Below are 56,990 nucleotides of genomic sequence, written 5' to 3'. Positions count from 1 at the left end.
GATCCTCACCGGACGGCAGAACCTGGAGATGTTCGGCCGCCTCTTCCACCTGGGCGCCAAGCGCGCGGCGCTGCGCGCCCAGGAACTCCTGGAACAGTTCCACCTCCAGGACGCGGCGGAGAAGGGCGCGGGCCAGTACAGCGGCGGCATGCGGCGCAGGCTCGACCTCGCCGCCTCGATGATCCTCGCGCCCGCCGTCCTCTTCCTCGACGAGCCGACCACCGGGCTCGACCCGCGCAGCCGCCTCGAAGTGTGGGACACCGTCCGGGAGCTGGTCGCGGGCGGCACGACCGTGCTGCTCACCACCCAGTACCTGGAGGAGGCCGACCGGCTCGCCTCCCGCATCACCGTCATCGACCGTGGCCGGGCCATCGCCGACGACACCCCCGAGGGCCTGAAGAACACCGTGGGCGGCAGCCACCTCGACGTCGTCGTGCGTGAAGCCGCCGACCTGCCCGCCGTGGCCAAGACCGTCGCCCGCGTCTGCGACGGCGAACCCGTCACCTTCGACCTGGAACGCCGCGTACAGGCCGCCGTGACCGACCGCGTCGCCGCCCTCACGGACGTGGCGCGGACCCTGCGCGACGAAGGCATCGCCGTCGAGGACATCGGGCTGCGCAGGCCGAGCCTGGACGACGTGTTCCTGCGCCTGACCGGCGAGACCCACGGGACGGAGGCCGCCGCATGAGCGTCGCCCTCACCACCGACTCCCTCGCGCAGGGCTCCCACGGACGCCTCTTCTGGGCCCTCGCCGACAGCTGGAACGTCACCCGCCGCTACCTCACCCACTTCCTGCGCCAGCCCGTCACCATCGCCTGGCAGCTGGGCTTTCCCATCATCAGCGTGCTGCTGTACGGCTTCGTGTTCGGCGAGGCGATGAAAGTGCCGGGCGGCGGGGACGACGGTGACTACAAACAGTTCCTGATGCCCGGCATGTTCGTGATGACCATGGCCTTCGGGTTCATGAACACCGCGATGGGGGTCGTGACGGACGCGACGAAAGGCGTCATCGACCGCTTCCGCTCGATGCCGATGGCGCCCTCCGCCGTGGCATCGGGGCGCGGCCTCGCCGATCTCATCGTGGCCTGCGCCGAGCTGACCATCCTCGCCCTGACCGCGCTCGCCATCGGCTGGCGCTCCAGCGCGGGCCTGCCCGACACGCTGCTCGCCTTCGGACTGCTGCTGTTCCTGCGGTTCAGCTTGATCTGGGTCGGCGTCTACCTCGGCCTGGTCGTGCCGAGCCCCGAGGCGGCGGGTGGCCTGTACGCGGTGGCCTTCCCGCTCACGATGATCTCCAGCGTCTTCGTGGCACCGTCCCTCATGCCGGACTGGCTGGCCCCGGTGGCCGCGTGGAACCCCGTCTCATCGACGGGTACGGCCATCCGCGAGCTCTTCGGCAACCCCGGCGCGGGCGGCGGCAGCTGGGTCGAGCAGCACGCGGTCCTGATGGCGGTGGTGTGGCCGGTGGTGATCTCGCTGGTGTTCTTGCCGCTGGCGGTACGGAGGTTCAGGGGCTTGAGCCGCTGACGTTCGGGGCGCCCCCGTAAGGGGCGCGGGGAACTGCGCGACCAGCCACGGCGAACCCGCAGCTGGTCGCGCAGCGAATCCCTACAGCTTGTCGATGACGTAGTCGATGCACTTGGTGAGCGCCTCGACATCCGCCGGGTCGATCGCCGGGAACATCGCCACGCGCAGCTGGTTGCGGCCCAGCTTGCGGTACGGCTCCGTGTCCACGATCCCGTTGGCGCGCAGGGCCTTGGCGACCGCCGACGCGTCGATCTCGTCCGCGAAGTCGATCGTGCCGATGACCTGCGACCGCTTCGCCGGGTCCGTGACGAACGGCGTCGCGTACTTGGACTCCTCGGCCCAGCCGTACAGCGTGCGCGAGGACGCGGCGGTGCGGCCGGTCGTGAACTCCAGGCCGCCCTGCGAGTTCATCCAGTCCAGCTGCTCGGCGAGCAGGAAGAGCGTCGCGAGGGCCGGGGTGTTGTACGTCTGGTTCTTGCGGGAGTTGTCGATCGCCGTGGGGAGACTGAAGAACTCCGGGACGTGGCGGCCGGACGCGTGGACGCGCTCGGCGCGCTCGATCGCCGCCGGGGAGAACGCGGCCAGCCACAGGCCGCCGTCCGAGGCGAACGACTTCTGCGGGGCGAAGTAGTAGACGTCCGTCTCCGCGATGTCGACCGGCAGGCCGCCCGCGCCGGACGTGGCGTCCACCAGGACGAGGGAGCCGGAGTCCGCACCGGCCACGCGCTTGATCGGTGCCGCGACGCCGGTGGAGGTCTCGTTGTGCGTGAAGGCGTAGACGTCGACGCCCGCCTCCGCCTTCGGGTCGGGGTGCGTGCCCGGCTCGCTCGCGATCACGGTCGGCTCGGCCAGCCACGGGGCGAGCTTCGACGCCTTCGCGAACTTGGAGGAGAACTCGCCGAAATTGAGGTGCTGCGACTTGTTCTCGATCAGGCCGTGCGTCGCCACGTCCCAGAACGCGGTGGAGCCGCCGTTGCCGAGGATCACCTCGTACCCCTCGGGGAGGGAGAAGAGGTCGGCGATGCCCTCACGCACGCGGCCGACCAGGTTCTTGACCGGGGCCTGGCGGTGGGAGGTACCGAGGAGGGAGGTGCCGGTCGCGGCCAGGGCGTCCAGCGCCTCCGTACGCACCTTGGAGGGGCCCGCGCCGAAACGGCCGTCGGCGGGCTTCATGTCAGCGGGAATCTGGATCTCAGCCACGGGGGGAGCCTAGCGGCTCAGGGTGCGCCGTCTCCCGGGTGTCCGTCGGCTGAGATCCTTGGCCACCCGGCGTGGGCGACTCGGGGCTCTGCCCCGGACCCCGCTCCTCAATCGCCGGAGGGGCTGAAATGGCCGCCGGAGGGGCTCAAGACGGTCGGCAGCTCGTACAAGTCGTTCTGCGTCACCACCGGCTTGTTGCGCAGAGCGCCGTGTGGGACCGCCAGTCGCAGGTTCGGGAAGCGGGCGTACAGGGCCGGGAGGGCTACGCCCGCCTCCAGGCGGGAGAGGGCCGCGCCGGGGCAGACGTGGGGGCCGTGGCCGAAGGAGATGTGGCGGGTCGGCGACGTGCGGGTGATGTCGAAGTCGCCTGCCGTGGGGCCGTGCGCGGCCTCGTCGCGGCCTATCGCGCCGTACGAGACGATCAGCGCGTCACCTTGGCGGATCACCTTGTCGCCGACAGGGACGTCCTCCGCGGCGAAGCGGATCAGGACGTGCGAGGTGGGGGTCGCGTACCGCAGGGTTTCCTCGATCACCGCGTCCCAGCCGATCCCGCCCGCGCGGACGAGCGCGAGCTGGTCGGGGTGGGCGGCGAGGTTCACGACCGCGTTGACGATGAGGGAGATCGTCGTCTCGTGGCCCGCGGCGACCATCAGCTGGAGCGTGGAGACGATCTCCGCGTCGGTGAGGTGGTCGCCGTTCTCGGAGGCCTGGACCAGGGCGCTGGTCAGGTCGTCGCCGGGCTCCGCGCGGCGGGCCGCGACGACCTTGCCCATCATCTCGGCGAGTTCGCCGAGCGTCGCGACGACCTCTTCCGGGGGCGTCTGCGTGGAGAAGAACTTGTCGAACAGGACCTTCAGGCGCGGGTGGTCCGCCTCGTCGATGCCCATCAGGTCGCTGATGACGTACATGGGGAGCGGGTAGGCGAACTCCGCCTTCAGGTCGACCGCCGAGGAGTCGGAGTGGGAGTCGGTGGGGAGCCTGTCCAGGAGGGTGGCCGTCAGCTCAGCTATGCGGGCCCGCATGCGCTCCACCCGGCGCGGCGTCAGCGCCTGCGCCACAAGCGTGCGCATCCTGCGGTGCTCCTCGCCGTCCACCGTCAGCATGGAGCGGCCGGGGTTGGCCAGGCCGATCAGCGGCCAGTCGGCGGGGATCTCGCCGCGCCGCCAGGCGCCCCAGACCTCGATGTCCTTCACCAGCCGCTTGTCGGTGAGGAGTTGGCGGGCCTCGGCGTGGTGCGTGACCGCCCACACCGGTACGCCGCCCGGCAGCTCCGCCTCGGCGAGCGGACCCGCCGCGCGCAGCCGTGCGCTCTCCCCGTCGAGATCGGTGACGAACGGGTCCAGGGCGATGCGCGTCATCTGAGGTCTCCAAACGCTGAGGTCGGGGTCGGGGTGAAGCTCACCGGCAGGTCCGTCAGACCGCGCAGCCAGGCCGACGGGCGGCGGGTCAGGGCGTCGGCCCGCACCGCCAGGTCGAGGTCGGGCAGCCGGTCGAGGAGGACCTCGATGGCGGTCCGCGCGATGACCTCGGCGACCTCCTGGGCGGGGAACGGGCAGCGGTGCTCGCCGTGGCCGAAGGAGAAGTGCGCGCTGTTGCCGCCGGTCAGCACCGAGCCGTCGGTGCGGACCTGCGGGTCGGAGTTGGCGGCGGCGAGGCCGAGGAGGAGCAGGTCACCGGAGTTGACGCGGCGGCCGCCCAGCTGGGTGTCGCGCGACGCCCAGCGTCCCGCGACGTTCTGCGTGGGGGTGTCCTCCCACAGGACCTCGTTCATGGCCTCGGCGACGCTGTGCCTGCCGCCGAACAGGGAGGCGGCGAACCGGTCGTCGGTGAGCATCAGCCGCAGCGAGTTGCCGATCCAGTCGGCGGTCGGCTGGTGGCCCGCCGCCATCATCACCATCAGGTCCTGCGCGATCTCCTCGTCGGTGAAGCCGAGTTCCCCTTCGGCCGCCTGCGTCCGCAGCATGTACGAGGCGACGTCGTCGCCCGGCTCCGCGTGCTTGTCGGCGATGAGCCGCATCATCGAGCCGCCCAGGTGCTGCTGTCCCGCGAGGGCCCGCTCGCGGCCGTCGATCATGTCGTTCATGGCGGTGACGAGGCCGGGCCCCTGCTCGTCGGAGAAGCCGTAGATGCGGGCGAGGACGCGGACGGGGAGCAGCATCGCGTAGTCGGCGATGATGTCGGTGGCGCCCTTGCCGCAGAAGGAGTCGATGAGTTCGTCCGCGAACTGCTCGGCGTGCGCCTTGAGTTCGAAGGGGTCGACCGCTTCGAGGGCGTGCGCGATCATCGCGGCGCGCTGGGTGTGCCGCTCGCCGACGGTGTAGAGGATCGACGGCTGCTTGTGGCCGATCATCGGGAGCAGCGGCCAGTCGGCGGGGATGTTCGGCCACTGGTTCCACAGCTCGGAGTCGCGGCTGAAGAGGACCGGGTCGCCGGTGACCTGGTGCAGTTCGCGGTAGCCGAGCACCAGCCAGGCCGGTATGTCGCCGTCCAGGAGTACGGGGGCGACGGGGCCGTGGTCGCGGCGCATCTCCCGGTACAGCTGGGTCGGTTCGGTGGCGAACCGCGGGCCGGAGAGCGGTACGGGCGCGCCGCCGGCGCCGGTAACGGGGCAGGTCACTGGGTGTTCTCCTGGGAGGCGTTGCGCTGGGCCGCGTACAGCGTCTGAAGGTGTTCCACGAGCGTGATCAGCACGTCCTTGCTGGACTGCCGGGACCGGGCGTCGCAGTCGACGAGCGGCACCCCGGGGTCGAGGTCGAGGGCCTCGCGCAGCTGCTCGGGGGTGTGCGGGGAGCCGCCGAAGTCGTTGCGGGCCACGATGAACGGCGTGCCGTGGTGCTCCAGGCGGTCGATCGCGTACCAGGAGTCCTCGATGCGCCGCGGGTCCACGAGGACGACCGCGCCGAGCGTGCCGGCGAAGAGGCGGTCCCACAGGAACCAGAAGCGTTCCTGGCCGGGGGCGCCGAACAGGTAGAGGATGTTGTGCGCGTCGAGCGTGATGCGGCCGAAGTCGAAGGCGACGGTCGTGGACGTCTTGCCGCGCAGCCCGTCGAGGCCGCCCGTCTCGTCGATGCCCTGCCCGGCCTGCGTCATCGTCTCCTCGGTGTTGAGGGGACGGATCTCGCTGACGGAGCGGACGAGCGTCGTCTTGCCGACGCCGAAGCCACCGACCACGACGATCTTCAGCCCGTTGTCCGCGGTGGCGGTCAGTTCGGTCCGGGCGGGCCCGGTAGCCGCGCCGGTGGTCGTCCCGGTGGTCGCCCCGGTGGTCGCTCCGGTGGCGCTGCGTTCAGAGATTGCGGAGTCCAACGAGCACCTGCTCCAGGATGTCGGGATCGGGAAGGCTGTGGTCGGCGGCCGCGCGCGGGTGGCGGGCGCTGATCCGGCCCGCGTCGAGCAGGTCGGACAGCATGATGCGGGTGATGCTCACCGGGAGCCCGAGCTCGGCGGCGACCTCCACCATGGCGGTCGGCAGATGGCACAGGCGCAGGATCGCGGCGTGCTCGGACTGCATGCCGGGGGCCGGTCCTGACTCGGCGACGACGAGGGTCACCAGGTCGAATGGGGTGTCGGGCGCCGACCGGCTGCGTCCCCCGGTGAGGGTGTACAGCCGGTCGGGGGAGTCGTCCCGGCCGGGGCGGCTCATGAGGCGGGCAGGGTGCGGGGGGCGTCGTCCGCGCGGGGCGCGGCGCGCAGGTGCTCGCCGAGCTGCTCGACCAGCTCGCTCATGGTGTGCCCGACGAGACCCGCGTCGGCGTCCTCGGCGGCGATGACCGCGAGGTGGGCGCCCTCGCCCGCTTCGACGATGAAGAGGATGCCGCCGTAGAACTCGGCCATCGCGGAGCGGACCCCGCCGCTGCCGTCACCGAACTCGGCGGACGCGCCGTGCGAGAGGGACTGGATGCCTGCGGCTATCGCGGCGAGCTGGTCGGCCTGGTCGACGGAGAGCTCCGGGGTGCGGCACAGCTTGAGGCCGTCACGGGAGAGCACGAGGGCGTGGCGGGCGCCGGGGGTGCGCTCGAGGAGGCCTTGGAGGAGCCAGGTGAGCTTTTCGTCGGTGGTGCTGCCGGGGGCCGTGCTGCCGGGGGTCGTGCCGCCGGAGGTCGTGCTGCCGGGGGTGGTGCCGGTGGTCATCGGGGGGTCTCGCCTTCCGGGTACGGGGGAGTTGCGGTGGCGTCCGTGTCCTCGGCCGGTCCTGACGGGTCCGGCGGAGTGGGGCGGACGGCCTGACGGAAGCTGCTGAAGCGGGCCGCGGTGCTCGCCGCGGTGGCGGCGTGCGAGCGGATCTGCGTCTCGCCGGTGTCGCTGTCGGCCCGTGCCCGCTCGGCGGCGGCGAGGGTGCGGCCTCGCGGGCGCTTGGGGAGGGGCGCGGCATCGGCGGACTCGTGGGTGGGTACGGGGTCGCGGTCGATACCGTCGATGCGGTCGAGTCCGGCTGACGGGGTGTCGGAGACGGCCGGCTGCGGCTGCGGCGGCGACTGTGGCTGTGGCTGCGGGGGGCTGACCGGGATCGGGGCCGGGGGCGGGGTCAGCGCCAGGGCCTGGGCCGCGACCGGTGCCGCGTCCGAGGGGCGGGAGAGCAGCTCCTGCGGTACGAGCAGGAGTACGCCCGTACCGCCGCGCGCCGACGGCCGGAACGACACCGTGAGGCCGTGCTTGCGGGCCAGCCTGCCGACCACCGCGAGCCCGAGCCGGGTGCCCGAAAGGCCGCCGAGGCCCTTGGTCTCACCGGACACGGCGTGCTCGGCGCGGCGCTGCTGCACCGGGCCCATCACCAGGCCGCTGTCCTCCACGGAGATGATGACGCCGGCCGCCACCTCTTCGATGTAGACGTGCACTTCGGAGGTGGGCGGCGAGAAGTTCGTCGCGTTGTCGAGGAGCTCGGCCAGGGCGTGCATGACGCCCTCTGCGGCGTGGCCCGCGACCGCGACCTCGCTGGCCGAGTGGACGCGGACGCGCTGGTAGCCGCCGATGCGGCCCATCGCGCCGCGCAGGATCGACTCCATGACGATGGGCCGGGCCCAGCGGCGGCCCGAGCGGGCGCCGGTGAGCACCGCGACGGAGTCGGCGATGCGGCCGGCCTGCGCGGTGCGGTGGTCGAGGTGGAGGAGGTCGGTGAGGACGTCCTCGTCGGCGTGCCTGCCCTCCATGTCGCGCAGGTCGGCGAGCATGCCGGTGGCCAGGGCCTGCATGCGGCCCGCCGCGTTGGCGCAGGCGGCGAGGGCGGCGGCGCGTTCGGACTCGGCGCGGCGGGCGCGGACGGTCAGTTCGTTCCGCTCCCGGGCGAAGTACTCGGTGAGCGCGGTCCGCTCACGGGCCGACTCCTCGGTACGGGCGCCCTGTTCGCGTACGAGGGCGGCGGTGTACTGCCGGTTGTCCTCGACGCTGCGGCGCAGCAGGGAGTTGGTGCGGGCGGTGTGGAAGGCCAGGGTCACGGCGACGGTCAGCGCGAGGGCCGCGGCGCCGGATCCGCAGGCCAGGGGGGTACGTACGGAGGCGGGCGCGAGGGCCACGGCTGCTCCGGTGAGCGCCGCGGTGAGCACGGCGCAGGCCAGCAGGACGTAAGCGGTGGGACGCAGCGGAGGGTGCTCCGTCCCGGGGCGCGCTATGGGGGGTTGCGCGGTCATCAATCGGGGTCCTCGATCGGAAGCGACACACTCTGCTCAAGAGGGGATCACTATAGGAGAGTTGTTGGCCGAGTTGGGAATCTTCCCGTCCGGATTGTGAAAAAACGGGTGAGGCGGGGTGGCCACGAGGGGCCTGTGCGGGGGCATGCTGGGTGGTATGAGCGATCTCGACGGCGACCCCGGTGGCCCGGCGGAGAGCCGGGGAGACGGCCCGGTGCGGGGCGGGGGCGAGCAGGTCCCGGCGCGTCAGGTACCGGTGCATCAGGTTCCGGTGCATCAGGTACCGGGGCATCAGGTACCGGGGCGGCAAGTTCCGGCCCATCAGGTCCGGGTACGTCAGGCTCCGGTGGGCCGGGACGCTGTGGTGGACCTGGACGGTCTCGCGCGGGATCTGCGCGCGGCCGTACGCGGCGAGGTGGACCTCTCCGTCACCGCCCGCGCCCTGCACACCATGGACGCCTCCAACTACCGCAGGGTGCCCGCCGCCGTGGTGGCCCCGCGCGACGCCGACGACGTGGCGGCGGCCCTCGCCGTCTGCCGGGAACGCGGCGTGCCCCTCGTCCCGCGCGGCGCGGGCACCTCGATCGCCGGACAGGCCACCGGAACCGGCGTCGTCCTCGACCTCACCCGGCACATGCGCCGCATCGTCTCCCTCGACCCCGGGGAACATACCGCCGTGGTCCAGCCGGGCGTCGTCCTCGACGACCTGCGCTCGGCCGCCGCCCCGCACGGCCTCACCTTCGGCCCCGACCCCTCCACGCACAGCCGCTGCACCCTCGGCGGCATGATCGGCAACAACTCCTGCGGCTCGCACTCGGTGGCCTGGGGCACGACCGCCGACAACGTGCACGCCCTCTCCGTAGTCGACGGTTCGGGAGAGCGCCGCCGCCTCGCCCGCGGCTGGGACGGCGCCCCCGATGGGCTGCGCCCCCTCGTGGACGGCGGCCTCTCGCTGCTGCGCACCGGCTTCCCCGAACTGCCGCGCCGCATCTCCGGGTACGCCCTGGACGCGCTGCTCCCCGAACGCGGCACGGACCTCGCGCGCGCGTTCTGCGGTTCGGAGGGCACGCTCGGTGTCCTCACCGAAGCGGTCGTACGCCTCGTCGACGCGCCCCGTGCGCGGGCGCTCGCCGTCCTCGGTTACGCCGACGAGAGCGCGGCGGCCGAAGCGGCGGCCGGACTCCTGCCGTACGGTCCGCTGACCGTCGAGGGCATGGCGGCCGACCTGGTGAAGGGTGCGAACGGTCTGCCCAAGGGCGGCGCCTGGCTCTTCGTGGAGACCGGCGGCGAGAGCCCGGCGGAGGCACGCGCGCGCGGCGAGTCGATCGTGCGGGCGGCCGCGGGGGACACCGTGGACGCCCTGATCGTCGACGACCCGGCCGGGCAGCGCGCGCTGTGGCGGGTGCGCGAGGACGCCAGCGGCACGGCGACCCGGATGCCGGACGGCTCGGAGGCCTGGCCCGGCTGGGAGGACTGCGCGGTGCCGCCCGCCCGCCTCGGCGCCTACCTGCGCGACTTCAGGACGCTGCTCACCGACCACGGCCTGCGGGGCACGCCGTACGGGCACTTCGGCGACGGCTGCATCCACGTACGCATCGACTTCGATCTGCTCGGCAAGGAGGGCATCGCGCGCTTCCGGCGCTTCTCCGAAGAGCTCGCCGACGTCGTCGTCGCGCACGGAGGCTCGCTCTCCGGGGAGCACGGCGACGGACAGGCCCGCGCGGAACTGCTCCCGAAGATGTACGGCCCCGAACTCATCGATCTCTTCGGCCGCGTCAAGGACGTCTGGGACCCGGCGGGCCTGCTCAACCCGGGCATGCTCGTACGCCCGGACCCGCTGGACGCCAACCTGCGCTTCGCGCCGCTGCCGCGCGAGCCGGTCGACGTGGTCTTCGGCTATCCGCAGGACGGCGGTGACTTCTCGGCGGCGGTACGGCGATGCGTGGGCGTGGCCAAGTGCCGTACGTCGACGTCCACTTCCCCCACCGACGTGATGTGCCCCTCCTTCCGCGCCACGGGTGAGGAGGAGCACTCCACGCGCGGGCGCGCCCACCTCCTGCACGAGATGCTCGCGGGCGAGGTGGTGACGGACGGCTGGCGCTCCACCGAGGTCAAGGACGCCCTCGACCTCTGCCTGTCCTGCAAGGGCTGCCGCTCGGACTGCCCGGTGGGCGTCGACATGGCCACGTACAAGGCGGAGTTCCTGCACCACCACTACAAGGGGCGGCGCAGGCCCGCCGCCCACTACTCGATGGGCCTGCTGCCGCGCTGGCTGCGGGCCGTCGCCGCGACGCGCACCGCCCGGCTCGTCAACGCCCTGGCCCGCGTCTCCCCGTTGGCGGCGCTCGGCAAGCGGCTCGGCGGGATCGCACCGGAGCGGGCCGTGCCCGAGGTGGCGCAGCGTACGTTCCGGCGGTGGTGGCGCGGGCGGCGGCGGGCCGCGGGCGCCGCCGCCCCGCACGTCGTGCTCTGGCCCGATACTTTCACCGACCATCTCTCGCCCTCGGTGGGGCGGGCCGCGGTGGCGGTCCTTGAGGACGCCGGGCTCAGCGTCGCGGTGCCGCCGCGTGGCGTGTGCTGCGGGCTGACGTACGTCTCGACGGGCCAGCTCGACCGGGCCCGCGCCGTGCTGCGCGCCACGCTCGACCGGATGGAGCCCGTCCTCGACGCGGGGACGCCGGTCGTCGTCCTGGAGCCGAGCTGCGCCGCCGCCCTCAAGGCCGACCTCGCCGAACTGCTCGGGGACGACCCGCGCGCGGAGCGGCTCGCCGCGGCCGTCCGCACGTTCGCGCAGGCCCTGGAGGAGCTGGCCCCCGAGTGGCGGCCGCCGCGGGTCGACCGGAGCGTCGTCGGCCAGACCCACTGCCACCAGCACGCGGTCCTCGGCGACGCGGCGGAAGCCCGCCTACGGGCGAAGGCGGGCTTGGTGGGCACCCTGAGCGGCGGCTGCTGCGGCCTCGCCGGGAACTTCGGCTTCGAACGCGGCCACTACGAAGTCTCCAAGGCCTGCGCGGAGGAGCAGCTGCTGCCTTCGGTGACGGCGGCGCCCCCCGACGCGGCAGTCCTGGCCGACGGCTTCTCCTGCCGAACCCAGCTGACGCACCTGGCGGGGATCCGGGCCCAGCACTTGGCGGAGCTCCTGGCGAAGTCCCTCGAAACCGGACCCGAGGACAGCCACTGAGGGTGCGGGGGCTGTTGTGCGGGTGCGGGTCGTGGTGGGTTGCTCGCGCAGTTCCCCGCGCCCCCTGCGGGGCTGTCGTGCGGGTTCTCGCAGACGCGTTTGCCTCGGGTGGGGCTGTTGTGTGGGTGCGGGTTGTGGTGGGTTGCTCGCGCAGTTCCTCGCGCCCCTTAGGGAGGCGTGGTGGGGTGTTTTTGGGGGTGCGGGGCTCTGGGCGTTCAGCCCGGATGTGCCCGCGGGGGCTGTTGTGTGGGTGCGGGTTGTGGTGGGTTGCTCGCGCAGTTCCTCGCGCCCCTTAGGGAGGCGTGGTGGGGTGTTTTTGGGGGCGCGGGGAACTGCGCGCTCCGCCCAGACGCGCCCGCAGGGGTCGTCGCGCGGGTGTCCGCGATGGTGTTTGCCCCTGGCGCGGGTGGCGCCGGGTGTTTTTAGGGGCGCGGGGAACTGCGCGAGCAACCCGGACGCGCCTGCAGAGGCCCCCGCACGGGCGGCGGGAACGTCCCCGGGTGCGGGTGGGGCTACCCCCGGAGATGGCGAGACCCCGGACCCGGGGTCCGACCCGTGGATAAGGGTTGCGTACAGCAGTGAAAGGGCTCCACAATCCTGTCGTAGTGCACTGCCTTGGACGGTGGAGTCCAGGAACATGAACCGACCATGAACCCCGGGTAAGTGCGGCAACGCACCAGGAAAGGCTCGCCCGTGAAGGTCTCCCGCAGCGATCAGGCAGCACCCCCGGCGACCCCGGCGCCCTCGCCCGAGAGTCCCGTGGCGGCGGCACCCCAGCCGGGCCTCCGCAGCCGACTCGGCCCCGTCGGCCTCGTCCTCGCGGGCGGCATCTCCGTACAGTTCGGCGGCGCCGTCGCGGTGAGCGTGATGCCGCGGGTCGGCGCCGTCGGCATCGTCGCGCTGCGCCTCGTCTTCGCGGCACTCGTCCTGCTCGTCGTATGCCGGCCGAAGGTACGCGGGCATTCGCGCGCCGACTGGGGCACCGTCATAGCCTTCGGCGTCGCCATGGCGGGCATGAACGGCCTCTTCTACCAGTCCGTCGCCCGCATCCCCATGGGCCCCGCCGTCACCCTTGAGGTCCTCGGACCCCTCGCGCTCTCCGTCCTCGCCTCGCGCCGCGCGATGAACCTGGTCTGGGCGGGCCTCGCCCTCGGCGGCGTCTTCCTGCTCGGCGGCGGGGGCGGCTTCGACGGCCTCGACCCGGTCGGCGTGGCCTACGCCCTCGGCGCCGGTGCGATGTGGGCGGTGTACATCCTCTTCAGCGCGCGCACCGGACGACGCTTCCCGCAGGCCGACGGCCTGGCCCTGGCCATGGCGGTCGCCGCGGTGCTCTTCCTGCCGATCGGGATCGCCGGGGCCGGTTCGCGCCTGGTCAGGCCGGACGTGCTGGCGCTCGGCGCGGCCGTCGCGGTGATGTCGTCCGTGCTGCCGTACACCCTCGAACTCCTCGCGCTGCGTCGGCTGCCCGCGCACACCTTCGCCGTCCTGATGAGCCTGGAACCGGCCATCGCGTCCGTCGCCGGGTTCCTGATCCTGAACCAGGCCCTGTCCGTCACCGAGGCGCTTGCCATCGCCCTGGTCATCGCGGCGAGCATGGGCGCGGTGCGGACGCAGGTGGGGCGGCGCCGGGCCCGTGTGGACGAGGACCCGGTGGCGGGGTCGGCAGCCGAAGCGGTAGCCGGTGCGGCAGCCGGTGCCGTGGGGGACCCGGTGGCGGCCGCCGCAACGTCCGAGGCCGCCTCCAGCGCACGACTGGACGCCCCCTCCAAAAAGTAATGCAAGCACGCTTGCTTGTTTCTCCGGGCACTGCCATGCTCCCAGGCACTTCCCCGCGCTCTCGATCCCTGGCGAGCGGGGGAGACCATTCGTGCCCCGAGGGGAGCGTGCCGTGTCCGATGCCCTGCCCGTGCTCGACGACCTGCGCAGCGAGAGTGCGGAACTCGACCGTCTCGTAGCGGAGTTGAGCGGGGAGAGGTGGTCCCTTGCGACCCCCGCGCCCGGCTGGACCGTTGCTCACCAGATCGCCCACCTCACCTGGACGGACCGGGCCGCCCTGCTCGCCGCCACCGACCCGGACGCCTTCGCCGTCGAGGTCGAGAAGGCGGCGGCGGCACCCGGCTCGTTCGTGGACGAGGGCGCCGCGGAGGGTGCCACGCTCCCGCCCGCGGAACTGCTCGCCCGCTGGCGCACCGGACGCGACGCGCTGTGGCAGGTCCTGCGCGAGGCCCCCGCCGGTACCCGCCTGCCCTGGTACGGGCCGCCGATGGCCGTTCCCTCCATGGCGACCGCGCGGCTCATGGAGACCTGGGCGCACGGCCAGGACGTGGCGGACGCGCTCGGCGTCGCGCGGGCCGCGACCGATCGGCTGCGGCACGTGGCGCGGATCGGGGTGCGGGCCCGTGACTTCGCCTTCGCCGTACGGGGCCTGGACGCACCCGGCGAGGAGTTCCGTATCGAGCTGACCTCGCCCGGCGGCAAGGGGGAGACCTGGGCGTACGGCCCTGAGGACGCCGCCCAGCGCGTCACGGGGCCCGGCCTCGACTTCTGTCTCCTGGTCACCCAGCGCGCCCACCGCGCCGACCTCGCCCTGCGCGCGCAGGGGTCCGACGCGGACCGCTGGCTGGACATCGCGCAGGCGTTCGCGGGGCCACCGGGCGCGGGCCGCCCGCCGAAGGGAGGCACCACATGACGGCCCCCGTCCAGCCGACGGCGGAGCCCGCCCGGCGCATGACCGACCCCGCCCGGCCGACGGCGGAGCCCGCCCGGCGCATGACGGACCCCGCCCGGCCGACGACGGACCCCGCCCGGCGCATGACCGACCCCGCCCAGCCGACGACGGACCCCGCCCGGCGCATGACCGACCCCGCCCAGCCGATATCCGACCCCGCCCGGCCGATATCCGGGCCCGCCCGGCCGATAACCGGGCCCGCCCAGTCGATATCCGGGCCCGCCCAGCCGCTGACCGCACCCCCCCTCCGCATCGGCAACGCCTCCGGCTTCTACGGCGACCGGTTCGACGCGATGCGCGAGATGCTCACCGGCGGCCCCCTCGACGTCCTCACCGGCGACTACCTCGCCGAGCTCACCCTGCTCATCCTCGGCCGCGACCGGCTCAAAGACCCCACGCGCGGCTACGCCAAGACCTTCCTGCGGCAGCTTGAGGAGTGCCTCGGGCTCGCCCGGGAGCGCGGCGTGCGCATCGTCGCCAACGCGGGCGGGCTCAATCCGGCCGGGCTCGCCGACGCCGTACGGGAGCTCGCCGGACGCCTCGGGCTAGGCGACGTCAAGGTCGCGCACGTCGAGGGCGACGACCTCGGCCCCCGCTTCCCCGGCGCCCTCACCGCCAACGCCTACCTCGGCGGCGCGGGCATCGCCGCGTGCCTGACCGCCGGTGCCGACGTCGTCGTCACCGGCCGCGTCACCGACGCCGCCCTGGTCACCGGGCCCGCCGCCGCGCACTTCGGCTGGGGCCCGACGGAGTACGACAAGCTCGCGGGCGCCGTCGTCGCCGGGCACGTCCTGGAGTGCGGCGCGCAGGCCACCGGCGGCAACTACGCCTTCTTCGCCGGGCACGGCAGGGACCCGGGCAGCCTGCGCCACCCCGGCTACCCCCTCGCCGAGATCCACGAGGACGGCTCGTCCGTCATCACCAAGCACGACGGCACCGGCGGCTTCGTCGACGTCGGCACCGTCACCGCGCAGCTCCTCTACGAGACGCAGGGCGCCCGGTACGCGGGCCCCGACGTCACCGCCCGCCTCGACACGGTCGCCCTCACCGAGGAAGGCCCCGACCGCGTCCGCATCGACGGTGTGCGCGGCGAGGCGCCGCCCCCGACCCTCAAAGCGGGCCTCAACCGCCTCGGCGGCTTCCGCAACGAAGTCGTCTTCGTCCTCACAGGACTCGACATCGACGCCAAGGCCGACCTCGTCCGCGCCCAGCTGGAGGACGCCCTCGACCGTGCCAAGTCCCGCCCCGCCGAGGTGCGTTGGGAGCTGGCCCGCACCGACCGCGCCGACGCGCCCACCGAAGAGAGCGCCAGCGCCCTGCTGCGCCTCGTCTTGCGGGACGCCGACGCGGACGCGGTGGGCCGCACGCTCAGCGGCGCCGCCATCGAGCTGGCCCTCGCCAGCTACCCCGGCTTCCACGTGACCGCGCCGCCCGGCAAGGGCTCGCCCTACGGCGTCTTCGAGGCGGCGTACGTCGACCGGAACACCGTCGACCACGTGGCGGTCCTGCCCGGCGGCGAGCGCACGCGCATCGCCTCCGGCGCCGACACCCTCGTACTCGAAGATCCGCCGACGCCACCGCTGCCCGCCCCGCTCCCGCCAGGCCCCACCCGCCGCGCGCCCCTCGGCCTCGTCGCCGGAGCCCGCAGCGGCGACAAGGGCGGCGACGCCAACGTCGGCGTGTGGGCGCGGACCGACGGCGCCTGGCGGTGGCTGGCCCATGAACTGACCGTGGACCGGCTGCGCCAACTCCTGCCGGAGACGGCCGAGTTGCGCGTCGTACGCCATGACCTGCCGAATCTGCGCGCCCTGAACTTCGTCGTCGAGGGGCTGCTCGGCGAGGGCGTGGCCGCCCGCGCCCGCTTCGACCCGCAGGCCAAGGGGCTCGGGGAGTGGCTGCGCGCCCGCCACCTGGACATACCGGAGGTACTGCTGTGACCGTCCTCAGCTCCGCGCTCGACCCCGCGAGCGCCGAGTACGCCGAGCACCGCCGGGCCATGCTCGACCGGCTCGCCGAACTCGGCACCGAACAGGCCAAGGCGCTCGAAGGCGGCGGCGAGAAGTACGTCGCCCGCCACCGGGGGCGCGGCAAGCTGCTCGCCCGCGAACGCATCGAGCTGCTCCTCGACCCCGACACGCCCTTTCTGGAGCTGTCCCCGCTGGCCGCCTGGGGCAGCGACTACCCCGTCGGCGCCTCCATGGTCACCGGCATCGGCGTCGTCGAGGGCGTCGAGTGCCTGATCACCGCCAACGACCCGACGGTCAGGGGCGGCGCGTCCAACCCATGGACGCTGAAGAAAGCGTTCCGCGCCCACGAGATCGGGCACGCCAACCGGCTGCCCTCGATCCACCTGGTGGAGTCGGGCGGCGCGGACCTGCCCTCCCAGAAGGAGATCTTCATCCCGGGCGGCGCCCTCTTCAAACACCTCACGCAGTCCTCGGCAGCGGGGATTCCCACCATCGCCGTCGTCTTCGGGAACTCCACCGCGGGCGGCGCCTACGTGCCCGGCATGAGCGACCACGTGATCATGGTCAAGGAGCGCGCGAAGGTCTTCCTCGGCGGTCCGCCCCTGGTCAAGATGGCGACCGGCGAGGAGAGCGACGACGAGTCGCTCGGCGGCGCTGAGATGCACGCCCGCACCTCCGGCCTCGCCGACTACCTCGCCGAGGACGAGCGCGACGCGCTGCGCCAGGCCCGCCGCGTCGTCTCCCGCCTCAACTGGCGGAAGGCGTACGCCGATCCGGACCCGGCGACCGTCGCCGAGCCCCAGTACGACGAGGACGAGCTCCTCGGCATCGTCCCCGGCGACCTGAAGAAGCCCTTCGACCCGCGCGAGGTCGTCGCCCGCATCGTCGACGGCTCCGACTTCGACGAGTTCAAGCCGCTGTACGGGAGTTCGCTCGTCACCGGGTGGGCGAGCCTGCACGGCTACCCGGTCGGCGTCCTCGCCAACGCGCAGGGCGTCCTGTTCAGCGAGGAGTCCCAGAAGGCCGCCCAGTTCATCCAGCTGGCCAACCAGCGCGACATCCCGCTGCTCTTCCTGCACAACACCACCGGCTACATGGTCGGCAAGGAGTACGAGCAGGGCGGCATCATCAAGCACGGCGCGATGATGATCAACGCCGTGTCGAACTCGCGGGTGCCGCACCTCAGCGTCCTGATGGGCGCCTCGTACGGCGCCGGGCACTACGGCATGTGCGGGCGCGCCTACGACCCCCGCTTCCTCTTCGCCTGGCCGAGCGCCAAGTCGGCCGTCATGGGGCCGCAGCAGCTCGCGGGCGTCCTGTCGATCGTCGCCCGGCAGTCCGCCGCCGCCAAGGGCCAGCCCTACGACGATGACGCCGACGCCGCGCTGCGCGCCATGGTGGAGCAGCAGATCGAGTCCGAGTCGCTCCCGATGTTCCTGTCCGGGCGGCTCTACGACGACGGCGTCATCGATCCGCGCGACACCCGCACCGTCCTCGGTCTCTGCCTGTCCGCGATCCACACCGCCCCCTACGAGGGCGCGCGCGGCGGCTTCGGCGTCTTCCGGATGTGAGGAACTCACCATGATCAGCTCCATCCTTGTGGCCAACCGGGGCGAGATCGCCTGCCGCGTCTTCCGCACCTGCCGCGAGCTCGGCATCGCCACCGTCGCCGTGTACTCCGACGCCGACGCGGACGCCCTGCACGTGCGCGAGGCCGACACGGCGGTACGGCTGCCGGGCGCCGCGCCCTCGGATACGTACCTGCGCGGCGACCTCGTCGTGAAGGCCGCGCAGGCCGCGGGCGCCGACGCGATCCACCCCGGCTACGGCTTCCTCTCCGAGAACGCCCCCTTCGCGCGGGCCGTCCTCGACGCGGGGCTCGGCTGGATCGGCCCGCCGCCCGAGGCGATCGAGGCGATGGCGTCCAAGACACGTGCCAAGGAACTCCTTGGCATCACCCCGCTCGGCGACGTCACCGAGGCCGACCTGCCCGTCCTGGTGAAGGCGGCGGCCGGTGGCGGCGGGCGTGGCATGCGTGTCGTACGGGAACTGGCGTTGCTGGAGGGTGAGTTGGCGGCCGCGCGAGCCGAGGCCGCCAGTGCCTTCGGGGACGGTGAGGTGTTCGTCGAGCCGTACGTCGAGGGCGGACGGCACGTCGAGGTGCAGATCATGGCCGACGCGCACGGCACCGTATGGCCGCTCGGCACCCGCGACTGCACCCTGCAGCGGCGCCACCAGAAGGTCATCGAGGAGTCCCCGGCGCCCGGCCTCGCCCCCGGGCTCGTCGCCGAACTGCACGAGCGGGCCGTGCGCGCCGCCCGCGTCACCGACTACCGCGGCGCGGGCACCGTCGAGTTCCTGGTGGCCGAAGGGCGCGCGCACTTCCTGGAGATGAACACCCGCCTCCAGGTCGAACACCCCGTCACCGAGGCCGTGTTCGGCCTCGACCTGGTGGCGTTGCAGATCCGGATCGCCGAGGGCCTCGCCCTGGAGAAGGACCCACCGGCCGCGCACGGCCACGCCGTCGAGGCCCGCCTCTACGCCGAGGACCCGGCGGCCGACTGGGCCCCGCAGACCGGCACCCTGCACCGCCTCGACGTACCCGACGGAGTGCGCCTGGACACCGGCTACGCCGCGGGCGACACCATCGGCGTCCACTACGACGCCATGCTCGCCAAGGCCGTCGCATACGCCCCGACCCGCGCCGAGGCCCTGCGCAAGCTGGCGGGCGCCCTGGAACGCGCCGCCGTGCACGGCCCCGTCACCAACCGCGACCTGCTCGTACGCTCCCTGCGGCACCCCGAGTTCACCGCTGCCCGCATGGACACCGCCTTCTACGACCGGCATGCCGCCGCGCTCACCGCCCCCACACCCGACCCGCTCGCCCCGCTGGCCGCCGCGCTCGCCGACGCGCACGGCCGCTCCCGCTTCGGCGGCTGGCGCAACCTCGCGTCGCAACCGCAGGTCAAGCTCTTCAGGAGCGAGCCGGACGGGTCCGAGCACGAGGTCCGCTACCGGCACACGCGGGAGGGGCTCGACGCGGACGGGGTGCGGGTGCTCTCCGTATCCGGCGAGCGTGTCGTGCTCGAAGTCGGCACTGTGCGACGGCAGTTCACCGTGAGCGACTACGGAGGCGGTCGCGTGTACGTCGGCAACACCGCCCTGACCGCACTCCCCTTGCTCCCCGAACCGACCACCCGGCAGGAGCCGGGCTCCCTGCTCGCCCCGATGCCCGGCACCGTCGTGCGCCTGGTCGACGGGCTCGCGGTGGGGGCGCGGGTCACCGCCGGGCAGCCCCTCGTCTGGCTGGAGGCGATGAAGATGGAGCACCGCATCACCGCACCCGCCTCCGGCACGCTCACCGCCCTGCACGCCGAGCCCGGCCGCCAGGTCGAGGTCGGCGCACTGCTCGCAGTCGTAGACGTCGCAGATGCCGTACATGCCGTACGTGCCGTGGACGCAGTAGACGCCGTAGACGCCGTACAGGAGGAGCAATCCGTATGAGCACCGTCCTCGAAACCGAAGAGCACCAGGCCCTGCGCACCGCCGTCGCCGCACTCGGCCGCCGGTACGGACGCGACTACCTGACCCGCGTCGCCGGCCGCGGCGGCCACCCGGACGAGCTGTGGGCGGACGCCGCCAAGCTCGGCTACCTGGGCGTGAACCTGCCCGAGGAGTACGGGGGAGGGGGCGGCGGCATAGCCGAACTGTCCATAGTCCTGGAGGAGTTGGGCGCGGCAGGCTGCCCCCTGCTCATGATGGTCGTCTCACCCGCGATCTGCGGCACGGTCATCGCCCGCTTCGGCACCGAGGAGCAGAAGCGGGCCTGGCTGCCCGGCCTCGCCGACGGCTCGCGCACCATGGCCTTCGGGATCACCGAGCCCGACGCGGGCTCCAACTCCCACCGCATCACCACCACGGCCCGCCGCGACCCCGACTCCGGCGACTGGCTGCTGACCGGCCGCAAGGTCTTCATCTCCGGCGTCGACATCGCCGACGCGACACTGATCGTCGGCCGCACCTCGGACGCCCGCACCGGCAACCTCAAGCCGTGCCTTTTCATCGTCCCGCGCGACGCCCCCGGCTTCGAACGGCGGCAGATCGAGATGGAACTCCAGGCCGCGGAGAAGCAGTTCGAGCTCGTCCTCGACGACGTGCGGCTGCCCGCGGACGCACTTGTCGGCGACGAGGATGCGGGGCTGCTCCAGCTCTTCGCCGGGCTCAACCCGGAGCGCATCATGACGGCCGCGTTCGCGCTCGGCATGGGCCGTTACGCGCTGTCCCGCGCCGTCGAGTACGCCAAGGAACGCAGCGTGTGGAAGTCCCCGATCGGCGCCCACCAGGCCATCGCGCACCCCCTCGCGCAGTCCCACGTAGAGATCGAACTGGCCCGCCTGATGATGCAGAAGGCCGCCCGGCTCTACGACGAGGGCGACGACACCGGCGCGGGCGAGGCCGCCAACATGGCCAAACTCGCCGCCGCCGACGCCTGCGTGAAGGCCGTCGACCAGGCGGTGCACACGCTGGGCGGCAACGGCCTGACGAAGGAGTTCGGCCTCGCGTCACTGATCGTCGCGTCCCGCGTGGCACGGATCGCCCCGGTGAGCCGGGAGATGATCCTCAACTACGTCTCGCACCAGACGCTCGGCCTGCCCAAGTCCTACTGAGGCCTTATTGAGGCCCTACTGAGGTTCTACTGAGGAGCGGTTCATGAGCCTCGTCGTCTCCGCGCCGGAACGCGGCGTCACCACCATCACCCTGGACTTCCCCGACCGCCGCAACGCGCTCTCCGCCGATCTGGTGGGCGCCCTCGCCGAGGCCCTGACCGTCCTGGGCGAGGACGCGGGCGTCCGCGCCGTCCTGCTCACCCACACCGGTACGACGTTCTGCTCCGGGGCCGACCTGAAGGCGCCGCCCGACCCGCGGGACTTCGTACGGCTGCTGCGGCAGCTCGTCGAGCTCCCCAAGCCGGTCGTCGCCCGGGTGGACGGCCATGTGCGGGCGGGCGGCCTCGGGCTGCTCGGCGCCTGCGACCTGGCGGTCGCGGGCCCGGCCGCGTCCTTCGCGTTCACGGAGGTGCACATCGGCGTCGCCCCCGCCGTGATCTCCCTGCCCCTGCTGCCCCGCCTCGACCCGAGCGCCGCGTACCGCTGGTTCCTCACCGGCGAGCGCTTCGGCGCGGCGGAGGCGGCCCGGATCGGCCTGCTCACGGCGTACGCGACGGACCTCGACGCCACCCTCGACGCCACCCTCGAACCGATGCTCGACGGCCTTCGCGCGGCGGCACCGATCGCCCTGGCCGAGACGAAGAAGCTGCTCACGGCTAGGGTGCTCGACGCATTCGACGACCAATCGGACGCCGTCACGGCCCTGTCCGCGCGACTCTTCGCCGCCGCGGAGGCGCGCGAGGGAATGGCGGCGTTCCTCGAACGACGGGAGCGCCCATGGGTGCTGTGACCGCCGCCGACGGGACCGCGCGCGAGCGCGCCCCCAAACAGGACCGCAGCCGCGCCACGCGGCAGAAGCTCCTGGAGGCCGCCGTGTCCTGCCTCGCCGAGCACGGCTGGGCGGGCTCGACGGTCTCGGTGGTCGCCGAGCGGGCGGGCGTCTCGCGGGGCGCGGCCCAGCACCACTTCCCGACCCGGGAGGACCTGTTCACGGCGGCCGTGGAGTACGTCGCCGAACAGCGCTCGACGGCCCTGCGCGCCCTCCCGGCCCAGGACCGCGCCTCGGTGGTCGCGGCCCTGGTCGACCTCTACACGGGCCCGCTCTTCCGCGCGGCGCTCCATCTGTGGGTGGCGGCGTCCAACGAGCCCCAGCTCGGGGGCCGGGTCACGGAGCTGGAGGCCCGCGTGGGCCGCGAGACCCACCGCATCGCGGTGGGGTTGTTGGGTGCGGACGAGTCCGTCCCCGGCGTCCGCGAGACGATCCAGGGGCTCCTGGACATGGCCCGCGGCCTGGGCCTGGCGAATCTGCTCACGGATGACGCGGCGCGGCGGGGTCGGGTGGTGGCGCAGTGGACGGCGCTGGTGGAGTCGTCCCTGGCCTGACGGAGCCGTGGCTCGCTCTCCTGGGGCTCCGCCCCAGACCCCGCTCCTCAATCGCCGGAGGGGCTGAAAATTCAGCCCGTCCGGCGATTGAGGACGAGCGCGCAGCGCGATTCGCCGAGCGCCGGGGAGGCGGTGAATACAGCCCCTCCGGCGATTGAGGAGCGGGGCCCGGGGCAGCGGCCCCGAGGCCTCAGCGGGCGATCTCCCCGTACCCCTCGATGGCCTGAGGCGTCCGGCTCCCAGGACCCACGTACCGCGCCGAGGGCCGGACCAGCCGCCCCGTCCGCTTCTGCTCAAGAATGTGCGCCGACCACCCCGCGGTCCGCGCACACGTGAACATCGACGTGAACATGTGCGCCGGGACCTCCGCGAAGTCCAGGACGATCGCCGCCCAGAACTCCACGTTCGTGGCGAGCACCCGGTCGGGACGGCGGGCGTGCAGCTCGTCAAGGGCCGCCTTCTCCAGCGCCTCGGCGACCTCGTAGCGCGGCGCCCCCAGCTCACGGGCGGTGCGCCGCAGCACGCGCGCGCGGGGGTCCTCCGCCCGGTACACCCGGTGCCCGAAGCCCATCAGCCGCTCGCCCTTGTCCAGGGCCTGCTTCACGTACGCGACCGCGTCCCCCGTGCGCTCGATCTCCTCGATCATGCCGAGGACCCGGGAGGGGGCGCCGCCGTGCAGCGGTCCGGACATCGCGCCGACGGCCCCGCTCAGCGCCGCAGCGACGTCCGCGCCGGTGGAGGCGATGACGCGGGCGGTGAAGGTGGAGGCGTTCATGCCGTGCTCGGCGGCCGACGTCCAGTACGCGTCGACGGCCTGCACGTGCTTGGGGTCGGGCTCGCCGCGCCACCGCTTCATGAACCGTTCGACGACGGTGTCGGCCTTGTCGATCTCCTGCTGCGGCACCATCGGCAGGCCCTGCCCGCGGGCCGACTGGGCGACGTAGGAGAGCGCCATGACGGCGGCGCGCGCCAGGTCCTCGCGGGCCCGCTCCTCGCTGATGTCGAGCAGCGGCCGCAGCCCCCAGACGGGGGCGAGCATCGCGAGCGCGGACTGGACGTCGACGCGGATGTCGCCGGAGTGCACCGGGATCGGGAAGGGCTCGGCGGGCGGCAGGCCGGGGTTGAAGGCGCCGTCGACGAGCAGGCCCCACACGTTCCCGAAGGAGACGTGGCCGACCAGGTCCTCGATGTCGACGCCGCGGTAGCGCAGCGCGCCACCTTCCTTGTCCGGTTCGGCGATCTCCGTCTCGAACGCGACGACTCCTTCAAGGCCGGGTACGAAGTCGGACATCAGGCGGCTCCTCGTGATGGGTTCGACGTGATGGTTTTCGAGTGAGGCAAGGCGATCAGCTCATGACCATCGGTCAAAAATGGGCGAACACGGCCCGGTTACGCGGTCCAATCCGCCCATCTGTGGCGAATTCGTCGACTCGCGGTCCGGAACGTTCACTCCGGTGATGCCCAGTGAGGCTGGTGGTCACCCAACCGATTCGGCAGCAGGACGATATCCCTTGGTGCCACCTTTGGCGATGCAATGCGGCACTCAGTGCCACACGTCACCTCTCCGGGTCGCTCCGCGCTCCGCCGGGCCCGCCCCGCATACGGCAGGATGACTGTGTGACCGACGCCAGCGCAGTCTTTCCCGAACCCCTGCCCGAACCGGCCGAGATGCGCGAGCAGTACGTCACCGCGGGGCTCGCCGAGGCGGATCTGCCGGCCGGGCCCATGGACCAGTTCGCGCTCTGGTTCAAGGAGGCGGCACACGACAGGGCAGCCGTCCACGAGCCGAACGCCATGGTCGTCTCCACGGCCGACGCGACGGGGAGGCCCAGCTCCCGCACGGTGCTCCTGAAGGGCTTCGACGAGCGCGGCTTCGTCTTCTTCACCAACTACGAGTCCCAGAAGTCCCGTGAGCTCGCCGCCAACCCGTACGTCTCGCTGCTCTTCCCCTGGCACGCCGTGGCCCGCCAGGTGATCGTCTGCGGCCTCGCGGAGCGCGTCGGGCGCGAGGAGACGGTCGCCTACTTCCGGACCCGCCCGCACGGCTCCCAGCTCGGCGCCTGGGCCAGCACCCAGTCCGCCGTGCTGACCTCCCGCGCGGAACTCGACCGCGCCTACGCCGACTTGGCCGCCCGCTACCCCGAGGGCGAACAGGTCCCGGCTCCCCCGAACTGGGGCGGCTACCGCGTCCGCCCCCTGACGGTGGAATTCTGGCAGGGCAGAGCGGACCGCTTGCACGACCGCTTGCGGTACGTACGCCCGGAGACGGGCGCGGAAACCTGGCGGGTAGAGCGCCTCAGCCCATGACCAAGCCAAGCCCGAAAGGCGGCCGTGGGGACACTTCGAGCCTGTCCGGCGATTGAGGACGAGTAGGCCGCAGGCCACGACAAGACGGCGCCCCCTACCCCGTCAGGACCCCGTCCAGAAACGGTTCGATCGCGGCCCGCCAGGCCCCCGGCTGGTCATAGTGCACAAGGTGCCCCGCGTCGGCCACCTCCGCATACTCCCCGCGCGGCAGCACCCGGACCATCTCCTGGGACTCCGCCCGCCCCAGCTCTCCGTCCTGCCCCCGCACGACGAGCGTGGGACAGCGGACCTGGATCAGCTCCTCCCAGTGCGCGTCGTGCACCCACGTCTCGCGGGACTCCAGCATCTGCGCCCGGTCGAAGACGGGACGCCAGCCGTCCGTGCCCTCCGTCATGATCTCGGCGAAGAACTCGCCGCGCGCCGGGTTGGGCCGCTCCACCCAGGGGTCGTCCTCGCCGAACCACTTGCGTACGTCGGCCAGCGTCGCGAACGGTACCGGCCAGGACTTGAACCAGTCCTCCCACTCCCGCTGCGAGGCGGCCCCGAGCGCGGAGGCCCGCATGTCGCAGATGATCAGGCCGCGGACGAGGTCGGGGCGGCGGGCGGCGAGCTGCCAGGCGGTGAGCGCGCCCATGGAGTGGCCGATGAGGACGGCGGGCGCGAGGTCGAGCTGGACGAGGGCGGCTTCGGCGTCGTCCACGTAGGCATCGCGGGTGTAGGGGCCTTCGGCGGGCTTCTCGCTCCTGCCGTGGCCGCGCTGGTCCAGTGCGACCGCTCGGTGCCGCTCGGCGAGCCAGCGGGCCGTACCGGTCCAGTGGGAGGCGCGGCCCATCAGGCCGTGCAGTAACAGCACGCCGCCAGGCAAGCCCTCGACCTCCCGGAGCTTGGGAGGGTCGGCGTACTCCCAGGCGGCGAGGCGTACGCCACCCGCGCCCGTCACGTCGATGCGCCGCACCATGATTCCTGGCACCCCCCTTGGTTCCGCTCGGGTTCCACGCCTGGCCCTGCTCCACGCCCCCGCACGCTATCGAACTCTTTTTCGAAAGCGGCCGGTTCGCCGATAACACCCCTCGTTCGGGTGACCACGCTCAAGGATTGACCGGCGCGGCCGAGGGGAGATCTTCAACGGGAGGCGGACCGCTCGGGGAAACCGGTCCGAGGGGAATGACCCTGAGAGCTCGGGGCTCCGGGTCAGTACAGGGGAGGACAGGCCCCGGCGCTCAAGGGCGCCGGGGCCCTCACTTTTTCCCCGCCGCCCTTGGCCGGGCGGGTGTTCACGCTCACCGGACGGGCACATCGTCCAGCCCCCTCTCCGGCCGTGCGGCCAGACCTGGCGCCGACACGGTCAAGAGACCTCAGGTCATATGCCTCTCGCGACAGCCTCGCACGCAAAACGCTCGGGCGCTGCGATTCCGCACACTGAATCTTGGATTCCGCAAGATCTCGTGGAGATCGCGGACTCCTGTCAACTACCCCTCCAACAACGGGAGTTGACCTCAGCCCTCCGGCGCGCCCCCCCGACGGCCGGAGGCGCGCCTCAGCGCTTGGCGACGAAGACGTGCGACGCGACCTCCGAGGTGAGCTCCGCGGCCTCGCCGCTGCTCCCCACCAGGACGCCGCCCGCCGACTCCGTCACGCTCACCACGGAGCCCGGCTGCACGCCGGCCCGCCGCAGTGTGTACATCAGCTGGGCGTCCGTCTGGATCGGCTCGCCGATGCGGCGCACCACGACCGTCTTGCCCTCGGAGCCCGGGTCGAGCTCTGTCAGGGAGACCATCCCCTCGTCCAGGAACGGGTCCGCGCCGTCCTTCTCGCCCAGCTCCTCCAGGCCCGGGATCGGGTTGCCGTACGGCGACTCGGTCGGGTGCCTCAGGAGCTCGAGGACGCGCCGCTCCACGGCCTCGCTCATCACGTGTTCCCAACGGCAGGCCTCGGCGTGCACCTGCTCCCACTCGAGCCCGATCACGTCGACGAGCAGGCACTCCGCCAGGCGGTGCTTGCGCATCACGCGGGTGGCCAGGCGGCGGCCCTCCTCGGTGAGCTCCAGGTGCCGGTCGCTGGCGACCGCCACCAGGCCGTCGCGCTCCATGCGCGCCACGGTCTGGCTCACCGTCGGTCCGCTCTGGTCGAGCCGCTCGGCGATCCGGGCGCGCATGGGGACCACACCTTCCTCCTCGAGCTCGAGGATGGTGCGCAAATACATCTCAGTGGTGTCAATCAGCCCCGACATGGGTGCCCCTCAGAATTCGCTCGTGCGCTGGCCCTGCCCTCAATTCTGACGCATACCACTGACAACCGTGCCGCGCCGGTGGAATTCCCGCCCTGTACCGGCCTGTGACGGTGTTGACAGGGCGCTGGTCCAGACCGCAACGTGATGCGAATGAGCTCGAAGAGCGAGAGCAAGCTGGCAGGTCAGTATTTCGATGCCGCGATCGGCCTGTTGCAGCGGGTCCGCGACGAGGAGTCCGGGAACGTCGCCGACGCGGGCACCCTGCTCGCCGACGCGGTCGAGTCCGGTGGCCGCCTCTTCGCCTTCGGCGCCGGGCACTCCTCGCTCGCCGCGCAGGACGTCGTCTACCGCGCGGGCGGCCTCGCCCTCATCAACCTCCTCGCCGTCCCCGGCGTCGTCGGCGTCGACGTCATGCCCGCCACGCTGGGCTCCGCCCTGGAGCGGGTCGACGGCCTCGCGGGTGCCGTCCTCGACTCCTCGCCCGCCCGCCCCGGCGACGTACTCGTGATCGTCTCGCTCTCCGGGCGGAACTCGCTGCCCGTGGAGATGGCGATGAACGCCCGCGCCCTCGGCCTGAAGGTCATCGGCGTGACCTCGGTGGCGTACGCGTCGGAGACCAGGTCGCGGCATGTCTCCGGCACCTTCCTGAAGGACCACTGCGACGTGGTGGTCGACTCCAAGGTCGGGGTCGGGGACGCCGAGCTGAGTCTCGACGGGGTCGATGCGCCGTTCGGGCCCGCCTCCAGCGTGGTCACCAACGCGCTGATGCAGGCCATGACCGCCGCCGCCATCGAGCGGCTCGCCGCCCGCGGCATCCAGCCGCCCCTCCTGAGGTCGGGGAACGTGGACGGCGGCCACGACTGGAACGGCCGCGTCTTCCAGGAGTATGGGGACCGGATCTTCTACCGGCACTGAGCCTCTACCGGCACTGAGCCTCGGCCGTACGAGGGCTGTCGGGGGCGGCCGGGCCCGCGAACCGCACCCGTACGGTGAGCCCGCCGCCCGCCCCGTTCGCCTCCGCGAGGACATCCGCATCGTGCGCCCGCGCGATCGCCGCCACGATGGAGAGGCCGAGCCCGGCGCCCTCCCCGCGCGCGTGGGTGCGCTCCTGAAGGCGCCGGAAGGGCTCGAAGAGGCGCGGCACGGTGTCCGGCGGAACCTCTGGCCCCGTATTGGCGACCTCCAGCGTGCCGTCGCCGCTGACGGTGACACTCACCCGGCCCTCGGGCGTGTTGTAGCGCACCGCGTTCGCCACGAGGTTGTGGACGAGCCGGTCGAGCAGTACGCCGTCGCCCTCCACGGTCAGCGGATCCGCCCGTACCGTCACGGTGACCGCGCGCCGGGCCGCCTCTTCGGAGAGGCCGTCCGCGACGGCGTGCGCGAGGACGTCCACCGCGACCGGCTCGCGCCGCTCCAGGCCCTGCTCCGACGCGGCGAGCAGCAGCAGCCCCTCGATGAGGTGCTCGCTGTCGTCGGCGACGGAGATCAGTTTCGTACGGATCCTCGCCACCCGCTCCGCGTCGGGCGCACCGGCGAGCCCGATCTCCGCCGCCGCCCGCTGCACCGCCAGCGGAGTGCGCAGCTCGTGCGCCGCGTTGGCCGCGAACCGCTGCTGCGCGCCGACGAGCCGCTCTATCCGGTCGAGCATCTCGTCGAAGGTGTCGGCGAGCTGCTTCAGCTCGCCCGGCGGCGCGTCCAGCGCGATCCGCTCGTGCAGATTGGCCCCCGAGAGGCGGCGCGCGGTCCCGGTGATCACGGCCACCGGGCGCAGCACCCGGCCCGCCATCCACCAGGCGAGAGCGATCGACAGGATGGCGTACGCGGTGAAGACGATCACGGAGACGGTGAGGAGGCGGCTGAGCGCGGCCTCGCCCGCCAGGTCGCTGATCTTCGTGATGGCGAGACCCTTCTGGGCGTCCGCGGGCACGTCGTCGAGGCGCTGGGCGGGCACCGCGGAGCTCACCGGCATCGGCACGGTGTTCCAGGGCGGGACAGGGCCCCGCGGCACGGCCGTGGTCACCGCCGTACTGATCGACGAGTACAGGCCCTGCTGCACCAGCAGGTACACGAGCCCGGTGAGCAGCGCCCCGGCCAGCACGAGCAGCCCCCCGTACAGGGCGGTCAGGCGGGACCGCTCGCCGCCCACCCGCATCCCCACCGGCGCACGGAGGTGCCGCCGCGTCACAGCGACCGCCCCGCGATCCGGTACCCGGCGCCCGGCACCGTCTCCACCACCGGCGGCTCGCCCAGCTTCGCGCGGAGCTTGGAGAGGGTGACGCGGACCGCGTTGGTGCGGTAGCTGGTGTCCTCCTCCCAGACCTGCTCGATCAGGTCCTCGCCGCTGACGACCGCGCCGTCCGCCCGCAGCAGCGCTTCGAGGACCGCGAACTCCTTTCTGGACAGCGAAAGGTGGCGCCCCTCCCGGCTGGCCTGGCGGCGCGCGGTGTCGAGGACCAGGCCCGCCCGCTCGATCACCGGCGGCAGCGCGGGGCGCGCGCGGCGGCCGAGCGCCAGGACGCGGGCGAGCAACTCGTCGTACGCGAACGGCTTGGTGAGGTAGTCGTCCGCGCCGAGCCCCAGACCCGCGACGCGGTCACGCACCGTGCCCGACGCCGTCAGCATCAGGACGCGGGTCAGCAGGCGCTGCTCGACGACGCGGCGGCACACCTCGTCGCCGTGCACGCCCGGCAGGTCGCGGTCGAGGATCAGCACGTCGTACTCGCCGAGCTGGAGTTTGCGCAGCGCGGTCAGGCCGTCGGCCGCGACGTCGACGGCGAGCGCGTCGCGGCGCAGCCCCTCGGCGATCATCTCGGCCAGGAATTCCTCGTCCTCCACCAGCAGTACGCGCATGCCGCCCTGTGTACCTGAGAGTGACCTTTCGCCGGTGTAAGCGTCCCCGTTGAGAGAAACGAAACCCGGCTTCCCGCGAGCCTGTGCGCGTCAGTCACGCCGCATGTATGTAAGGGGAAGCCACATGAGGACCGCCCGTACGACCCGAACCCGCTCGGTGGCCGTCGCGTCAGCCTTCGCCGCACTCGCCCTGTTCGCCGGGGCCTGCTCGAACGACTCGGGCTCGGGTTCCGGCTCCGGCTCCGGCTCGGACAAGGGCTCGTCGGACAGCGCCGACGGCGGCAAGGGCGCCGACGCCGACAAGGCGTTCAAGGAGCGCGAGTGCCTGCGCAAGCACGGCCTCAAGGTGGCCGAGCCGAAGTCCGGCCAGGACGCCCGCGGCATCACCATCGGCGGCGACATGAGCAAGGAGAAGATGCAGGCCGCCATGAAGGACTGCGGCATGGGCGGCGGCTCCAAGGGCGGCGGCCCCTCGCAGGCCGACAAGGACAAGATGCTCAAGTACGCCCAGTGCATGCGCAAGAACGGCTTCAACATGCCCGACCCCAAGTTCGACGGCGGCGCGATGCAGGCCCAGCCCATGCCCAAGGGCGCCGAGGCCAAGAAGATGGAGAAGGCCGCCGAGGCGTGCAAGGGCATCGACGGATGAGGCGCCGCACCGCGGTCGTCGCCACCGTCGTCGCCCTGCTCGCCGTCACCGGCGGCGGGATAGCCGTCACCGCCCTCGCCGACGCGGGCGGCACGCAGGAGTCGGGCCACCGGGACGCGGGCCTGCCGCCCGCCACCGCCGACGTCGAGCGCGGCGACCTCAGCAGCGGCACCCAGGTCGACGGCACCCTCGGCTACGCCAAGGAGCGCAAGGTCAACGCAGGCACCACCGGCACCCTGACGTGGTGCGCCGGCACCGGCTCCACGATCGAGCGCGACGGCAGGCTCTACGAGGTGAACGGCGCCCCCGTCCGCCTCATGTACGGCACCGAGCCCATGTACCGCACGCTGAAGCCCGGCGCCAAGGGCAACGACGTGCGCCAGCTCGAAGAGAACCTGGTGGCGCTCGGGTACGGGGCCGGGCTCGCCGTCGACGACACGTACACCGACGGCACGGCGGCCGCCGTCAAGCTCTGGCAGAAGGCCCACGACCGCAAGCGGACCGGGCGCGTCGGACCCGAACAGATCTCCTTCCAGCCGTCCGCGGTCCGGGTGAAGTCCGCCGGGGCGACCGCGGGCGACCAGCTCGCGCCGGGCAAACCGGTGCTCTCGACGACCGGCTCCGAACGGGTCGTACGCATCGAGCTCGACGTGGCGGAGGGCGGCTCGGCGAAGAAGGGCACGAAGGTCACCGTCACGCTCCCCGACGGCACCACGGTCGACGGCAAGGTCGCCGCCGTCGGCAAGACCGCCAAGCCCGGCGACGACCCCAACGACAAGACCCCCAAGATCCCCGTCACCGTCACCTTCGACGACCCCGGCAAGGTCGACGGGTTCGACCAGTCCCCGGTCACCGTCAACCTCACCGGCGAGACCCGCGACAACGTCCTTTCCGTACCGGTCAACGCGCTCCTCGCGCTGCCCGGCGGCGGCTTCGGCGTCCAGGTCGTCGAGGGCGGCCGCACCCGCGACGTCAAGGTCAGGCTCGGCATGTTCGGGCAGGGCCGGGTCGAGGTCAGCGGCGACGGGCTGCGGGAGGGCGCGAAGGTCGGGGTGCCGAGAGTATGAACGGCTCCGAACTGCCCTCCTCTGTCGTTGAGTTGTGCGGCGTGACCAAGGAGTACCCGGGAGGCGTCGCCGCCCTCCGCGGCGTCGACCTCGCCGTCGCCGCCGGTGAACTGCTCGCCATCGTCGGCCCGTCCGGCTCCGGCAAGTCCACCCTCCTGCACATCGTCGGCACCCTCGACCGGCCCACCGCGGGCTCCGTCGCCATCGCCGGGCACGACGTCGCCGCGCTCACCGACCGCAGCCTCTCCGCGCTGCGCGCCCGGCACATCGGCTTCGTCTTCCAGGCGTTCCACCTGGTCCCCGGCATCAGCGCCCGCGACAACGTCGCCGAGGGCCTGCTCTACTCCGGCCTCTCGCGGGCCGAGCGGCGCCGCAGGGCCGCGTACGCCCTGGAGCGCGTCGGCCTCGCCGACCGCATGAAGCACCGCCCCCACGAGCTGTCCGGCGGCCAGAAACAGCGCGTCGCCATCGCCCGCGCGGTCGTCGGCGAACCCGATCTGCTGCTCGCCGACGAACCCACCGGCGCGCTCGACTCCGAATCCGGCGAGACCGTCATGGCCCTGCTGCACGACCTCAACGCGGAGGGCGCGACCATCGCCGTCATCACCCACGACACGGAGATCGCCGAACGGCTGCCCCGGCAGGTGCGGATCCGGGACGGCCAGGTCGTCGCGGACACGCGGGGCGCGGAGGTCGCGGCGTGACGGCCCGCAAGCGTGCGAAGGGGCGCGCCCTGAAGGCGGCGCGGCTGAGCCCCCGCGACGTCCTGCACGTCGGCTCCGCCGGGCTGCGCAGCCGCCCCGTACGGGTCGTCCTGTCCGCGCTCGGCATCGCCATCGGCATCGCGACGATGGTCGCCGTCGTCGGCATCTCGTCCTCCAGCAAGGCCCAACTCATGAGTGAACTCGACTCGTTGGGGACGAACATGCTCGTCGCCTCGCCGGGTGAGGCGATGTTCTCCGGCGAGAAGGTGACCCTGCCCGAGGACGCGGCAGGGCGGGCCGGGCGGGTCGAGGGGGTCGAGGACGTCGGCGCCACCGGTGACCTCGAACGCTCCGTACGGCGCAGCGAGAAGATCCCCGAGGACGAGACCGGCGGCATCGCGGTGCGGGCCGCCACGGAGGGGCTCCTGAAGGTGCTGCGCGGCGGGATGGCGCGCGGCGCCTGGTTCAACGCGGCGAACAGCCGCTACCCGTCGGTGGTCCTCGGCCACGTGGCGGCGAAGCGCCTCGGCATCACCTCGCCGGGGCAGCAGGTCTGGATCGACGACCGGTACTTCACCGTCATCGGCATCCTCGACCCGCTGCCGCTCGCCCCCGACATCGAACGCTCGGCGCTGACGGGCTGGGACGCGTCGAAGAAGCTGCTCGGCTTCGACGGGCACCCGACGTCGGTGTACGAACGCTCCACCGACGCCTCCGTGAACGACGTACGCAGGCTCCTCGCCCCGTCCATCGACCCGGAGAACCCGCGCAACGTCCAGGTCACCGACCCGTCGTCGGCGCTCCAGGCGAAGGCGGCGACGGAGGGCGCGTTCTCCACGCTGCTGCTCGGCCTCGGCGGCATCGCGCTCCTCGTGGGCGGGGTCGGCGTCGCCAACACCATGATCATCTCGGTCCTTGAGCGCCGCTACGAGATCGGCCTGCGCCGCTCACTCGGCGCGACCCGCGGCCAGATCCGCATCCAGTTCGTGACGGAGTCCCTGATGCTGTCGGGCCTCGGCGGCATCGCGGGCGTCGCACTGGGCGCGGCGGCGACGGCCGCGTACGCGGTCTCCGGCGACCTCCCGTGGGTCGTCCCGCCCTGGGCCATGGCGGGAGGCTTCGGCGCGACCCTGGCGATCGGCACGGTGGCGGGCCTGTACCCGGCGGTACGAGCGGCCCGCCTTTCACCGACGCTGGCGCTGCACGCGGCCTGACGCACTCCCGCGATGTGGCTCGGGAGATCAAGGCGACCCGAGGGACTCCGCCAAGTCCAGCGACGCGGCGACCCGCGCCGCCACGCTCTCCGCGTACGCCGCGTCGCCCCCGTCGAACTGCCCCCGCCCGGCCCCGCGCAGAAACGTCACCACACCCAGCGTCCGGGCCCGGCTGCGCAGCACGACACAGAGGGCGTGGACGGAGTCCTCGGGCCACTGCCGGGCCGCCGCCCACTCCCGTACCCGCTCCGGCGTGGCCGCCGTGCCCGCGCTGGCCCGCACCGACCCGGTGCGCTCCACGGACTGCGGCGCTGGGTGCCCCTCGGGGTAGCGCACCGGGATGCCCGCCATGGCGACGGGCAGGCAGGGCCCCGGCGGGCCCGCGGGCGTCGCGGCGGCCCGGACGAGGCGGACCGGCTTCTCACCGGCCAGCAGGTCGACCAGGGCGTGGTCGGCGAACCCGGCGAGGGCGAAGTCCAGCTGGACCGTGGCCGCCTCCGTCGGGTCCTCGCACTCGGCGGTGGCCCGCGCCGCCCGGTGCAACTGCTGCGAGCGGAACCGCAGCTGCGCGGCCACCCGCTCGGTCTGCCTGGCCTCCGTCACGTCGAAGAAGAGCCAGCCGACACCCAGCGGTACGGGCTCCTCGGCGAGCGGCGACGCGAGGCGCAGGAAACCGCTGCGCCAGCAGCGCCGCTCCACCCCGTCGTCCCGCCCCGCCCCGGCCCGTACCGACACCCACAGCTCGGCGGGGGCGGGCGGCGCCCCCTCGGCCAGTACGTGGGTCAGCGCGCTCTCCAGCTCCTCGACGCCCTGCCCGAGCAGGTCGGCGAGGGGACGCCCGAGGACGGCGGTGCGCCCGACCCCGAAGGCGCGTGCGGCGTATTCGTTCACGACGGCGGGCCGGAGGTCCGCGTCGACGAGGACGACGCCCCAGGTGGCGTTCTCGAAGAGCGCCTCGCTCAGGGCGATGGACCGTTCGAGGTCGATCTGGGCGTGCACCTCGCTGAAGGCGCAGTACATCCCCGCGGTCCTGCCGTCGCCGCCCCGCACGGACGCCGACTGCATCCGCACGAGTACTCGGCCGCCGTCCTTGGTCACCAGGGCGAACTCGTGCACCTGCCGACCGGGCGCGTCCATCGCCGCGAGGAGTCGCTCCCCGACCTCCGAGGCGTCCGCGGCCCGTACCGCCCAGCCGGTGAACCCCTGCCGCCCGACGGCCTCCGCCGCCGACCAGCCGAGAATCCGCTCGGCCTCGCGGTTCCAGTGCGTCACGACACCGTCGGCGTCGAACGCGCACAACGCCGCGTCCATCCCGTCGAGCAGCGCCGCGAGCAACTCGGCGCTGCCCGGCTCGGGCTCTTCGGGCCCCAGCTCGTCGGTAGTTCCGCTCTGCCGCGAAGCACTCACCTGGAACCCCCTGCAGGCCGTGTCCTCGTCCTCATGAGCCGCCTGTACTGCATGAGCTGCGCTGTCTTCCTGTACCGCACGTCTATGGCACGTCTATCGCACATCTACCGCACGTCAGATCATTCAACTGGAACGTGACGCACCCCACAGGTGGTTCCCGGAAAGTGACAGGGAAATCGTTGCCCGGGACCGCGCTCCGAAAAAACCGGTTGAGCGGATCCGCGCCTCTTCCTAGGGTGTTGAGCACTCGAAGAAAGGAGGGGATCCAGCAGTGATTTCATTGCGGACGCGAGAGGTGGCTGCGGGCTAGCGGCCTGCCACCACACCCAGTGCGGTGCCGGACCAGCGCGTGAGACGAGCGTGCAGCCGGCCCAAACCCAAGCAGTCACCCGACCCGCGAGCCGCCGGTACGTCCGGCCGGCTTCCTCCGCCCGGTTCGCCCGGCGCGGCAGGGACCACGGCTCGCGGGTCGCCTGCGTTCCCGGAGCGGGAGCGAGGGAGATCGGGGCGGGAGCGGGGGAGATCGGGGCGCTCAGCCCTTGCTCACCGCCGTGAGGATCTCCGGCAGGCGCCGCGCGAGGCGCGGGGCCGCGAGCCGGATGCCCAGCTCCGTGACCGCCGCGCCGTACGCCGTGCCCAGCGGGAGCAGCAGCCAGGTCCAGGAGGCCGCGCCCGAGGCGTGCAGCCAGATCGTGACGGCAAGGACCGGGGCGCACAGCAGGGCCGCGGCGACCATGCCGCCGAGGATGGAGATCCAGGCGAGCCCCGCCTGGCCGGGCGCCACGTTCTTGTAGCCCTCCTGCGGGATCGAGTACGGGAAGCGCGTCGAGGACCACGCGCCGGTGGCCAGCATCGCGCCGAGCAGCGCGAAGGAGAGGCCGAGGACCTCCGGCAGGGCCGGCCAGTCGCCGAGCATCGCCGTCGTCACACCGGTGACGAGGGTGGCGTACGGGAGGGTGATGAGCAGCAGCGCGAAGGCCCGGCCGCGCAGCTCCACGTACGCGTCGCGCGGCGACGAGATCGTCATCGCCACCATCCAGAACGCCGATGTGTCCTGGCCGAACTGGTTGTACATCAGGACCCCGAGCATCCCCGCCGCGAAGCACGCGAAGTAGACGGTTCCGGTGCCCTGGAGGGCGTTGAAGACCGGCACGATCAGGCCGATGGCCAGGGACGTCACCCAGGCCGCCTTGGTCTTCGGGTCGCGCCAGACGTAGCGCAGGCTGCGCTCCATGACCGTGCCGGTGCGGCCGGAGGGGAGGACTCCGGCGAGGGCGCCCGAGGTGCGCGACGTGCCCTTGTCCGGCGCGGCGGCCGCGAGCGTCGAGCCGTCCGGCGTCGTCATCAGGCGGGTCAGGCTGCGCTGCCAGAGCGCGAGAAGGGCCGCGAGAGCCGCGGCGCAGAGCACGAGTTGGGCCGCTGCCCTGGCGTACGCGCCGTCGCTCACCGAGTCCACCGCCCCGAGCGCCGCGGCGGGCGGGAGCCAGCGGACGACGTCCGCCGCCGGGTCGAGCGTGTCGAGCCCCGACGAACCGAGCTTCTGCGCGCCGAAGTTGACGACCTGCGCGCCGACCGCGATGACCAGGCCGCTCAGGACCGCGAGGTCGCGCCCCTTGCGGCTGGTGAGGAGGCGGATGTTGGCGGCGGCGACCGCACGGGCAAGGGCCACGCACACCAGGAGGGTGAGGACGACGGCGAGAACCCCGGTGACGGCCGCCGCCGCGCCGTGGGCCAGGGCGACCGCCGCGCCCACCGCGAGGCAGAGCGTGAACAGCGGACCGATGCCCACGAGGGACGCGACGAGCAGCGCCCGCACGAGTGGGCGGGGCCGCAGCGGCAGCATCACCAGGCGCGTCGCGTCGAGGGTCTCGTCGCCGCTGGGGAAGAAGAGCGGCATGACGGCCCAGCCGAGCGCGAGCACCGCGGTGAGCAGGACGCAGACGATGGCGGCGTGGGTGTTGCCGCGCAGCGCGACGAGGCCGAGGAGCTGGAGGGCCGTGCAGAGGAGCGCGAGGGCGACGGAGGCGATGTACGCGGCGCGGCGGCCCGCGGACTGGCGCAGGCCGTTGCGCAGGAGGGACAGCTTCAGGCGTACGAAGACCCGCGTGACGCCCCTCGGAGGGGGAGCCGGAGAGGCGGCGGGGGCCGGGGCGCCCGGCAGGGGCAGGGGCGCGGTCACCGTGCGCCGCCGCCCAGCCAGTCCAGGTCGGAGCCGGTGTCGCGGCGGCCCGCCCCGACGAGTTCGAGGAACGCCTGCTGCAGGGAGGGCGCCGCGCCCCGTACCTCCGCGAGGGTGCCGTGGGCGCGGATGCGTCCCGCCGCCATGACGGCGACCCAGTCGCAGAGCGACTCGACGAGCTCCATGACGTGGGAGGAGAAGACGACGGTGGCGCCGGACGCGGTGTAGCGCTCGAGGACGCCGCGGATGGTCTGGGCGGAGACGGGGTCCACGCCCTCGAACGGCTCGTCGAGGAAGAGGACTTCGGGGTTGTGGAGGAGGGCGGCGGCGAGGCCGGTCTTCTTGCGCATGCCGGTCGAGTAGTCGACGACGAGTTTGTGCTGGGCGCCCGCGAGGTCGAGTACGTCGAGGAGCTGGGTGGCGCGCTTGTCGACCTCGGCGCCGGGCAGGCCGCGCAGCCTGCCGGTGTACGCGAGGAGTTCGCGGCCCGAGAGCCGCTCGAAGAGGCGCAGGCCCTCGGGGAGCACGCCGATGCGGGCCTTGACCTCGACGGGGTCGCGCCACACGTCGTGGCCGACGACCTCGACGGTGCCCTGGTCGGGCCTGAGCAGGCCGGTGACCATGGAGAGCGTGGTGGTCTTGCCCGCACCGTTGGGGCCGACCAGACCGATGAACTTGCCCGCGGGGAGCGTGAGATCGATCCCGGCCACCGCCGCCTGTCCGCCGAATCGCTTCCAGAGCCCCTGGACCCGTACCGCCGCCTCGGTCACCGTGCCGCCCTCCGCCGCTCTCCGCCGCTTTCGTCGTGTCCGCACGATACGACGGCGGTGGCTGCCGCGGGCTCAGCCGCTCATGCGGCGGCTCAGCGGCGCGCTTCCCTGCCGGACGCGTAGGCAAGCGGCGAGATGATCTCTTCCGCGTCCGGCAGCCAGCGGTTGGCGGCGGTGGGGCGGCAGGCCCACTGGACGGCGCCGATGGCGCCGAAGCGGGTCGGGGGAGCGGCTACGTAGGTGCCCTCGCCGAAGCAGATCAGGTCGATGGCGGCGGGCGGCCAGCCCAGCTTGCGGACGAGGTCGGGGACCTTGGCGGCGGCGCCCGGCAGCACGAAGAACTGCATGCGCCGGTCGGGGGTGCAGGTCACGGGGCCGAGCGTGAGCTCCATCCGCTCCATGCGGGCGAGCGCGAGGAACCCGGCGGTCTCGGGCACGTCGATCGCGTCGAAGGTGCGCCCGGTGGGGAGCAGGATCGAGGCGTTGCCCTGCTTCTGCCAGAGCCGGCGGGCCACGGTCGCACTGCCGGTGGCCTGGGTCGCCCAGTCCTCGCGGGCGGGGTGCGCGCCGGGCGCGTCGCATCCGGTCTCGCCGCACGAGCACCGCTCGACGCCCTCGACGGACTCGAGCCAGGTCCCGGGGACCACGTCCCAGTGCCGCTCCTCCGCATATCGCACGGCCGTGTCAAGCAAGGCTTCGCCGCGCTGCTTCGGGATCTGCGCGGCTGACGTGACTCCGATGGTCTCTTCCACGGAGTTCTCAACTCCCCGTGCCACCTCGGGTTACGGGCGCACGCGAGGGCGGGGGAGGAGCATCGATCCTGCGAGTGGGGCGCATGGGTGCACGGGTGGGGGCGCGCATGGGGATTGGCTTCCGGGGGCGGGTAGCCACGTCAAGGGCAATCAGAGGAGGCCTCGGAGGAAGCCCGCGGGCCGGGAGGTCCGCACGGAGGCCCAGGTCCGCACAGAGGTTCGTGCAGATTCGCATTTGTAGTTCTTAATGGCTTCTTTTGCTTCTTTTGTGGCGCATCTTCGCCTTGTCCCAAGGGCATTGATCATCGTGCGGCGGTCCACGGCGGCCGTCCGTTCCGATGGTCCCGGTGCACACAGGGGGTACGCCATGGCCGCAAGGCCGCTCGTCGCGCGACAGCCCAACGAAAGGCTGCAGGCGCTCATTCAGGAGGCCGGCTGCTCCAACGCCGGACTCGCCCGCCGGGTCAACATGTGCGGCGCTGAGCACGGTGTCGACCTGCGCTACGACAAGACGTCCGTGGCCCGCTGGCTGCGCGGTCAGCAGCCGCGCGGGCGGGCGCCCGGCATCATCGCGGAGGCGCTCGGCCGCAAGCTGGGCCGCACCGTCACCATCGACGAGATCGGCATGGCGAACGGCAAGAACCTCGCCTCCGGCGTGGGACTGCAGTTCTCGCCGACCGTTCTCGGCGCCATCGAGCAGGTCTGTGAGCTGTGGCGCAGCGACGTGGGCCGGCGTGACTTCCTCTCCGGCTCGTCCGTGGCCGCGTCCGCGCTCGTCGAGCCGAGCCGCGACTGGCTGATCTCCTCGCCGGACTCGCAGGTCGGGCGGTCCGCGGGGCCGCGCGTCGGCATGTCGGACGTGGCGGCGGTCAAGGCGATGACGGAGGCGCTGACGCAGCTGGACCACCAGTTCGGCAGCGGCCATGTGCGGCCGGTCGTCGTGCACTACCTCAACTCCGTGGTCTCCGGGCTCCTCGCGGGCTCCTACCGGGAGGCGGTCGGGCGCGAACTCTTCGCCGCGGTGGCGCGGCTGACCGAGCTCGCGGGATACATGGCTGTCGACACGGGGCAGCCGGGCCTCGCCCAGCGCTATTACATCCAGGCGCTCCGGCTCGCCCAGGCGGCGGGCGACCGCGGGTACGGCGGGTACGTACTCGCCGCGTCGATGAGCCATCTCGCCGCCCAGCTCGGGAACCCGCGCGAGATCGCGCAGTTGGCGCGGGCCGCCCAGGAGGGGACGCGCGGGCGGGTCACGCCCCGCGCGCAGGCGATGTTCTACGCGGCGGAGGCGCGCGGGCACGCGCTCCTCGGCGACGCGCGGGCCACGCAGGTGGTGGCGGGCCGGGCGGTCGAGGCGATGGACCAGGCGTCCGGAGGCTCCGATTCCGGCGACGACCCCGTGTGGATCCGGCACTTCGACCACGCGTATCTGGCCGATGAAATGGCGCATTGTCACCGGGACTTGGGGCAGGCCGACGCGGCGGCGCGCAGCGCTCAGGAGTCCCTGGACGGCCACCCCGAGTCTCGGGCGCGGCGGCGGGCGATCGGTCTCGTCCTGCTGGCCACGGCGCAGGTGCAGCGGCGCGAGGTGGAACAGGCCTGCCATACGGGCCTGAAAGCCGTCGAACTGCTCGGCACGCTGCGGTCGAACCGCGGCGCGGAGTACCTGGAGGACTTCCAGGAGCGCCTTGAGCCCTACCGGGAGGAGCCGGTGGTACGGGAGTTCGGGGCGCGCCTCGACGTCCGGGCGGCGTGACGAATTCGCGGATCCGCCCCTGAACAGCGTCTGGGCAGGCGGTTCTGTTACTGCCGCCGCCCGGCGGAGATCGGCGTTCTGAGCTGCGTGGCAGAGGGATGTGGCGACCCGGTAGCGTGACCCGACGGTTCCGTAGGTCCCCCATATGTAGGAGTCCCGGTGACGCAGCAGAGCGGTCAGGGCGCTGCTTCCTCCGATCCGCAGCAGCCTGCGGCCCGGCCCGCCCACGAGGGCGTCGTGCTGCCCGCGGACGGCAGTGAGCCGCTGTTCCCCGGCACCGCGGGCCGGCACAGCGCCCCGGCGGGCGGCAGCCCGTGGGGCGAGCCCTGGGGGCCCGAGACGGCCGGACCGCCGCCGCCCGGCCAGGGCCAGGAGTGGGGCGCACCGCCCCAGCAGACCCCCGCCCAGCCGCTCCCCGCGGAGGGCACCGCACCCGACCCCGCGCAGGGCTACGGCCAGCAGGCGTACGGCGGCCAGGGTCACGGGCAGCAGGGGTACGGGCAGCAGGGGTACGGGGACCAGAGTTACGACGGCCAAGGCGGTCCGGGCTACGGGCAGCAGGGTTACGGCGGCCAGAGTTACGGGGGCCAGGGCTACGGAGGCCAGGCGTACGGCGCGGCGCAGCAGCCCGGGTACGCCACCGGTCAGCCGGGTCAGCCGGGTCAGCAAGGCCAGCCGGGTCAGGGGCAGCAGGGCTACCCGGCCCAGCAGGGCTTCCCGGCCCAGCAGGGCTATCCGGCCCAGCAGGGCTTCCCGGCCCAGCAGGGCTATCCGGCTCCGCAGAGCTACCCGGGCCCGCAGGCCCAGCCCGGCCACGGCTCGCACCGCGCGCACGCCGCCCAGGGCGACCCCTCCTACGGCGGTCAGCCGGGCCAGGGCGCGCACGGGGCGCAGGCGGCGCACGGCTCCCACGCTGCGCCGCAGCAGGTGCACGGCGCCCATGCCGCGCCGCCTTCGAGACCGGGCGCGCACGCCGCGCCACAGACCGGGCAGGCCCTGCCGCCCGCCGCGCCGAGGCAGGCGCAGGAGCTGCCCGCCGCCGTGACCGCCCCGCAGAGCATGCCGCTGCCGCCCGTCGCCGCGCCGGGCGCACCGTCCGACAGCGAGGCCACGCAGTACATCGCCCCGGTGCCCGCGGCCCCGTCCGCCGCGGACGAGGGGGCGACGCAGTACATACCCCCGGTGGCCCCCGGCGCCCTGCCGCCCGAGGCCCCCGCCGCCGACGCCACCCAGTTCCTTGGCCGCACAGGTACGCCCATGCCCGGCGCCATGCCAGGAGCCATGCCCGGCGCGACGTCGGACAGCGACCCCACTCAGTTCATAGCCCCCATACCGGGCGGAAACGCCCCCGCAGGCCACGGCTCAACGGGCCACGGCGCCCCGCCCGAGCCCGCCACCGCGCCCTTCGGCATCCGCCCCGGCGCCCCCGGCGACCGGCAGCCGCCCGCCGAGTTCGACAGCCTCTTCCGCACCGAGCCGGAATCCGAAGGCCCCGCCTCCACCCAGCAGATGCCCCGCGTCCAGGCCGAGGGCCCCGTGCCCGCGCCCCTGCCCGAGCCCGGCGGCAGCGGTCGCGGCGGCGGTCGGCGCGGCGGCGGCACCGGCTCGAAGGTGCCGCTGATCGCCGCCGTCGGCGTCGGTATCGCCGTGCTCGGCATCGGGGCGGGCGCCCTCCTCAGCTCGGGCGGCGGTGACGACGACAAGGAGGACGACGGCCAGACGGTCTCCGCGTCCTCCGAGCCCGACGACCGGCCCTCGCCGACCGCCGACCCCGTCAAGGACCAGGCCGTCGCCCTGGACAAGCTCCTGGCCGACAGCAACAACAGCCGTGACACGGTGATCGCCGCCGTACGCAACGTCGGGAAGTGCCAGAACCTCGGCCAGTCGGCGAAGGACCTGCGCGGTGCGGCCAGGCAGCGGGACGGTCTCGTCACCCGGCTCGCCGCCCTCAAGGTCGACAAGCTCCCCGCCAACGACCAGCTGACCGCCTCCCTCAACAGGGCCTGGAAGGCCTCGGCCGCGGCCGACAACCACTACGCGGCCTGGGCGGGCCAGGTGAGCGGCAAGAAGGGCTGCCACAAGGGCCGCGCCCGCAACACCTCGCAGGCCGCGGCGGGCAACAAACAGAGCGGCGCGGCGACGACCGCGAAGGAGCAGGCCGCGAACCACTGGAACGCGATCGCCCGCAAGTACGGCCTGACCGAGCGCAACAGGACCCAGCTCTGATCGGTGGGAAGGGCCCTTGTGAAAGGGTCCTCAGACCGTCTGCTCCAGCGTCTTCTCCACGTTCACGAACCCCCGGCGCGCCGGGACGAGCCGCCCGTCCCGCACCACCTGGAACGTGACGCCCGAGTTGATCAGGCGCGGGAACTCGCTGGCCGCGAGCAGGTCCTCGAAGCGCCAGCTCAGCGGCGGGGTGAGGCCACCCGTGTCGACCCGCAGGCCGCCGTCGAGGGCGCGGCGCAGCGTGCGCGACGAGACCTCGCCGTCGAGCGACTCGACGACCTGCTTCAGGACGGTGTACGCGATCCACGTCGTCTGGACGCCCGCGTCCGCGGGGTCGACCCGGTTGTCGCCGAACGCCTGCTCGCGGATGACCTCCCGCATCTGCGACCACCGGGGGTCGCCCGTCGCGGGGTACCAGCCGGTGACGTACGCCCCTTCGTAGGGGCCGCTCGCGCCGCCGGTGCGGTCGATGAGGGACTGGTCGACGCTGCCGAGCACCGAGGAGATCCGGACCGGCGGATAGTCGTCCTTGGTGCGGCGGAACGAGTCGTAGAAGGTGTCCGTGCGCGCCCCGAGCGCGGCCGTCACACAGCCGTCGTCGGAGCCCGCGGACTTCAGGGCCTGCTCGGCCTGCGGGGTGAGGTCGGTGCCGTCCTCGGGGGCCCGGATGTCGGCGACGGGCCTGTGGTGGCCGTCGGCGAGGCCCTGGTTGAGGAGTTTGGGCAGCTCGTCACCGGCGAGGGTGTCGGGGCGTACGAGGGAGACGCGGGCGCAGCGGGCGGCGAGCTGTCGGCCGTTGCCTGCGAGCAGGGCCGGTTCGCCGCCGTTGACCGGGTAGGAGAGCGGGCTGCTGAACTCGTCGTCGGTGATGCCGTAGCCCCCGATGTAGGGGATCCCCGCGCCCTCCAGCGGGGCGAGGAAGGAGCTGCCGTGCTGGCTGTACGCGCCGACGACCGCCGCCACGTCGTTGTCGACCGCCTCGCGCGCGCAGTCGGCGGCGCCCACCGTGTCGTTGTGGTCGTTGCAGGTGAGGACCTTCAGCTCGTGGCCGTTCAGGCCGCCGTGCGCGTTGACCCAGCGCGCGTAGGCCTGCGCCATGGCGGGGACGCCCGGCTTGTTGGTGGCCTTGGTCTTCTCGGGCGCCCAGGTCATGACGGTGATCGGGTCATCCCTGGAACCCCCCGTGGTGCCAGGGATGACCCCGCAACCGGATATCAGGGACGTACACGCCGCCGCGGCGGCCGCGGAGAGCAGAGCGGTTCGGGTGGGGCGGGGGAGGGGAGTGCGTCGCCAGCCGGTCATGTCCCTGCACGATTCCGTCGCGCGGCCAACCGTGGAGTGACTCGTCTTCAACGGACAGTGACATGACGGTGAACGGGCGGGGTCCGGTTCGCGTGCGCGGGGTGGGAACGTACGATCCATGACCGTGCAAGGTTCGGAGAAGTCTTCCCGTCGCGGCCGTCGCTCCAGCACCATGGGCGGTATGCCGACCAACGACATGCCGTGGTGGCGCTGGCGCAGCAACGTGCGCTCGGCGCTGCACATGCTCTCCGACCCCGAATTCCAGCGGGAGTGCTGGCTCGCGGGGCGTGATGAGTACGGGGACGTGACCGATGCCGTGTATCGCCTCGTCGAGGACACCTGGCTCGACAACTGGTCCGCCGAGAAGTACGTGGGCACGATCTTCCGCGACCCGCAGGAGGCGGCCCTCGTCGACACGGCCGTGCTGCGGGTCCTGCGGATCATGCACGAGGTCGGCCCCGACGCGCTGGTCTCCGTCTATCTGCGGCACCCCGGGTGGCCCGAGGCCGTCCACGCGGCGCGCGACGCGCACGTACGCCTCGCGGCGGGCGACGGGGAGGACCCGGACGAGCCGCCGAGAACCCTCGAAGTGCTGCGGATCCTGACGCGCTCCGCCTGAGAGCCGGAGCCTGTCCACGGACCCCCGCCCGCGCGCCGGTCCGACGGGCGGGACGATTGCCCTGGGCGGTGTCCGCTGTGGGAACCTTGGCCGCATGAACGAGCAGTCCGCCGCCCCCGCCGCCCCCGTTGAGCAGTACGTCCTCACCCTCTCCTGCCCCGACAAGCAGGGCATCGTGCACGCCGTGTCGAGCTACCTCTTCATGACCGGCTGCAACATCGAGGACAGTCAGCAGTTCGGCGACCACGACACCGGACTGTTCTTCATGCGCGTGCACTTCTCCGCCGAGGCGCCGGTGACCGTCGACAAGCTGCGGGCGAGCTTCGCCGCCATCGGCGACTCCTTCCGCATGGACTGGCAGATCCACCGCGCCGAGGACCGGATGCGGGTCGTGCTGCTCGTGTCGAAGTTCGGGCACTGCCTGAACGACCTGCTGTTCCGCTCCCGGATCGGCGCGCTGCCCGTGGAGATCGCCGCGGTCGTCTCCAACCACACGGACTTCGCCGAGCTCGTCGCCTCGTACGACATCCCCTTCCACCACATCCCGGTGACGAAGGAGAACAAGCCGGAGGCCGAGGCGCACCTCCTTGAGGTCGTGCGCTCCCTCGACGTGGAGCTGGTCGTCCTCGCCCGCTACATGCAGGTCCTCTCGGACGACCTGTGCAAGGAGCTGAGCGGGCGGATCATCAACATCCACCACTCGTTCCTGCCGAGCTTCAAGGGCGCGAAGCCGTACCACCAGGCGCACGCGCGCGGTGTGAAGCTGATCGGCGCCACCGCGCACTACGTGACCGCCGACCTCGACGAGGGGCCGATCATCGAGCAGGAGGTCGAGCGGGTAGGCCACGGCGTCACCCCCGACCAGCTGGTCGCGATCGGCCGTGACGTGGAGTGCCAGGCGCTCGCGCGGGCCGTGAAGTGGCACGCGGAGCGCCGCATCCTCCTCAACGGCCGCCGTACGGTCGTCTTCGCCTGACCCCGCCACCTGCATCCGGCTCCTACATCCGGCTCAGCGAGGCCGCCGCGGACAGCACGTCGCGGATGGCCTCGCGGTCGCCGTCCTGACCCGCGGCCGCCTCCTGGGGCGAGACGTGGCCCGCGGCCAGGCGGCAGAACTCGACGCCGTCGAGCGCCACATGGGCCACCTCGTGCTCGGGAGAGGCGACCGCCGCGGGGGAGTCGAGCGGGATGAGCCACTCGCCGCCGCCGAGCCCCTCGATCTCCAGGCGCAGGCTGCGGCCCGGCGCCCCCGCCGCGACCAGTCGGCGGACGGGCGATGCGAGGCCGGAGCGGCGGCGTCCGGCGAGTGTGCCGGGGAGCATCCGCGCGGCGAGGTCGATCATGTGGTGGAGGTGCCGGGGCGAGGGCGGCGCGTACGGGTAGTCCACGGCGTGGGCGATGTCGCCCGCGTGGATCCAGCACTCGAAGGCGCGGTCCACCATCGCGTCCCGCAGCGGGAGCTCGACCGTCCGGCGCGCCTCGGGGCCCGTGCCGACGCCCGGCACGGCCACCGTGCCGTACGGCACCGGGAGCCGCCCCGAGCCGTCACCGGCGAACGAGACCGTGCGGATCAGCTCGTGCGTCTGATCGCGCCAGGGGGTGCGCACCGCGCGGGTGGGCGGGAAGTACGAGGCGCGCCAGTACGCCTCGGTGCGGTGGTCCGGGTCCTGCTCCACCCTGACGTCGGTGCCGAGCGGGTCGTCGAGGCCGAGGGCGAGCCCGACCATGCCGTCGACCGCGAGCAGATGCGCGATGACCCCGGCCACGGTGGTCTTCCTGCTGACAGGGCCGTCCTCGTCGAACCAGCGAAGGCGCACAGGGGCGTGCCACTCCGCGTCGCCGATGTCCTGCAGCAGGGCGTCCAGGCGGGCGGTCTCCGCGTCGTAGGGAACGGCCCACTCGGGCACCGGGATACGCGGCGGGCGGCGGCCCAGGCAGCTCTCCAGGACGCGGGTGCGCAGGCCCGGATCGAGGTCGAGGCTCTCTTCGGAGTGGAGCAGGCCGACGGCGTCGCGCAGCCGCAGGGCCTCGTCGGCGCAGGGCCCGCAGTCGCCCAGGTGTTCCTCGACGGCGGTGGCTTCCTCGGCGGAGCAGGCGGAGAGGGCCCAGGCGCCGAGGAGGGACTTCAGGACGCGGTGTTCCAGGAGGAGCGGGGCCGGGGGCGGGTCGGGCACGGGGCGGCCGGTGTCCTCTATGGAGGAACGCGGCATCGGTATGCGCGGGGTGGCCTCGGTCTCGTGCGGCTCGCCCTCGGTGCCGTCGTCCGGGCGGTCGGCGCCGGTCACAGCGCTGTCCCGGTGCTGCGGGCGGCGCCCGCCGACGGGTCGCCGGTGTCGTTGGCCGTGGACAGGAGCTGCAGGCCGAGGCGGAGCCTGCGGCGGGCCTCGTCCTCGGTGACGCCGAGGTCGGTGGCCGTCTGGCGGTAGTCGCGCCGCTGGAAGTACGCGAGTTCGAGGGCGGCCCGCAGCGGGGTGGGCATGGCGGTGACGATGTAGTCCGCGCGGGCCGCCGCGGAGGCGCGGAGCACCTTGCGCTCCAGCTCCTCCTGCGTGCCCTCGCCGCCGCGGGCGAGCGCGGCGGACTCGGTCTGGCGGAGCCTGCGGACGGCGTGCCGGTGGGTGAGCGTGGCGATCCAGGAGCGCAGCGGGCCCTGCCGGGGGTCGTACGCGTCGGGGTTCTCCCAGACGTGGGTGAAGACTTCGCGAGTGATGCGGTCGGCGGCGAGCTCGTCGTCGAGGACGCGGTGGGCGAGGCTGTGCACGAGCGAGGCGAAGCGGTCGTAGAGCTCGCCGAGTGCGGCGGCCTCTCCGTGCGCGAGCCGCTGCTGCATCCGGCGGTCCCAGCGCCGCGGCGCGTCCTTGGGCATGCGGCCCCCTCGTGCGCTTGCCTCGTACTGCCTACTCCGACTACTCCGACGGTACTTCCCGTTCGTCGTTTCGCGTCCTCGGCTCCCCTTCGAATGTAGTCGGCCGCGCTGGAGGAACGCTCTCGTTTGCGGCAAAGCGGGCCCCTTGCCGGAGGCCGGATGATATTGACGAGGGTTTGCTGGTGTTTCATGAGGGGAGTGGTGGGGCAGCCGAAGCAGAACGAAACGTAGGAACTGCTTCCGGTTAGCTCCGGAACGACTGACAGGCAGGGCAGGGCGAGCGAGAGGCGTGACGCGTGACGCTCCAGGTGACGGTGGGCGAGCAGGACGGCTGGTCCGTGCTGTGCGTCTCCGGTGAGATGGACCTGCTGACCTCGCCCGTGGTGCGCCAGCGCGTGCACGAGGCCGTGGCCGACGGCCGCCGTCGTATCGTGCTCGACCTCTCCGAAGTGCTGTTCTGCGACTCCAGCGGCGTCGGCGTGCTGATCGCCACGCGCCGGCTGATCCGTTCCTTCCAGGGCCACCTGCGGCTGATACTGCCCGCGAAGGGCGCCGAGGACGGCTCGCACGTCAACCGCGTCCTCGCGGCCCTCGGCGTGCGCCGCCTCTTCGAGGTCTTCCCCGACGTACCGGCGGCCCTTGAGGACGGGGCGACCCCGCTGTCGGCCTAGGGCCGCCTGTCCCGGCTCATGCGACGTGCGCATCCCCTCGCGGTCGTCGTCGTGGGTGAGCAACTCCACACGGAACAGCGCCTCCTGGGCCTCGGACCGCATCTCGTAGGACCGGAAGCGCGACTCCTCGCTCTCCTCGTGACGGCCCTCGGTCCTGCTGAACCAGCGGTCGACGATGGCGGACAGTGCAGCACATCACGTGTGTGCCACACCCTTGTCCCGGAATTCCGGCGGTCTTGACACAAGCATCGCTTTCCCGTCTCCGGGCACTCGTGACGACGTACGCTCGCTGCCGGGGAACAGCCCCGGAGCATGCACCCAACCGCGGAAGTGAGGCGGCCCGAAGATCATGGACAGTGCCGAGTACGAGCGTAGGATCGCGGCCCGGTTCGCCACCTTCGACCAGGATGGCAACGGATACATCTCCCGTGAGGACTTCAGCACGGCGGCGGCCGCCCTGTGCACGGAGTTCGGCGCGACGGCGCGGTCCGAGCAGGGGCAGGCCCTCTACATCGGGGCCGAGGCGTTCTGGCAGGGCATGGCCGGGATCGCGGACCGAGACGGGGACCAGCGGATCACCCGGGACGAGTTCGTGGGCGGCGCGGTGAAGCGGCTGCGGGACAACCCCGACCGGTTCGCCGAGATCGCCCGGCCGTTCCTGCACGCGGTGATCGGTGTCGCGGGCGCCGACGCCACGGTGCCCCCGGACGCGGCCGGGCGCGCGCTCAGGGCGCTGGGCGTGCCCGAGGACGTCGCGACGGAGGTGGCCGCCGCCCTGGACGCGGACGGCGACGGCCGGGTCACGGAGCAGGAGATCGTGCAGGCCTTCGCGCAGTACTTCACGGTCCCCGAGTAGGGCGTACGGGCGGCGGCGCGCGACAGCCGCGCCGGTCGCGCCGGTCGCGTCAGTCCGAGAAGCGCTCGCGCAGCTTGTACTTGAGGACCTTGCGCAGCGTCTCGTTGCGGGGAAGCGCCTCGACCAGCTCCAGCTGTTCCGGCAGCTTGTAGGTGGCGAGGCCTTCCCCGCGCAGGTACGAGGTGACGGCCGTCAGCGTCAACGTACCCGTGCCCGCACGTGGTTCGACCACCGCGCAGACCCGCTCCCCGCGCTCGGGGTCGGGCAGGCCCACGACCGCGGCCTCGCCCACGGCCGGATGCTGGTGGAGCAGGTCCTCGATCTCCTTGGCGGAGATGTTCTCGCCCTTGCGGATGATGATGTCCTTCGCCCGCCCGGTGAGCACCAGATGGCCGCTCTTCCTGAGGTGGCCGAGGTCCCCGGTGATCAGGAACCCGTCGGCGTCGAAGACGGCCGCGCTCTGCACCGGGTCCAGGTAGCCCCGGCAGACCGCCTCCCCGCGCAGCCGCACCTCGCCGTCCGTGTCGGGCGGCAGTACCGTGCCGTCCGCGTCGGTGACGCGGATCTCCATGCCCTCCGGCGGCAGCCCCTCGGTCGTCGCGAGGTTCTCGGCGGTGTCGTCAGGGGCGCCCATGGTGATCATCGGCACCTCGGTCATGCCGTACCCGTGGGTGAGCTGACAGCCCATCTCGCGCACCACCGCGTGGTAGACCTCCGGCGGCTTGGGCGCGCCGCCGCCCGCGAGCAGGCGCAGGGTCGGTATGAGCCGCTGCCCCTCGGCCAGTTGGCGCTGTTCGGTGAGGAACATCGAGTAGAACGCCGTCGAGCCGCCCGCCACGGTCACGCCGTGCCGCCGGTAGCCGTCGAGGGCGGCGGGCAGCGCGAAGTGCTCGAACATGACCGCGGGGAATCCGTAGAGCAGCAGCATGACGGTGTAGTCGGGCCCTGCGATGTGCGCGAAGGGGAACGCCATCGAGCCGACGTCCGACTCCGTCAGGTGCAGGGCGTGCGCCAGGCACGAGCCGCCCGCGATCAGTGAACGGTCCGTGTGGAGCACGCCCTTGGGGTCGGACGTGGTGCCCGAGGTCCAGTAGATCCAGCGCACGGACGTCCCGTCGGAGGGCGGCGGGGGCAGCACGGACGGGTCGCCGTCGGGCAGTGAGTCGTACGCCTCGAAAACCTCGAACTCTTCTCCCGCACCGAGCCGGTGGGCCATCTCCATGTGGTCGAAGCCGCGCCAGACGCCGGGCACGGCGAGGAACTCCGCCTTCGACTCGCGCAGTGCGAAGCCGACTTCGCGGTCGCGGTGGAAGGGGATGAGCGGCGACTGGACGGCGCCGATGCGGGCGAGCGCGAAGGAGAGCAGGGCCGTCTCGATGCGGGTGGGCAGCTGCCAGGCGACGACGGTGCCGGGCCGCACCCCCATGGCGTGCAGACCGGCGGCGACGCGCTCGGCGCGGTCGTGCAGCTCGCCGAAGGTGAGGGTGCGGTCGTCGGCGGGGTGGGCACCGGCCTGGAGGAGCACGGGCCGTTCGGGGGTGAGGGCGGCGCGGCGTGCGATCAGTTCCCAGAGCGTGCGGGACTCACCCAGTTCGTACGCGGTCTCGTGGCGCACGGTCCTCATGCGATCCCCTCCCGGCCCGGAAAATTGGAACTGACGCCGCGTCAGATCGTGTCGAGAGCGTAAGCCCCGGCGCCTTGTCGGTCCAGGGGCGCGGGGCTAGCCTGCCGCCTGACGTGCCATCAGATGTGACCACCGAGGCCGGAGGGGACGCGCCGCATGGACCTCACGTACACCGAAGAGGAGGAGGCCTTCCGGGCCGGGTTGCGCGAGTGGCTCACCGGAGTGCTGCCCGAACTCCCCGCCAAGCCGTCACCCCAGGACTGGCCGGGACGCCGCGCCTACGACACCGGGTGGCAGCGCCTGCTGCACGACGCGGGCTACGGAGAGGTGCACTGGGACGCGTCCCCGACGCAGCGACTCATCTTCCTGGAGGAGACGGAGAAGGCGGGCGCGCCCTACGTGGGCGCCAACTTCGTGGGCCTGCTGCACGCGGGCCCGACCATCGCCTCCGAAGGCACCCCCGCACAGCGCGAGCGGTGGCTGCCGCCCGTCCTGCGCGGCGACGAGGTCTGGTGCCAGGGGTTCAGCGAGCCCGACGCCGGGTCCGACCTCGCGTCGCTGCGCACGCGCGCGTGGCGCGACGGCGACCACTATGTGGTGAGCGGGTCCAAGATCTGGACCTCGCACGCCGAGGTCGCCGACTGGTGCGAGCTCCTGGTGCGTACGACGCCGGTGAGCGAGGCGGTGCCCAAGCACCGGGGCATCACGTGGCTCGCGATGCCGATGGACGCCCCGGGGATCACGGTGCAGCCGCTGCGCACCCTCGCCGGGTCCACGGAGTTCGCGGAGATGTTCCTCGACGAGGTGCGGGTCCCGGTCGCCCACCGCGTGGGCGACGAGAACGACGGCTGGCGCGTGACGATGGTGACCCTGTCGTACGAGCGGGGCACCGCCTTCGTGGGGGAGGTGGTGGCCTGCCGACGGGTCCTCGGAGAGCTGGCCCGCGAGGCCCGCGGGAACGGCCGCTGGGACGATCCGGCGCTGCGGCGCAGGCTGGGCCGCCTGAACGCCGAGTTCTCGGCGCTGTGGCGGCTCACGCAGTGGAACGTGAGCGAGGCGCAGCGCACGGGCGGGGTGCCGGGGGCGGGCGGCTCGGTCTTCAAGCTGCGGTACTCGCACGCGCGCCAGGAGCTGTACGACGCCGCGGCCGAGGTGCTCGGCGCGGGCGCGCTCGACCTCGGGCAGGAGTGGACCCTCGACCGCCTCTCCGCGCTCTCGTACACGATCGCCGCGGGCACCTCGCAGATCCAGCAGAACATCGTGGCCGAGCGCATCCTCGGCCTCCCGAAGGGGCGGTGAGGGGGCGCATGGACTTCCAACTGAGCGAGGACCAGCGTGCGTTGCGGGACGGGATGCGGCGGCTCCTGGCGGGCCGGTTCGCGCTGCGGGACGCCACGGACCGGGTCGACCGGGTCGACCGGGCGCTGTGGCGCACGCTCGGCGACGCGGGGTTCTTCTCGCTCGCCCTGCCCGAGGAGGAGGGCGGGGTCGGACTGGGGCTCCCGGAGGCCGTGTTGGTCTTCGAGGAGGCGGGGCGGGTGCTGCTGCCAGGGCCCGCCGTGGCGTCGTTCCTGGCGGCGGGTGCCGTCCCGGGGGCCGCGTCCGGGGACGTCGTGGTGACCGCGGTCGACGGCTCGCTGGTGCCGTGGCTGGACGGCGCGGACGTGGTGCGGGGCGATGCGACCGGCGCCGTGCCGCTGCGGTCCGTCGACCCGTTGACGCCGCTGCACCGGGTGCCCGACGGCGGCCACCTGGACAGGGCCGCCCTCCTGTACGCGGCCGAACAGCTGGGCAGCGCCGCTCGTACGTGCGAGATGGCCGTCCAACACGCCCGGCAACGTGTGCAGTTCGGGCAGCCGATCGGGGCGTTCCAGGCCGTCAAGCACCTCTGCGCGCAGATGCTGGTGCGGGCCGAGCTGGCCCGTAGCGCCGTCTACGCGGCCGCCGTGACCGGGGACGCCCTTGATGCCTCGGCCGCGAAGCTGCTGGCCGACGACGCGGCCGTACGCAATGCACGGGACTGCCTCCAGGTGCACGGCGGGATGGGGTTCACCTGGGAGTCCGACGTACATCTGCACCTCAAGCGGGCCTGGGTGCGGGCCGAGCTGGGGCGGACGGCGCGGGACGCGGAGGAGGAGCTGGCGGCGGCGCTCTGAGGGGGTGCCCCGTGCGGCGGTCCGGGTGCCGAAAATTGGTCTGTCCGATATCGTGCGGTTTGTCGACTGCTTCGTGGATCCGAGGCCGTCTTGTGAAGGCTACGGAGCGTCGATATCGGGTTGTGTCCTACGCGTGACTCGTCACGGCATGGAGTCGGTGTCCGGCTCGGGTACCTTGTGTGGGATGCGAGTGGTTCAGAGGTCGAGCCATGCCGGTACCGCCCAGGTGGTGGCGCCGGGCCCGGCGATGCGCGCCGCTTGCAGTACAGGGCGGGTTTTCACCCCCGCCTGTTCGACCCCCTGCGATGTGCGTCGCACAGTATGCAGCACGCGTACTCCTTCGCGCTGGAATATGCCCGAAGCGCTTGTTGGGGTGACTGAACGTCAATCATGCTGTCTCCCAAGGGGATCACGTTCCGTGACCCTGTGGAGTCGCGAGGCGATGTGTCCGCCGGTTCGGATGGTGTGAGCGGTGCAGGTGCTTCAAGTTCAACTGGAGGTCGGGGCCGACCCCGCAGAGGTGGGGCGGGCCAGGCGTTGGGCCCGCTCGCGGCTCGCGGGCTCGGGGATAGAGGCCGATGAGCCCGTCGCGGAGACGCTGATCCTGTTGATCTCCGAACTCGTGACCAACGCCGTGGTGCACACCGGCTGTCCGGCCGTCCTGCGCATGCTGTTCCCCGGCGTCCCGGCCGACGTGCCGGGCACGGTCCGGGTCGAGGTGGCCGACAGCAGCGCCCGCCCGCCCGCACAGCGGCATGCGGACGGCGACGACACCAACGGGCGCGGCCTGGAGCTGGTCGACGGCCTCGCCGACCGCTGGGGCTGGCAGCCCGAGGGTGCGGGCAAGAGCATCTGGTGCGAGGTGGACCGGAGCGATTCCGGTGTCCCGGCGGTGACGTTCGAGGGGACGACCCACGACGGGGCGGCCTGCTCCGTCGCGGCCTGCGACGCATCGGCCTACGAGGCTTCGGCCTACGAGGCTTCGGCCTACGGCGCATCGGCCTACGATGCGGTCCCGCGGGTCTACGCATCGACCCTGCGCGGCGTGACGGCCTGCGACGGCGCCGCGTACGGAGGAGCGGTCCACAACAGGGTGGCCTACGGGGACATGGACCTCGCTTACGAAGCGGTGTGATTTGGCGCCCTGAGCCCGTATGCGCCGTCGTGTGCCACGGTGCGCGCGTCCGTGCGCGGGTGGGACGGATCGGTGCATAGCCGACCAATCCCCGGCACGGTGTTGACGTAGCGTGCCCGGTTGATCACGCTTGTGTGCAGCGATCCGCCGTGAGGGGACGTCGAGGGCACCCCGTGACGGGAGGTCCTCGACGAGGCGCGGGCCGCGACATGGCGCCGGTCGGTTCAGAGCACGGCCACCGGCGCCACCGGTGTGCCCGTCGCGCCGACGAACGGCTCCGGCATCGCGGACAGCAGGAACGCGTGGCGGGAAAGTTCTGCACAGGCTGTGGACAAGTTTTCCAGATTCCAGTTCTGGCCTTGCAGCATCCCCATCTCGACCAGGTGGAGCGCGTGGACGGGCAGCCACAGGTTCTCGATCTCCGGCGGGAAGATCTCGAAGGTCAGGGTGTCGTTCGCGACGGCCGCCACGTCCCGTGCGTGGAACCACTCGGGCGTGCGCACGGAGAGGCCGGGCGACGGATAGCCGTACGCGTGCTTGTCGCCCGCGAGGAAGACCCGCAGCTGCCCCGTGCGGACGAGCACGATGTCGCCCGCGCGGACCGTGACACCGCCGAACTCCTCGGCCTCGTCGAGATCTTCGGGCGTGACCGCGTGGTCGCCGGGCAGCCGGTCGAGCCCCTTGGCGCGCGCCACGTCCAGGAGCACGCCGCGCGAGACGATGTGCCGCGCCTTGTCGATGCCGCAGAACCGCGCCCCGGTGTGGGCCGTGATCGTGTCCGCCGGACGGCCGTTGTAGATCTTGCCGGAGTGCGACACGTGCGTGAGCGCGTCCCAGTGGGTGGCCGTCTGCAACCCCATCGTCACCGCGTCGTCGCTGGTGGCGACCGTGCCGGGGCCGAACAGCTCCTGGTTGATCTGCACCATGGTGTGCAGCGGGTTCACCCGGCCGCGGATCAGGCCCGTCTGGACGCCGTCCTCCTCCAGGGGCAGCGCTAGCGGGACGCGGCGCCCGGCGCGTATCTCGCCGGCCGCCGCGCGTACCACCTCGTCGGTGACGAGGTTGAGCGTGCCGATCTCGTCGTCGGCCCCCCAACGCCCCCAGTTGTTCACGCGCTTGGCGATCTCGTGGAACTCCACCGGCAGTGAGTCCGACCCTGACATGAGTCCTCCGCGGGGCTTGTCTTTCGGTATCTGACGGGGCATAGAATCTAACGGTCCGTCAGAAACCGCGGGAAGGGGCCGGGCGTGGGGAACTTCTTGGCAGGCAAGGTGGTGGCCGTGACCGGCGCCGGACGCGGCATCGGCAGAGCCGTCGCGCTCGCCGCGGCGGCCGAGGGGGCGAAGGTCGTCGTCAACGACTACGGCGTCTCCATGGCGGGCGGCGAACCCACCAGCGAGATCGCCGACGCCGTGGTCAAGGAGATCCGGGCGGCGGGCGGCGAGGCTGTCGCCGTCGCCGACGACGTCTCGACCATGGCGGGCGGCCAACGGATCGTCGATGTCGCGCTCGCCGAGTACGGGCGCGTCGACGGAGTGGTCTGCGTCGCCGGGATCCTGCGGGAACGGATGCTGTTCAACATGTCCGAGGAGGAGTGGGACCCGGTCGTCGCCACGCACCTGAAGGGGACGTTCACCGTCTTCAGGGCCGCCTCGGCCGTGATGCGCAAACAGGGCTCGGGCACGCTGATCGGCTTCACCAGCGGCAACCACCAGGGCTCCGTCGCCCAGGCCAACTACAGCGCCGCGAAGGGCGGGATCATCTCGCTGGTGCGGAGCGCGGCCCTCGGCCTGAACAAGTACGGCGTGACCGCCAACGCCGTGGCCCCCGTGGCCCGTACGCGGATGTCCGCCAACGTACCGATGGAGCTCAAGGAGATCGGCGAGCCCGAGGACGTCGCCGCGCTCGTCGTCTACCTGCTGAGCGAGCGCGCCCGCGAGGAGGAGATCACCGGGCAGGTCTACACGATCGCGGGCCCCAAGATCGCGGTGTGGGCGCAACCGCGGGAACTGCGCGCGGGGTACGCGGCGGACGGACCGTGGACACCGGAGAAGATCGCCGACTTCCTGCCGGGGACCGTGGGGACCGACCCGATGCCGCTGCTGGCACACCTTGCGGCCATGGCGAAGGCGGCGGACGGCCGGGAACGGCCGAACGCGTAGGCGGGGGCGGCGCGGTGGAGTTCGGGTTCGGACCGGAGGACGAGGAGTTCCGCGCCGAGGCGCGGTCCTGGCTCGCCGCACACCTCATCGGCGACTTCGCGTCCGCGGCGGGGCGGGGCGGGCCCGGCAGCGAGCACGAGGGGGGTGCGGTACGGCGGGCCTGGGAACGGGAGTTGGGGCGGGGCGGGTGGATCGGGCTCGGGTGGGGGACGGAGGCATTGACGGGTGCGGGCGCGGGCCCGGGCGCGGGCGCGGGTCCGGGTGCGAGTACGGGTACGGGCGCGTACGGGAATCGGTGCGTCGGCTTGACCCAGCAGGTCGTCTGGGCCGAGGAGTACGCACGGGCCAGGGCGCCCGGACGCTATGGGCACATCGGGGAGAACCTGCTCGCACCGACGCTCCTCGCGTACGGCAGTCAGGAGCAGTGCGACGAGTTCCTGCCGCCGATCGCGCGCGGCGAGGCGCTGTGGTGCCAGGGGTACAGCGAGCCCGGGGCCGGATCCGACCTCGCGGGGGTGCGGACGCGGGCGGTGCGGGACGGGGCGGACTTCCGCGTCACCGGGCAGAAGATCTGGACCTCGCTGGCGCGGGAGGCGGACTGGTGCTTTGTCCTTGCGCGTACGGCGGCGGGGGCGGGGGCGGGGGCGGGGCCAGGGTCTCAGGGGGGCGGGCGTGGGCATGAAGGGTTGTCCTTGCTGCTCGTGCCGATGGATCAGCCCGGCTGTGTCGACGTACGGCCCATTCAGCAGATGACCGGGACGTCCGAGTTCAACGAGGTCTTCTTCGACGGCGCACGCGCGCGTGGCGCCCATGTGGTCGGCGGGGTCGGCAACGGGTGGCGGGTCGCCATGGGACTGCTCGGGTTCGAGCGGGGCGTGTCCACGCTGGTGCAGCAGATCGGCTTCGCGGAGGAGCTTGCGGACGTCCTGCGGGAAGCGGTCGCCTCCGGCGCGGTGGAGGACGCCGTGGTGCGGGAGCGGTTGGTGCGGCAGTGGGCGGAGTTGCGGGTCATGCGGTGGAACGCGCTGCGTACGTTGGGCCGTTCGGGAAGTTCGGGAAGTTCGGGAAGTTCGGGAAGTTCCAGGGAAACCGGGGCCGGGGCGGCCTTCGGGGCGCCCAGTGTCGCCAAGCTGTTGTGGGGGCGGTGGCATCAGCGGCTCGGGGAGCTCGCCATGGCCGTGCGGGGCGCGGCGGCGGCTGCGGGGCCGGAG

Annotated in this window: 48 protein-coding genes and 1 pseudogene (2 of these 49 cut by a window edge); 28 read left to right on the top strand and 21 right to left on the bottom strand. The window is 72.7% G+C overall.

What is annotated here, in order from left to right; all coding sequences use genetic code 11:
* Both ABZ953_RS12855 and ABZ953_RS12850 read left to right on the top strand, forming a co-directional pair.
* Positions 1–688, top strand: partial view of an ATP-binding cassette domain-containing protein gene (locus tag ABZ953_RS12855; protein WP_361721281.1) — the 3' portion only. 344 nt of this gene lie to the left of the window's left edge; only the last 688 of its 1,032 coding nucleotides appear in the window; the start codon falls outside the window, past its left edge; its stop codon occupies positions 686–688.
* Entirely contained in the window at positions 685–1,527 is an 843-nt protein-coding gene (locus ABZ953_RS12850; protein ID WP_361721278.1) for an ABC transporter permease, read from the top strand. Before ABZ953_RS12855 ends, ABZ953_RS12850 begins: the two co-directional genes overlap by 4 nt.
* 81 nt (positions 1,528–1,608) lie before the next feature.
* Here ABZ953_RS12850 and serC read toward each other — a convergent pair whose 3' ends face one another.
* The 7 genes from serC to ABZ953_RS12815 all read right to left on the bottom strand — a co-directional run bounded on the left by serC (position 1,609) and on the right by ABZ953_RS12815 (position 8,351).
* Complete coding sequence (gene serC / locus ABZ953_RS12845; RefSeq protein WP_361721274.1) at positions 1,609–2,727, bottom strand: phosphoserine transaminase; 1,119 nt, start codon at positions 2,725–2,727, stop codon at positions 1,609–1,611.
* Between the two features lie 107 nt (positions 2,728–2,834).
* Positions 2,835–4,085, bottom strand: coding sequence for a cytochrome P450 (locus ABZ953_RS12840; RefSeq protein WP_361721271.1), 1,251 nt, complete (start codon positions 4,083–4,085; stop codon positions 2,835–2,837).
* A complete protein-coding gene (locus ABZ953_RS12835) occupies positions 4,082–5,344 on the bottom strand; it encodes a cytochrome P450 (protein WP_361721268.1) in 1,263 nt (420 codons plus the stop codon). The genes ABZ953_RS12840 and ABZ953_RS12835 overlap by 4 nt, the downstream gene beginning before the upstream one ends.
* On the bottom strand, positions 5,341–5,934 hold the full coding sequence (locus ABZ953_RS12830) for an ATP/GTP-binding protein (protein ID WP_361721894.1): 594 nt from the start codon (positions 5,932–5,934) through the stop codon (positions 5,341–5,343). The genes ABZ953_RS12835 and ABZ953_RS12830 overlap by 4 nt, the downstream gene beginning before the upstream one ends.
* Positions 5,935–6,013: 79 nt before the next feature.
* Complete coding sequence (locus ABZ953_RS12825) at positions 6,014–6,370, bottom strand: DUF742 domain-containing protein (RefSeq protein ID WP_361721265.1); 357 nt, start codon at positions 6,368–6,370, stop codon at positions 6,014–6,016.
* Positions 6,367–6,858, bottom strand: a complete 492-nt coding sequence (locus tag ABZ953_RS12820) for a roadblock/LC7 domain-containing protein (RefSeq protein WP_361721262.1) — start codon at positions 6,856–6,858, stop codon at positions 6,367–6,369. Before ABZ953_RS12820 ends, ABZ953_RS12825 begins: the two co-directional genes overlap by 4 nt.
* A complete protein-coding gene (locus tag ABZ953_RS12815; RefSeq protein ID WP_361721259.1) occupies positions 6,855–8,351 on the bottom strand; it encodes an ATP-binding protein in 1,497 nt (498 codons plus the stop codon). Before ABZ953_RS12815 ends, ABZ953_RS12820 begins: the two co-directional genes overlap by 4 nt.
* Positions 8,352–8,802: 451 nt before the next feature.
* On the opposite strand from ABZ953_RS12815, the gene ABZ953_RS12810 reads away from it, so the two are divergent.
* The 9 genes from ABZ953_RS12810 (at position 8,803) to ABZ953_RS12770 (ending at position 22,277) form a co-directional block, all read left to right on the top strand.
* A complete protein-coding gene (locus tag ABZ953_RS12810) occupies positions 8,803–11,532 on the top strand; it encodes an FAD-binding and (Fe-S)-binding domain-containing protein (RefSeq protein ID WP_361721891.1) in 2,730 nt (909 codons plus the stop codon).
* 759 nt (positions 11,533–12,291) lie between these two features.
* Complete coding sequence (locus ABZ953_RS12805) at positions 12,292–13,308, top strand: EamA family transporter (RefSeq protein ID WP_361721888.1); 1,017 nt, start codon at positions 12,292–12,294, stop codon at positions 13,306–13,308.
* Positions 13,309–13,420: 112 nt separating this feature from the next.
* On the top strand, positions 13,421–14,221 hold the full coding sequence (locus tag ABZ953_RS12800) for a TIGR03084 family metal-binding protein (protein WP_361721256.1): 801 nt from the start codon (positions 13,421–13,423) through the stop codon (positions 14,219–14,221).
* Entirely contained in the window at positions 14,218–16,197 is a 1,980-nt protein-coding gene (locus ABZ953_RS12795) for an acyclic terpene utilization AtuA family protein (protein ID WP_361721253.1), read from the top strand. The genes ABZ953_RS12800 and ABZ953_RS12795 overlap by 4 nt, the downstream gene beginning before the upstream one ends.
* Positions 16,194–17,798 (top strand): carboxyl transferase domain-containing protein, encoded by a 1,605-nt coding sequence (locus ABZ953_RS12790; RefSeq protein ID WP_361721250.1) that lies wholly within the window; start codon positions 16,194–16,196, stop codon positions 17,796–17,798. Before ABZ953_RS12795 ends, ABZ953_RS12790 begins: the two co-directional genes overlap by 4 nt.
* A gap of 10 nt (positions 17,799–17,808) precedes the next feature.
* Complete coding sequence (locus ABZ953_RS12785) at positions 17,809–19,731, top strand: biotin carboxylase N-terminal domain-containing protein (RefSeq protein WP_361721247.1); 1,923 nt, start codon at positions 17,809–17,811, stop codon at positions 19,729–19,731.
* Entirely contained in the window at positions 19,728–20,894 is a 1,167-nt protein-coding gene (locus tag ABZ953_RS12780; RefSeq protein ID WP_361721244.1) for an acyl-CoA dehydrogenase family protein, read from the top strand. The genes ABZ953_RS12785 and ABZ953_RS12780 overlap by 4 nt, the downstream gene beginning before the upstream one ends.
* 43 nt (positions 20,895–20,937) lie before the next feature.
* Positions 20,938–21,684 (top strand): enoyl-CoA hydratase family protein, encoded by a 747-nt coding sequence (locus ABZ953_RS12775; protein WP_361721241.1) that lies wholly within the window; start codon positions 20,938–20,940, stop codon positions 21,682–21,684.
* On the top strand, positions 21,672–22,277 hold the full coding sequence (locus tag ABZ953_RS12770) for a TetR/AcrR family transcriptional regulator (RefSeq protein WP_361721238.1): 606 nt from the start codon (positions 21,672–21,674) through the stop codon (positions 22,275–22,277). Before ABZ953_RS12775 ends, ABZ953_RS12770 begins: the two co-directional genes overlap by 13 nt.
* Before the next feature lie 190 nt (positions 22,278–22,467).
* Here the strand turns inward: ABZ953_RS12770 and ABZ953_RS12765 are convergent, their stop codons facing one another.
* Positions 22,468–23,568: a citrate synthase 2 gene (locus tag ABZ953_RS12765; RefSeq protein WP_361721235.1), complete on the bottom strand. Its 1,101-nt coding sequence runs from the start codon at positions 23,566–23,568 to the stop codon at positions 22,468–22,470.
* 326 nt (positions 23,569–23,894) lie between these two features.
* Between ABZ953_RS12765 and pdxH the strand changes: the two genes are divergently transcribed.
* Complete coding sequence (gene pdxH, locus ABZ953_RS12760; RefSeq protein WP_361721232.1) at positions 23,895–24,584, top strand: pyridoxamine 5'-phosphate oxidase; 690 nt, start codon at positions 23,895–23,897, stop codon at positions 24,582–24,584.
* A 94-nt stretch (positions 24,585–24,678) separates the two neighbouring features.
* Here pdxH and ABZ953_RS12755 read toward each other — a convergent pair whose 3' ends face one another.
* Positions 24,679–25,542 (bottom strand): alpha/beta hydrolase, encoded by an 864-nt coding sequence (locus tag ABZ953_RS12755; RefSeq protein WP_361721229.1) that lies wholly within the window; start codon positions 25,540–25,542, stop codon positions 24,679–24,681.
* Positions 25,543–26,121: 579 nt separating this feature from the next.
* Complete coding sequence (locus tag ABZ953_RS12750; protein ID WP_361721226.1) at positions 26,122–26,814, bottom strand: metal-dependent transcriptional regulator; 693 nt, start codon at positions 26,812–26,814, stop codon at positions 26,122–26,124.
* 150 nt (positions 26,815–26,964) lie between these two features.
* On the opposite strand from ABZ953_RS12750, the gene ABZ953_RS12745 reads away from it, so the two are divergent.
* Positions 26,965–27,729 carry an SIS domain-containing protein gene (locus ABZ953_RS12745; protein ID WP_361721223.1) on the top strand — a complete coding sequence of 255 codons (765 nt, stop codon included), beginning with the start codon at positions 26,965–26,967 and terminating at the stop codon, positions 27,727–27,729.
* 4 nt (positions 27,730–27,733) lie between these two features.
* Here the strand turns inward: ABZ953_RS12745 and ABZ953_RS12740 are convergent, their stop codons facing one another.
* Together ABZ953_RS12740 and ABZ953_RS12735 are read right to left on the bottom strand one after the other, a co-directional pair.
* On the bottom strand, positions 27,734–28,960 hold the full coding sequence (locus ABZ953_RS12740; RefSeq protein WP_361721885.1) for an ATP-binding protein: 1,227 nt from the start codon (positions 28,958–28,960) through the stop codon (positions 27,734–27,736).
* Between the two features lie 35 nt (positions 28,961–28,995).
* Positions 28,996–29,664, bottom strand: coding sequence for a response regulator transcription factor (locus tag ABZ953_RS12735; RefSeq protein ID WP_361721220.1), 669 nt, complete (start codon positions 29,662–29,664; stop codon positions 28,996–28,998).
* 124 nt (positions 29,665–29,788) lie between these two features.
* On the opposite strand from ABZ953_RS12735, the gene ABZ953_RS12730 reads away from it, so the two are divergent.
* Genes ABZ953_RS12730 through ABZ953_RS12715 form a run of 4 tightly spaced genes read left to right on the top strand, consistent with a single transcriptional unit; the run spans position 29,789 to position 33,298 of the window.
* Entirely contained in the window at positions 29,789–30,313 is a 525-nt protein-coding gene (locus tag ABZ953_RS12730) for a hypothetical protein (protein WP_361721217.1), read from the top strand.
* A complete protein-coding gene (locus tag ABZ953_RS12725; RefSeq protein WP_361721214.1) occupies positions 30,310–31,380 on the top strand; it encodes a peptidoglycan-binding protein in 1,071 nt (356 codons plus the stop codon). Before ABZ953_RS12730 ends, ABZ953_RS12725 begins: the two co-directional genes overlap by 4 nt.
* Entirely contained in the window at positions 31,377–32,084 is a 708-nt protein-coding gene (locus tag ABZ953_RS12720; RefSeq protein ID WP_361721211.1) for an ABC transporter ATP-binding protein, read from the top strand. Before ABZ953_RS12725 ends, ABZ953_RS12720 begins: the two co-directional genes overlap by 4 nt.
* Positions 32,081–33,298 (top strand): ABC transporter permease, encoded by a 1,218-nt coding sequence (locus tag ABZ953_RS12715; protein ID WP_361721208.1) that lies wholly within the window; start codon positions 32,081–32,083, stop codon positions 33,296–33,298. The genes ABZ953_RS12720 and ABZ953_RS12715 overlap by 4 nt, the downstream gene beginning before the upstream one ends.
* A gap of 27 nt (positions 33,299–33,325) precedes the next feature.
* Here ABZ953_RS12715 and ABZ953_RS12710 read toward each other — a convergent pair whose 3' ends face one another.
* The 4 genes from ABZ953_RS12710 to ABZ953_RS12695 form a co-directional block, all read right to left on the bottom strand.
* On the bottom strand, positions 33,326–34,705 hold the full coding sequence (locus ABZ953_RS12710; protein WP_361721205.1) for a PAS domain-containing protein: 1,380 nt from the start codon (positions 34,703–34,705) through the stop codon (positions 33,326–33,328).
* Positions 34,706–35,237: 532 nt separating this feature from the next.
* Positions 35,238–36,866: a transporter gene (locus ABZ953_RS12705; RefSeq protein ID WP_361721882.1), complete on the bottom strand. Its 1,629-nt coding sequence runs from the start codon at positions 36,864–36,866 to the stop codon at positions 35,238–35,240.
* Positions 36,867–36,880: 14 nt separating this feature from the next.
* Complete coding sequence (locus tag ABZ953_RS12700) at positions 36,881–37,699, bottom strand: ABC transporter ATP-binding protein (protein WP_361721202.1); 819 nt, start codon at positions 37,697–37,699, stop codon at positions 36,881–36,883.
* 47 nt (positions 37,700–37,746) lie between these two features.
* Complete coding sequence (locus ABZ953_RS12695; RefSeq protein ID WP_361721199.1) at positions 37,747–38,406, bottom strand: bifunctional DNA primase/polymerase; 660 nt, start codon at positions 38,404–38,406, stop codon at positions 37,747–37,749.
* A gap of 367 nt (positions 38,407–38,773) precedes the next feature.
* Here ABZ953_RS12695 and ABZ953_RS12690 point away from each other — a divergent pair, with 367 nt between their 5' ends.
* Both ABZ953_RS12690 and ABZ953_RS12685 read left to right on the top strand, forming a co-directional pair.
* The gene (locus tag ABZ953_RS12690; protein WP_361721196.1) at positions 38,774–40,162 is read left to right on the top strand and encodes a transcriptional regulator; all 1,389 of its coding nucleotides are present in this window, start codon (positions 38,774–38,776) and stop codon (positions 40,160–40,162) included.
* 159 nt (positions 40,163–40,321) lie between these two features.
* Positions 40,322–42,388, top strand: a complete 2,067-nt coding sequence (locus ABZ953_RS12685; RefSeq protein WP_361721193.1) for a hypothetical protein — start codon at positions 40,322–40,324, stop codon at positions 42,386–42,388.
* A gap of 30 nt (positions 42,389–42,418) precedes the next feature.
* Here the strand turns inward: ABZ953_RS12685 and ABZ953_RS12680 are convergent, their stop codons facing one another.
* Positions 42,419–43,690 (bottom strand): ABC transporter substrate-binding protein, encoded by a 1,272-nt coding sequence (locus ABZ953_RS12680; protein ID WP_361721190.1) that lies wholly within the window; start codon positions 43,688–43,690, stop codon positions 42,419–42,421.
* Positions 43,691–43,808: 118 nt separating this feature from the next.
* Here ABZ953_RS12680 and ABZ953_RS12675 point away from each other — a divergent pair, with 118 nt between their 5' ends.
* Both ABZ953_RS12675 and purU read left to right on the top strand, forming a co-directional pair.
* On the top strand, positions 43,809–44,309 hold the full coding sequence (locus tag ABZ953_RS12675; protein WP_361721187.1) for a hypothetical protein: 501 nt from the start codon (positions 43,809–43,811) through the stop codon (positions 44,307–44,309).
* Positions 44,310–44,403: 94 nt separating this feature from the next.
* Positions 44,404–45,285 (top strand): formyltetrahydrofolate deformylase, encoded by an 882-nt coding sequence (gene purU / locus ABZ953_RS12670; protein WP_361721184.1) that lies wholly within the window; start codon positions 44,404–44,406, stop codon positions 45,283–45,285.
* A 22-nt stretch (positions 45,286–45,307) separates the two neighbouring features.
* Here the strand turns inward: purU and ABZ953_RS12665 are convergent, their stop codons facing one another.
* Both ABZ953_RS12665 and ABZ953_RS12660 read right to left on the bottom strand, forming a co-directional pair.
* On the bottom strand, positions 45,308–46,594 hold the full coding sequence (locus ABZ953_RS12665) for a zf-HC2 domain-containing protein (RefSeq protein WP_361721181.1): 1,287 nt from the start codon (positions 46,592–46,594) through the stop codon (positions 45,308–45,310).
* Positions 46,591–47,175, bottom strand: a complete 585-nt coding sequence (locus ABZ953_RS12660) for a sigma-70 family RNA polymerase sigma factor (protein ID WP_361721178.1) — start codon at positions 47,173–47,175, stop codon at positions 46,591–46,593. The genes ABZ953_RS12665 and ABZ953_RS12660 overlap by 4 nt, the downstream gene beginning before the upstream one ends.
* A gap of 296 nt (positions 47,176–47,471) precedes the next feature.
* On the opposite strand from ABZ953_RS12660, the gene ABZ953_RS12655 reads away from it, so the two are divergent.
* Both ABZ953_RS12655 and ABZ953_RS12650 read left to right on the top strand, forming a co-directional pair.
* Entirely contained in the window at positions 47,472–47,846 is a 375-nt protein-coding gene (locus tag ABZ953_RS12655) for an STAS domain-containing protein (RefSeq protein WP_361721175.1), read from the top strand.
* Between the two features lie 349 nt (positions 47,847–48,195).
* A complete protein-coding gene (locus ABZ953_RS12650; RefSeq protein WP_361721172.1) occupies positions 48,196–48,702 on the top strand; it encodes an EF-hand domain-containing protein in 507 nt (168 codons plus the stop codon).
* Between the two features lie 49 nt (positions 48,703–48,751).
* Here the strand turns inward: ABZ953_RS12650 and ABZ953_RS12645 are convergent, their stop codons facing one another.
* On the bottom strand, positions 48,752–50,326 hold the full coding sequence (locus tag ABZ953_RS12645) for an AMP-binding protein (protein ID WP_361721169.1): 1,575 nt from the start codon (positions 50,324–50,326) through the stop codon (positions 48,752–48,754).
* Between the two features lie 156 nt (positions 50,327–50,482).
* On the opposite strand from ABZ953_RS12645, the gene ABZ953_RS12640 reads away from it, so the two are divergent.
* From ABZ953_RS12640 to ABZ953_RS12630, 3 genes and pseudogenes are all read left to right on the top strand, one after another.
* Positions 50,483–51,625, top strand: a complete 1,143-nt coding sequence (locus ABZ953_RS12640) for an acyl-CoA dehydrogenase family protein (RefSeq protein ID WP_361721166.1) — start codon at positions 50,483–50,485, stop codon at positions 51,623–51,625.
* 8 nt (positions 51,626–51,633) lie between these two features.
* Entirely contained in the window at positions 51,634–52,482 is an 849-nt protein-coding gene (locus ABZ953_RS12635; protein WP_361721163.1) for an acyl-CoA dehydrogenase family protein, read from the top strand.
* 472 nt (positions 52,483–52,954) lie between these two features.
* Positions 52,955–53,353: pseudogene (locus tag ABZ953_RS12630) on the top strand (ATP-binding protein); the annotation flags it as partial.
* 488 nt (positions 53,354–53,841) lie between these two features.
* On the opposite strand, the gene ABZ953_RS12625 reads toward ABZ953_RS12630, so the two are convergent.
* Positions 53,842–54,780 (bottom strand): cyclase family protein, encoded by a 939-nt coding sequence (locus ABZ953_RS12625; protein WP_361721160.1) that lies wholly within the window; start codon positions 54,778–54,780, stop codon positions 53,842–53,844.
* An 84-nt stretch (positions 54,781–54,864) separates the two neighbouring features.
* Here ABZ953_RS12625 and ABZ953_RS12620 point away from each other — a divergent pair, with 84 nt between their 5' ends.
* Both ABZ953_RS12620 and ABZ953_RS12615 read left to right on the top strand, forming a co-directional pair.
* Positions 54,865–55,779 (top strand): SDR family NAD(P)-dependent oxidoreductase, encoded by a 915-nt coding sequence (locus ABZ953_RS12620; RefSeq protein ID WP_361721157.1) that lies wholly within the window; start codon positions 54,865–54,867, stop codon positions 55,777–55,779.
* 14 nt (positions 55,780–55,793) lie between these two features.
* A protein-coding gene (locus ABZ953_RS12615; RefSeq protein WP_361721154.1) for an acyl-CoA dehydrogenase family protein crosses the window boundary here: on the top strand, positions 55,794–56,990 show its 5' portion. Its footprint extends 159 nt past the window's final position; 1,197 of the gene's 1,356 nt are visible here — the first part of the coding sequence; its start codon is at positions 55,794–55,796; the stop codon falls past the right edge of the window.

It is taken from the genome of Streptomyces sp. NPDC046465 (assembly GCF_040646035.1).
GTDB lineage: Bacteria > Actinomycetota > Actinomycetes > Streptomycetales > Streptomycetaceae > Streptomyces.
Note: the sequence above shows the minus strand (reverse complement) of the source record. Positions and strands in the feature narration are given on the sequence as shown.

Bases quoted from the DNA above. Each gene is read 5' to 3' on its own strand.
- ABZ953_RS12850 (WP_361721278.1), top strand. From the start codon at position 685: ATGAGCGTCGCCCTCACCACCGACTCCCTCGCGCAGGGCTCCCACGGA.
- ABZ953_RS12840 (WP_361721271.1), bottom strand. From the start codon at position 4,085: ATGACGCGCATCGCCCTGGACCCGTTCGTCACCGATCTCGACGGGGAG.
- ABZ953_RS12825 (WP_361721265.1), bottom strand. From the start codon at position 6,370: ATGAGCCGCCCCGGCCGGGACGACTCCCCCGACCGGCTGTACACCCTC.
- ABZ953_RS12820 (WP_361721262.1), bottom strand. From the start codon at position 6,858: ATGACCACCGGCACCACCCCCGGCAGCACGACCTCCGGCGGCACGACC.
- ABZ953_RS12815 (WP_361721259.1), bottom strand. From the start codon at position 8,351: ATGACCGCGCAACCCCCCATAGCGCGCCCCGGGACGGAGCACCCTCCG.
- ABZ953_RS12810 (WP_361721891.1), top strand. From the start codon at position 8,803: ATGGACGCCTCCAACTACCGCAGGGTGCCCGCCGCCGTGGTGGCCCCG.
- ABZ953_RS12795 (WP_361721253.1), top strand. From the start codon at position 14,218: ATGACGGCCCCCGTCCAGCCGACGGCGGAGCCCGCCCGGCGCATGACC.
- ABZ953_RS12785 (WP_361721247.1), top strand. From the start codon at position 17,809: ATGATCAGCTCCATCCTTGTGGCCAACCGGGGCGAGATCGCCTGCCGC.
- ABZ953_RS12780 (WP_361721244.1), top strand. From the start codon at position 19,728: ATGAGCACCGTCCTCGAAACCGAAGAGCACCAGGCCCTGCGCACCGCC.
- ABZ953_RS12775 (WP_361721241.1), top strand. From the start codon at position 20,938: ATGAGCCTCGTCGTCTCCGCGCCGGAACGCGGCGTCACCACCATCACC.
- ABZ953_RS12770 (WP_361721238.1), top strand. From the start codon at position 21,672: ATGGGTGCTGTGACCGCCGCCGACGGGACCGCGCGCGAGCGCGCCCCC.
- ABZ953_RS12765 (WP_361721235.1), bottom strand. From the start codon at position 23,568: ATGTCCGACTTCGTACCCGGCCTTGAAGGAGTCGTCGCGTTCGAGACG.
- ABZ953_RS12755 (WP_361721229.1), bottom strand. From the start codon at position 25,542: ATGGTGCGGCGCATCGACGTGACGGGCGCGGGTGGCGTACGCCTCGCC.
- ABZ953_RS12750 (WP_361721226.1), bottom strand. From the start codon at position 26,814: ATGTCGGGGCTGATTGACACCACTGAGATGTATTTGCGCACCATCCTC.
- ABZ953_RS12745 (WP_361721223.1), top strand. From the start codon at position 26,965: ATGAGCTCGAAGAGCGAGAGCAAGCTGGCAGGTCAGTATTTCGATGCC.
- ABZ953_RS12735 (WP_361721220.1), bottom strand. From the start codon at position 29,664: ATGCGCGTACTGCTGGTGGAGGACGAGGAATTCCTGGCCGAGATGATC.
- ABZ953_RS12730 (WP_361721217.1), top strand. From the start codon at position 29,789: ATGAGGACCGCCCGTACGACCCGAACCCGCTCGGTGGCCGTCGCGTCA.
- ABZ953_RS12725 (WP_361721214.1), top strand. From the start codon at position 30,310: ATGAGGCGCCGCACCGCGGTCGTCGCCACCGTCGTCGCCCTGCTCGCC.
- ABZ953_RS12720 (WP_361721211.1), top strand. From the start codon at position 31,377: ATGAACGGCTCCGAACTGCCCTCCTCTGTCGTTGAGTTGTGCGGCGTG.
- ABZ953_RS12690 (WP_361721196.1), top strand. From the start codon at position 38,774: ATGGCCGCAAGGCCGCTCGTCGCGCGACAGCCCAACGAAAGGCTGCAG.
- ABZ953_RS12680 (WP_361721190.1), bottom strand. From the start codon at position 43,690: ATGACCGGCTGGCGACGCACTCCCCTCCCCCGCCCCACCCGAACCGCT.
- ABZ953_RS12675 (WP_361721187.1), top strand. From the start codon at position 43,809: ATGACCGTGCAAGGTTCGGAGAAGTCTTCCCGTCGCGGCCGTCGCTCC.
- purU (WP_361721184.1), top strand. From the start codon at position 44,404: ATGAACGAGCAGTCCGCCGCCCCCGCCGCCCCCGTTGAGCAGTACGTC.
- ABZ953_RS12660 (WP_361721178.1), bottom strand. From the start codon at position 47,175: ATGCCCAAGGACGCGCCGCGGCGCTGGGACCGCCGGATGCAGCAGCGG.
- ABZ953_RS12650 (WP_361721172.1), top strand. From the start codon at position 48,196: ATGGACAGTGCCGAGTACGAGCGTAGGATCGCGGCCCGGTTCGCCACC.
- ABZ953_RS12645 (WP_361721169.1), bottom strand. From the start codon at position 50,326: ATGAGGACCGTGCGCCACGAGACCGCGTACGAACTGGGTGAGTCCCGC.
- ABZ953_RS12640 (WP_361721166.1), top strand. From the start codon at position 50,483: ATGGACCTCACGTACACCGAAGAGGAGGAGGCCTTCCGGGCCGGGTTG.
- ABZ953_RS12635 (WP_361721163.1), top strand. From the start codon at position 51,634: ATGGACTTCCAACTGAGCGAGGACCAGCGTGCGTTGCGGGACGGGATG.
- ABZ953_RS12625 (WP_361721160.1), bottom strand. From the start codon at position 54,780: ATGTCAGGGTCGGACTCACTGCCGGTGGAGTTCCACGAGATCGCCAAG.